A 57,671-nucleotide genomic window follows, 5' to 3' on the forward strand; every position below is an offset into this window, starting at 1 on the left:
GCTGTATTAATCGTAAATCCTTTGAAAATTGAAAGAGGCAGTGGAAGTCCCTTACGCGTATTAGCATTAGTTGAAAAACAATAATAAAACAAGGAAGAATTATTTAAAATTAAATATAGTGTTGATGGAATGAGGTCAAAAAACGAATAAAAAGTGTGTGCTGTTATAAACCTTTTCGCTTATTATTTTTTGATTCTTCTGACTAGTGAGCTTATGGATATAAAGTGATAACTTTATTGTGAAAAAATGAAAAACAGAAAAATAAAATGTATGTTAAGTTTTTTCTTATCCGAATCGGAGAAAAGAACTGGTTCGGATAAGAATAATATTTTTAAGTCGTTGATATTCCTTATAATTCTTTGAGATTTTCTCAAACTGGTGAAACTATATTTTTGAATTTTCCTTTATAATGTTAACAGGTTAACAAATGATTAATCGTAAGATAGATATAATTATGTAAAAGGATGCAAGGGTTCTCCATTATATTCAGAAAATTATTTCAATTGAATTGTTAGATTATATGATTGATTTAATATTAATGTCTGTTTAAGTTATTTCTTTAGATATCCTGATCTGAAAAGGGTCTAGATATACATTATTACATGAAAAGGTAGAATAATAGTTTATTGGAGGTATATGTAATGGGAACTACAAGTCATAAAAATAATGTAGATGTGAAACTAGACGTAAAGTACGGTCCGTTTATTAACGGGGAAATCGTAGAATCAACTAATGGTTATATTGATGCTGTCAACGCAGCCAATGGAAAATTACTTTCAAAAATCGGCAGAGGCGGCAAGGAAGATGTTGATCGTGCTGTGAAAGCTGCAAATGAAGCATTCGAAGGCTGGTCCAATACGCTCATTGAAGAACGTTCGGCTTTACTTAACAAAATTGCAGATACACTTGAAGCCAACCAAGAACGGTTAAAAATGATCGAATGCATGGACACAGGACGTGCTATTCATGAATTTGACCTGGACTATCAACTTGCTATTTATCAATTTCGTTATTTTGCATCCGCCATATTGACGTATGAAGGAGCTTCTCGTCCTGTCAACAATGGTCATTTGATAATAAAGAAAGAACCTCTAGGTGTTTGTGCCCAAGTCATTCCGTGGAACGTACCGATGATCATGACTGCTTTTAAACTGGCTCCGGCACTTGCTGCAGGTAATACAGTAGTATTAAAACCAGCGGAAGACGCGTGTCTTTCTGTGATGGAATTTGCTAAACTCTTATCGGACATTCTGCCAAAAGGTGTAGTGAACGTAGTTCCAGGTTACGGTACTGAAGCCGGACAAGCACTTATCGATCATCCGGATATACACAAGCTTGCTTTCACTGGAAGTGTTGAAGTAGGACGGTTAGTTGGTAAGACGGCAGGGGAAAGAATTCTTCCTGTAACTCTTGAGCTTGGCGGTAAAGCTCCTCACATCGTTTTCCCTGATGTAGATATTGATCGGGCCGTTGAAAACGCGACGCTCGGCTATACGTTTTTTAATGGAGAAAGCTGTATTCTTGGAACACGTCTTCTCATTCACGACGACATTTACGACCAGTTTATCGAAAAGCTAATAGCAAGAGCAAAAGAAATTAAAATTGGTGACCCGACGGATCGATCGACAAGACTAGCAGCAATTATTAATGAAAAACAAGGTAAAAGAGTTCTTAATTATTTCGATATTGCAAGAGAAGAGGGAGCTAAAATTCTTTACGGAGGTAATCGTGTCACTGTTCCAGGTAACGAATATGGTTATTTTATTGAACCAACGATAATTGAAGCTGAACCTAAGATGAGAATTGCCCAGGAGGAAATTTTTGGACCAGCGGCAACAGTTACGCGTTGGAGAGATATTGATGAGGTCATCAATATGGCAAACGATGTGGACTATGGTCTTGCTGCCGGCATTATGACTGAGGATCTTGAAAATGCAATCAATACCGCCAACAAGCTTGAGGCAGGCAGTGTCTGGATTAATCAGTATTTTAATTTTCAATCTGGAGCCCCATTTGGTGGATACAAAAACAGTGGTGTTGGAAGAGAGTATAGTAAGGAAGCATTGGATCAATATACACAATCAAAAACAATTGTTGCAGCATATCAATTACCTCCAGCGGGATATTTTAAATAGAAAAATATATAACGTCGCATTAGCAGCTTAGAAAAATTATTAATGATGCCAAGGCAGAATTTATAGCTGTTTTGGCATTGTTTTTATCATATAGAAAGTTATCTTTTTTCAAATTGGATTGTGTGACTAATAAAATAAGGTTGAACGAAAGAAGGAGCATTCCTGTATGGGGAAAATGGGAGCTTTGAACAAAAAAAGAGCTTATAGCACTGTCCAACGATAAATCATCATAAGTATTCGCGAAATGTCCCCCCTAGACGCTCATTATTCAGCAGGAGCACGCCTATCCTGTGAAATTTTATAGGGTAAGAAAAACAAAGTAAAGGAAAGAATATTTAAATACAAAGAGGGTGGTTATTAAATGAAAAATAAAGTTTACGCAGGCTTCGTACTTATTTTCAGCTTCCTTTTATCTATTGGGTGCGGTGCTGAAGAAACTAGTGATGCCACGGATACAAATTCTAATAATAATGAAGGTGAAACCTTTAAAATTGTAAGTTTCTTGGCTGCTGATCATGCTTTCACCGAGGGGATTGTACCAATCTGGATCGATAAAATGGAAGAGGCGACGGACGGAGCAGTGACGTTTGAATGGATAGGCGGACCTGAATCCGTTCCCCTTGAAGAACAGTTTGACGCCGTAGTTAATGGTACGGCTGAAGTTGGATTTAATGTAAGCTCTTATTATGGGCATTTAATGCCGGAAACACATTCTTTAAATCTATCTCCTCATACCCCAGAAGAAGAAAGAGAAAATGGATATTTTGATTATCTGCAAGAAAGATTTAATGAGCAAAACTTAGAATATGCCGGCAGGTGGCTAGGACCGTCCCCATACTATTTTTGGACCAATGAAAAGATTGAATCACTAGATGATCTGAAAGGTCTAAGAATGCGATCAAACCCAACTTACGATGGTATTTTGCAGCGGTTAGAGGTCAATCCGGTCACAGTAAGTCCGGCAGATGTATATACTTCCTTAGAACGTAATATGGTAGATGGGTTCGGCTTTCCATTGCTAGGACCTCATGATTCAGGCTGGACTGAGGTAACCGAATATATTGTTGATGAACCGTTCTTAAATCAGAATGGAACTATTTTGTTTAATAAGCAAGCTTTTGATTCCTTATCACCGGATATTCAAGAAAAAATAAAAGAAGCTAATGCTGAATTTGAACATGATATGATAGAACACTTTAATGAGAAAAATGAAAAAGAATGGGAAGCTATTCAGGAGGCCGGCGTAGAAAAAATCACTTTAAGTGATGAAGACAGTGAGAAATTCCAAGGTTTTGTAGAAAGTGCTTTTTGGGAGAAGCTTGAGAACGAAGCCCCGGAAGAAGTCGGTACTTTAAGAGAGTTATTTGAAAATGAATAAAGGATAGTACGTATGCAAGAAAAAGATATACGAAAATAGTTAAATAGAAGAATTTGGTTTTTGGTTTTAATCAAATTCTTCTTATCCACTTTACCTCGATAAGAAATAAGAAGAAGGTGATCGCTTTTGTCTTCGATTGGTAAAGCACTAAATATTGTAGAAAACATAATGGCAGCACTAGGTTGTATTTTACTGCTTTTTATTACGATTTTAGTATGTGTAGAAGTTACTTCACGTTATATTTTTGGTTATTCTTTTATATGGGTAAACGAAGTTACTGAATATAGTCTTTTGTATATTACTTGTCTTGGCGGGGCATGGCTGCTGCGGCAGAATGGTCATATAACGATAGACATAGTTGATTTTGTTCCAAGTGAGCTGTTGCATCGAATCATTCGTGTGTTTGTTCCAATTACAGGCATCATCGTTAGCGGGATAATAACCTGGTATGGCATATTAACTGCCATTGACTTGTATGAAAGAAACGTCACTAGTGTAACTGCTTTAGCCACTCCGCAAGTTTATGTTTATATTGCAATCCCCATATCGTTTTTTATTATCATGCTAGAATTTATTCGCATTCTATACGGTGCTATCTTCTTAAGTATCAACAAAGGAGGGGGAATGCATTGATTTGGTGGCAGGTTTTAGCTCTGATACTAGTTGGTTTGTTCTTTTTAATGTTATTTAGGGTCCCTATTGCCTTTGCGTTTCTATTAGTGAATATAGTAGCTGCTTATTTTATCTGGGGAGAAAAAGAAGGATTAGACTTATTAATTTCAAGTATGGGAGGGGCTCTTACTAATTTTTCTCTTCTACCTATTCCGTTGTTTATTTTAATGGGGGAGATAATGTTTCAGTCTGGAATTGCTCCTAAAATGATTAACACAGTTGATAAATGGTTTGGTAATGTCCCAGGAAGATTAAGCATGCTTGCAGTGGGCTCTGGAGCTCTTCTCTCCACATTAACAGCTTCTAATATGGCAAGTACTGCCATGTTAGGTTCAACTTTAATACCTGAAATGGAAAATAAAAATTATAGTAAAACCATGGCGATAGGTCCTATTTTAGGGAGCGGCGCTTTAGCAGCTATGATTCCGCCAAGTGCTTTAGGAATTTTACTAGCTTCTATGGGGCAAGTATCGGTTGGACAATTTTTAATAGCTATCATTTTGCCCGGTTTGTTAATGGCTGTGATATATATGATTTATATAATTATAAGAGCGGTCACATCTCCTCATCTAGCGCCTGCTTATGAGCAGTCTAGTGCATCTATAGAGGAAAAAGCTACTGATACATTAAAGTATATAGCACCTTTAGGTCTTATTTTTCTGCTAGTACTTGGCTTTATCTTTTTAGGTATTGCAACACCAACAGAAGCTGCAGCATTGGGGGCTTTAGGGAGTATCATTCTTTCGGCTTGTAATAAACAATTAAACTTAGATGTTATTGTAAAGTCTTTGTCCGGAACATTAAAAATAACAGTAATGATTCTATTGATCATTTCTGGTTCTACCGCTTTTAGTCAAATTCTCTCTTTTTCGGGAGCCACCAGAAATTTAGTAAGCATTGTTCAAAATGTAAGTACAGTTCCTATTATAGTACTTATCCTTATGCTTCTACTAGTTATTATATTAGGAACCTTTCTTGAATCTCTTTCAATTATGATGCTTATAGTACCTATCTTTTTTCCAATAGCTAGTGCGTTAGACTTTAATTTATTATGGTTCTCCGTCCTGCTTTTATTAGCAATCGAAGTAGGAACCATTAGTCCACCGTTTGGCACAGGATTGTTTGCAATGAAAGGTGTTGTTTCCCGTAACACTACTATGATGACCATTTATTCTTCAGCAATTCCTTTCATATTCCTATTAATTGGTTTAATCGTCTTGATTATCTGTGTTCCATCTATAGTGACCTGGCTGCCAAGTATGATGGAAACGTAGTTTCATTCAGTTATATAAAGGTCCAAAATTGCACATCAGGAGTTAATAAAAGCACGGGCAGTAAAATAAGGCTGTTGATAACGACCACCGTTTTTGACTAGACACACAATCAATTAGTCTTAACCAAGTGTATCTGGTACTTTATCGGAATACATTTGCCTTTTCTGAGACATCAAGGAAGGGGCCAGCTTTCATATGCTAGCCCCTTGCAAACTAATAAGCACCTTCAGAATAAGTTAATTCATAGCTGTGGCTGTATATTTCAACTAGGTTGCCAAATGGGTCTTCAATATACCATTCGGAATGGCTTTTCACCAGGAAAATATTCACGAACTGGCATACGCTGCTTTCCCCCGTGGGCTTTAATTTGTTTACTAACCCTTCAAGGTCCGGGTCTTGTACACAATAATGGAAAATACCTGTCTTCCAGTACTCAAAATTATTTTCTGGTGTTTCGTTATTTGGGAACTCAAACAGCTCAATTCCTATTTTATCCGAAGCTTTCCCCAACCCGAACCAAATACATCCTTGCACATTATACCAATCGGGCTGTCATCCTCTAGCACTTCGGACGGTTCCATTAATATATACCAACCCATTACTTCCATATAAAATTCTACGGCTTTATCTACATCGGGCACCGAAAGACCGATGTGAGAAAAAGCACGTGGATATGACGCCATAAATGATTCCTTCTTCTATACGTTAATGTGGACAAATTATAATATATTTAGTATGGATTTGATAAGGAAAAGGTTTGTGGTTTGGCTGGTGGGAAAATGAAGAAATGTTAATAGAACAAATATCTACGATGGGTTTTTAAATAAAACAAGAGAAAAACTATCATAGATTCGATAGATAGTAAACACAACAGTAAATACTTTTGTGAACTCTCAACATATTCGTTGAGTTCTTTAAAAAAACACTTTGTTTCATTCATGACACAATTTGTCTTAAGGTAGTGACACAAACTGTATCATTAAGGATTATAATGAGAAGTTAAATCCCAAAATGACAGCCTCGTCTCTTTTGGCATTTTTTTTGCATTAATAAAGGATGAAGCGTTTTATACCATGTCCTTTGGGAGGTGTGCGTTTGAAAGCTGCGTTTTTATAAAAAAAGGTCACTGATTGTTAAGCAAGTGAAGGACAATGGGAAATCACAACAATGTGGATATTATTGTAGTTAATAAATGGCAGCGCTTACTTACGTGCATACTTATTAAAATCAAGGAGGAGCAAACATGGAAAAAACAGTGGATTTGTATCCTAAAGTAGCCAAATTTTTAGAGGGACAGAAAAAACTTTTTATTAATGACAAATGGGTGGATTCGGCAAACGGAAAGACATTTGAAAGTAAAAATCCTGCTAACGGGGAAGTTTTGGTTACAGTTAGTGAAGCGGAAGCAGAGGATGTTAATCGTGCAGTCGATGCTGCCCGGGCAGCTTTTGATAATGGGGCCTGGTCTAGAATAACTGCTGCGGAACGAAGCCGTCTCATTTATAAGCTTGCTGATCTAATGGAAGAAAATAAAGAGGAATTAGCACAAATTGAGACATTGGACAACGGGAAACCGATTAAAGAAACACGCATGGGCGATATTCCGATGGCGATTGAGCACTTTCGCTATTTTGCAGGCTGGTCTACTAAAATTGTAGGGCAAACGATTCCAGTTTCAGGTAATTATTTTAATTACACGAAACACGAGCCTGTTGGAGTAGTTGGTCAAATTATTCCGTGGAACTTTCCTCTTCTCATGGCAGCTTGGAAGTTAGGTGCAGCACTTGCTACGGGGTGTACCGTTGTATTAAAGCCTGCGGAACAAACTCCATTATCTGCTCTTTATCTAGCGGAGCTAATGCAAGAAGCTGGTTTCCCTGAAGGAGTTATTAATATTATTCCTGGATTTGGACCGACTGCTGGTGAACCATTAGTAAACCATGAAAAAATCAACAAAGTAGCGTTTACTGGGTCCACTGAAATTGGGAAACAAATTATGCGTCAGGCGTCTGACACGGTAAAACGAGTGACTCTTGAACTTGGCGGGAAGTCTCCGAACATTATACTTCCAGATGCCGATATGTCAAAAGCCATTCCAGGGGCGCTTGCTGGGATCATGTTTAATCAGGGGCAGGTTTGCAGCGCAGGTTCTCGTGTATTTGTTCAAAAGAAAGCCTATGACAACTTTGTGGCTGACATGGTGTCTCATTCGCAAAGTATTAAGCAAGGACCCGGGCTTGATTCGAATACGCAAATGGGCCCTCTAGTATCAGATGTTCAGCAAAACCGTGTCATGAATTATATTCAGCGAGGACAAGAAGAAGGAGCAGAAATGTTAACGGGTGGGAAAAATCCTTTTGATAATGGATATTTTGTAGAACCAACTGTATTTGCAGCAGTAGAAGATAATATGACGATTGCCAAAGAAGAAATTTTTGGGCCAGTTGTAGCTGCAATGCCGTTTGAAGACTTAGATGAAGTCATTGAACGTGCCAACAATTCAAACTATGGTCTTGCAGCTGGATTGTGGACAGAAAATGTGAAAAATGCTCATTATGTTGCGGATAACCTGCAAGCAGGAACTGTCTGGGTCAACTGCTATAATGTCTTCGATGCAGCATCTCCATTTGGTGGATTCAAGCAATCTGGAAGCGGGCGTGAAATGGGGTCCTACGCTCTTGATAACTATACAGAAGTGAAAAGCGTCTGGATTAATATGAATTAAACGTAAGCTAGAAAAAAGTATGGTGCAGAGTGTCCTCTATGGGCACTCTATTTTTATGTAAGGAATGAAATGTTAACAACTCTACAAGAACGAGAGGAAGTATATTATAGAATGCCGATTTGCTATCTTTAAGTAGAGGAGAATAGCTGAAGTACTCGGTGTGAATGCGGATTAAAAAGAAAAGGACAGAATTACATACAGTTTAAGATAGGGTTTTGAAAATTGTTTTTAATAATTATTCGAAATGTTATAATAAATCTGACATAGTTGGTTAAGTTATTTACTTTACAATTTTGGTGGGAGGGAAAAAATGAACGAAAAAGCTTGGGAAAACTTTATCGTAAAAAACCAAGTATCCAAAGACATTCCAGATGAAATTGTTATGTCATGGAAGCGAAGCGTTCGTGCCGGTATTCGACCGGAATTAAAGAAAGCACCTCAAATTTTTACCCCTCATGACATACAAAACATTGCCTCCACTAACTTATTACACCATATCTTTTCTCAATTAAGCGGCGAAATGGACAAGTATTTTAACAAATACGATTGTTCTTTAAGCCTCTCAGATGAAAAAGGATGCATTATTGCTTCTTTTGTCGAAGGCACATTAAAAGAAAATCTGCAAGAAGTAAGGTTTTATGAAGGGGGCCATTGGCATGAAACAAAGTCAGGGACAAATGCCATCGGTACTGCTTTAACGACAGATAAAGAAATCGTTGTTAAAGGCCCTGAGCACTTTTGTCAAAATTGGCATCCCTTTTCTTGTGCCGGCATACCGATTCGTCATCCAATGAGTAAAAAAACAGCCGGGGTATTAGATTTAACTACTTTAAAAGAACGATTTCCCGAAAATGCATTAAGTCTTACAGCTGTATTTGTTCAATCGATTGAAGCCCTTTGGCATGCGACTCTTCTTCAAGATATTGAATTCATACGACAAGAATTCAACAAATATGTAAAAAATATAAAACAAGATCGTGTTTTTGCAGTTGATAGCGCTGGAGGTATTGTAGATACATTTATGAAGGGGCCGTACCGAAAAAAGGAGCAGCCTGTGAATATAAAATTGGACCAACTAAAGAAAGGAATCTATGAAGGAGACATCCAACTAGAAAATGGAGCTTTTGCAGAAGGACGAGTCATCCCTGTGAAACGAAATAACCGAACGGTCGGCGGAGTCATTCATTTAAGGAAAGGATATCGTTCAAACACGTTCAACCACGAAAAAGAAAAGGAAGAAAGCTTCTCATCTTTCTCTCGTCTGATTGGGAACAGTGAGAGCTGGCAGCAAGTCATCGCAGGCGCAAAACGAGTAGCAGCTAGAAATATGTCTATTTTAATTACCGGGAAAAGCGGGACAGGCAAGGAGTTAATGGCTCGGGCGATTCATGAGGCAAGTACTCGAAAAAACAATGCCTTTTTGGCTGTTAATTGTGCAGGTCTCAATCACGAGCTCGCAGCAAGTGAACTTTTTGGATATGCACCTGGTGCCTTTACCGGTGCTTTGAAAACCGGTAAAAAGGGTTGGTTTGAAGCAGCTGACGGAGGCACCCTATTTCTAGATGAAATCAGTGAAATGCCTCCATCCATTCAAGCGATGATGCTTCGAGTAATCCAGGAAAAACAGGTTCTACGAATTGGTGAACATACTCCTAGATCTGTTGACGTTCGAATTATTGCTGCTAGTAACAGAAATTTAAAAGAATGGATACAAGATGGCAAGTTTCGCGCTGATCTTTATTTTCGCTTGAACGTTGGGCGGGTGCATCTCCCCTGCCTTTGTGAAAGAAATAGGGATATTGAACGGTTAGCGGAGCACTTTCTAGAAAACATAGATGGCCATTTTCAAATAGACCAATCTGCTTGGGAAGTTTTTTATCAATACAGCTGGCCTGGCAACATCCGTGAACTGCAAAATGTATTAGAATATGCGGCGTTGTATGCGAAAGATGAAGTGATTACAGCAAGTGATTTACCTGTAGATTTATTCGAACATGAAAACAACAAGAAATACACTATTCATCTTGTATCGGACAAAAAAGTCAAGCAAACAAATGAAAGGGAGAGTGAAGAAGATGATCTCCTTAGAACGATTGAGGCTTGTCGGTACAACATGACACAGGCCTCTAGAGCTTTAGGAATATCGAGAAGTACTCTTTATCGTAAAATGAAAAAATATGAAATAAACATATAACCCATTTTTTAACTTTTTTTATGTAAGAAAACTTACGAGATACACAAAAACATCTTTCATCTAACGTTTACCCCTAGATAAAAAAGGGCAGAGACGAATTTCAGATCCTGCCCTTTTTTATAGGCAGTTTTTAACACCTCCAAAAGAACAAAGCATAAGCATAGCCAATATGAATATCAGACTGCAAATGTGCACACCTCTGGAAAAAAACCACCTGTCCTTTTTTCTACTCGGTTTTACTATTTATTAATAAGTGGAAAATCAACTTTTAATAGGGACTGTTTACATTAGACATATACTTTGCGTGAATAATCCTTAGTGAGTATATATCTAGGTTTATAGTGCTGAAATAATTATGGGGACTAAGGAAAATAGTAAAAAGGTAATATTTACATTATTTTTTATATGGATTAAGATAACACACACATCATATGAAAACGCTGTCTTATGTTTGTTGTTCTTTTTCTTTGTCTTTTACTAAACCGGTTTAGTTTTGCTTGTTCTGCAAAGTTTTTATTTATTTTTTAATAGTTTTTAATTTTTAATTAATTATTTGTGTGAAGGGGGGATATAAGAGTATTTTAAATCAGTAGTTTTAATTTGGTGATATTTTTTAGGGAGGGTTATCATTGAAGAAAAAGTTTAAAGGTTTTGCAGCAGCTGTTTTGGTAGGGAGTCAACTTGCAGCAATGTCTACTTCTGTTAGTGCAAATGATGAGGAAAACGATCCATGGGAACAAGTGCCTGAAATATTAGAAAATATAGAGGAACCTAGTTTTCCTGACGCAGAATTTGATGTAACGGAATATGGAGCTGATAATGAAGGAGAGGAAAAATCTACTGATGCCATTAATGAAGCAATTCAAGAAGCTAATGATGAGGGCGGCGGCCGCGTTGTAATTCCTGAAGGCACTTACTTAACGGGGGCAATTCACTTGGAAGATAATATTAATCTTCACATAGAAGAAGGAGCAGAGGTGAAGTTCAGCCAGGACCCTGAAGATTATCTTCCTGTGGTTAAAACCCGTTGGGAAGGTGTAGAGCTGTATAACTATTCTCCCCTTATTTATGCGTATGAGAAAGAAAATATTGCTATTACCGGTGAGGGAAAGTTAAATGGACAAGCTGACGATGAGAATTGGTGGCCGTGGAAAGGAAAGACCGAATATGGTTGGGAAGAAGGCGAGCCTCATCAAGCCGAAACTAGAGACCAGCTTTTTCAGTGGGCAGAAGATGGTGTAGATGTTGAAGATAGAAGGTTTGATGACCCAGAAGATTCTTTACTAAGACCTAGCTTTATTCAACCTTATGAAAGTGAAAATATACTAATTCAAGGTGTTGAAATTGTTGATTCACCGATGTGGTTTATTCATCCTGTACTTTCTGAGAATGTAACTATTGATAATGTTACAGTTGTAGGGCATGGTCCAAATAATGATGGTGCAAATCCTGAATCCAGCAAAAATGTATTGATTAAAGATTCTTATTTTGACACTGGTGATGATTGTATTGCAATCAAGTCTGGACGAAACGCTGATGGCAGAAGAATCGATGTATCATCAGAAAATATTGTCATACAGGGAAATGAAATGAGAGACGGTCACGGCGGGGTTGTTATAGGCAGTGAAATGACAGGTGGAGCCAAAAATGTTTTTGCTGAAGACAATTCAATGGACAGCCCTAACTTAGACAGGGTGCTGCGAATAAAAACGAACTCTATACGCGGCGGCGTAGTAGAAAACATTTATTTAAGAAATAATACAGTAGATGAAGTCGGAGGCGAAGTCGTTCGAGTTAATATGCAGTATGAAGAAGGTGATGCAGGAGATTATACTCCTATTGTACGTAACATCGAAGTTGATAATCTTCATAGTCAAGGCGGAAATTACGGTATTTACATTAGAGCGTATGATCGAGCACCTGTTCAAAATCTTAAGATTAAAGATTCAAGCTTTGATAATGTAGAGACGCCTACACTTATTGAAAACGTCGAAAATATGGAGCTTACAAACTTTACCATTAATGGAGAAAGCTATGATAATACTCCACCAGAAACGGATATTGATATTAGTGGAGAGACCCTTCCTAATGGATATTATGTAAATGAACCAAATGTAACACTATCTGCTTCTGATGAAGATGGAATTGAACGCATTGAATATCGCGAAGGAAATGACGACTCATGGAAAACATATACAGAGCCGTTTACCATTGATAGTTCAGGTGAAACAGAAATTCAATACAGAGCTTTTGATAATACAGATAATAGAGAAACGGTACAAGCTGCTTCGGTCAATATTGTAGATATGCCAAACGAGATGCAGACATTGAAGGATATAATTGAAGATTCGGATATTAACCCGAAAGGTATAAAAAATTCGTTAGCCGTTCGTATTGAGAATGCGGAACGTTCTTATAAAAACGGTAAAATAGAACAAGGCACAGAAAAATTAGAAAAAATAAAATCATTTGTTGAAAATAAAAAAAGCGATCACGTTCCGAACGCAGTGAAGAAAGATATCAATCAATCTATTGACTCTATTATTAACTAAATGATACTTCTTAAACAGAAGGTGGCTCTCAGTAATTTTGGAGCCACCTTCTGTTTCGTAATTTGTAAAATGAGCATATTCGGTTCAAATCAGAATTTATTTAAAAAAATAAATAGTGTGATTTTTCATTTTTCTGTTGATTTTTTATTTGGTATCGCTTACAATTTTTTATAAACCGGTTTACAAAACCGATTTAGTAAAACCGTTTATCATTTTAAAAATTAGAAAAAGGTGCTAGTCATGAATACTTCCAAAAATATTACTATTTCAGATGTGGCAAAGCATGCCAAAGTGTCAAAGAGCACAGTCTCTCAATATTTAAATCAAAGATTTGAATATATGGGGGCAGCTACTAGAACTAAAATTGAAGAGAGCATTAAAGAACTTGGTTATTCTCCTAACTTTTTAGCGAGAAGCCTTAAGCAAAAGAAAACTTTTACTATAGGTATTATTGTTGCAAATATTTTACATGGATTTTCCACACAGGTCATCCGTGCCATTGAAGATTGTTGTAATGAGCAAGATGTTCATGTGATTGTATGTAATGCAGATGATGATCCAGCTAAAGAAAAAAAGTACATCAGCATGCTGCAGGCTAAACAGGTAGATGGATTTATCATCTTTCCAACAGGGGAAAACACTGATGTTTATAAACAAGTATTAGGGCGCAATATTCCTATAGTGTTTGTGGACCGACTTATACCGGACCTTGAAGTGGATACTCTGTTACTTGATAATATTAATGCTTCAAAGTTAGGTGTTTATAATTTTGTAGAAAATGGACATGAAGATATAGCTATTATTACACCACCATTAAATCCGCTAATAACCCCGAGGTGGGAACGCCTAGAAGGTTATAAAGAAGCAATGGCAGAGTGCAAAAAGAGTTACCCGGAAGAGTATATTATTTCCGGCCAGCTTCATACACTGCATGATCAATTGGATAAAGTATTTCAATTGAAACGGCGGCCAACAGCCATCCTCTGTTCAAATGATTTAACGTTAATGGAAGTATTAAAATATTGTAAAGCGAAAAGTATCCTACTTCCGGATCAACTAAGTATTATTGGAATTGATGAAGTTTCTTTTGCGACCGTATATAACCCGGCTCTTTCAACCATTAAACAGCCTGCTTTTAATATAGGAGGAAGGGCAGCAGAGCTTTTACTTGACCATATAAACGGAAAGTCTTCGGAACGTAAGGTGTATCGCTATGCTCCTGAATTTTTAGAACGTACCTCTGTAAAGACTTTGTGAAGGAAGAATATATATTTTTTTTAATGTTTATTGTAAGCGTTTAAATAGTGAATGTTTGTAATATTAAGCATAGGAGGGATGAAGAAAATCGTTAGTAGTCACAGTGTGTTGAGATTTTCATCTATTAATTAAATCTGTAGGGGGAAGATCAAAGATGAAAAAAATTTCTTTATCAACTGTTTTAGGCTTATTATTGATTGTCGGGACAGCCTGTGGAGAAGAAGGGACAGAGGAAACAGAAGGAACAGCAGATGTTGAAACGGAAGAAGCCAATGCAGATGAAAGTGACAGCAATGGTGAAGCAGCAGAAGGAGATACTTATGAAATCAAGCTGGCTGAAAATCAGCCGGATGATTATCCAACGACGATAGGTGATAAAGCTTTTGCTGAAATGGTTGACGAACGTTCTGATGGCCGTATTCAGGTAGAGGTTTTTTCAGGAGGACAACTTGGAGATGAACGCAGTGTGCTTGAACAAGTACAAATAGGGTCCATTGAGATGGCTAGGACGAATGCTAGTCCTCTTACCGAGTTTTCTGAAGACATTGGAGTTCTATCCATGCCTTACTTATTTGAAAATGACGAGGCGATGTGGGATGTGCTGTTATCAGAAGTAGGCGACGATCTATTAGATTCGTTAAATGACGCAAGTATGCAGGGATTAGCCTTTTATGATTCTGGAAGTCGTAGTTTGTACAATGCGGAACGTCCAATTAATGGACCTGATGATGTAGATGGACTGCAAATTAGAGTACAAGAGTCAGATATGATGGTTGATTTGATAGAAGCATTAGGAGGTTCTCCAACGACTATGGCCTTTGAGGAAGTCTATTCCGGTTTAGAAACAGGGGTAGTGGACGGTGCAGAAAATAATTTTCCAAGTTATTATTCAACCAATCATTATGAAGTAGCCGAATATTACACCCTTAATGCTCATTCAACAGTTCCTGAAGTGCTGGTGATGGCAGAAGACGTTTGGAATCAAATGAGTGAAGAAGACCAGCAAATCGTTCGGGAAGCTGCTCAAGATTCTATCGAAGTTCAGCGAGAAGCATGGGATGAGTTAGTAGAGGAATCCAGAGAGACTATCGAAGAGAATGGAAACCAGATCACTGAAGTTGATGATTATACGGATTGGAGAGAAGCGGTAGAACCATTGTATGAAAAATACGGCACCGAATACCAAGATTGGATTGATCGAATAGAAGAAGCGCAGTAAGCCATTTATATAAGGGAGTAAGCTTAAGTTACTCCCTTTTCCTATTAAACTAGGAGGAAATTAATATGAAGTGGATATATTGGATTCGAGACAGCATTAATAAGGCAATAGAGTACATTTCTATTACTATGCTAACGGTAATGGTTCTGGCAATTACATATCAAGTTTTCACAAGGACTGTCTTTAACACTACTCCGACTTGGTCAGAATCACTTTCGGTGTTTCTCTTTTTGTGGGTTGGCTTTTTTGGGATAGCTTATGGTTTTCGTGAAAGGACCCACATCAGCGTCGAGATTTTTTACAGTTTGTTCCCTAAGTGGTTACAAAAGATATGCAGACGAGGAAATGCTGTCTTAATTATTGGAGTAGGAGCTATTTTTGCTTATTATGGATATAATTTTGCATTAGATAGCATGAGAAGCAATTTGCCAGGACTAAACGTTCCAACAGGGGTTAGTTATCTGATTATCCCGCTTACAGGAATCGTAATGATAATATATGGAATTATTAATTTGATTAACGATGAAGATAGTGCTGGAGAAAAAACAATAGAAGAGACGGAGGAGGGCTAGAAAATGGAGATTGCTATTTTACTTGGAAGTTTTATTGTACTGCTTATATTTAAAGTTCCCATTGCCCTTACTCTAGTCATATCGTCTTTATTAACAGGATTTTATCTAGAACTTCCTCTACCATCCATTTTACAGCGTATGGTAGGTGGACTTAATTCCTTTTCTCTTTTAGCCATTCCATTCTTTATATTGGCTGGTGAGATTATGAATGAAGGTGGTATTTCTAGACGTCTTATTAACCTGTCAAATTTAATTATTGGCAAAATTAGAGGCGGCCTAGCAATGGTGAATATTGTATCTAGCACTTTTTTTGGAGGGATATCGGGATCCTCTGTCGCAGATGTTTCTTCTGTTGGTTCTGTATTAATTCCTATGATGAGGAAAAAGGGATATGATCGTGACTACTCTGTCAGTGTTACAGTTTCAAGTGCTGCCCAAGGGGTTATTCTTCCTCCAAGCCACAATATGATCATCTATTCTACAGCAGCAGGCGGGGTTTCGATTAGTGCTCTCTTTATGGGAGGGGTCTTACCGGGACTTTTACTTGCTCTTTCACTTATGGTTATATCATATATCATTGCTGTTAAGCGCCAATATCCAAAAAGTGAACCAATGAAAAAAGAAGAAATTCCAAAAGTTCTGAGTGAAGGGATTTTAGGATTATTAACTGCTGTCATCATTATCGGCGGCATTGTATCAGGGATATTTACAGCAACAGAGTCCGCAGCAATCGGTACTGTTTATGCGTTTATTATAACATTTTTTGTCTACCGGGATGTACCGTTGTATAACTTTAAATATGTCTTACAACGTACATTTAAAACATTATCAATGGTATTGTTTTTAATCTCAGCTTCTTCTGGCTTCGGCTGGCTTTTGGCTTTTTTACAAGTTCCGAGTATGGTTTCAGACACATTGTTGTTCTTCTCTCCAAACGACATTATTACTTTTCTAATGATTAATCTCATTTTATTGCTTTTAGGTACTGTTATGGATATGGCCCCGCTTATTTTAATTGCGACGCCTATTTTCTTGCCTATTGTTACAGAAGCTGGTATGGATCCTGTACATTTTGGTGTGATGCTGATTCTAAATCTATCTATCGGTTTAATTACTCCACCAGTAGGTTCAGCATTATTTGTAGGTTCGGCAATAGGAGAGATCGCAATGGAAAAAATGCTAAAAACCTTAATGCCATTCTATTTAACAATGGTCGTAGTTCTCATCACCGTCACGTTTTGGAGCGACCTCGTTATGTTTATTCCGGAGATAATTGATAATTAAGGAGGGGAATATTGGTGGCTGAACCGATTATTCGTATTAACAAAAAAGATAATGTAGCGGTGCTTATCGTGAATGAAGAACCAGGCTCCACCTTTACGATCGATAACACCTCTGTCACTCTTCAAGAAGAAATAGCTCCAGGTCATAAAATTGCGTTGGAGGATATTTCAGAAGGAGAAGACATTATTAAATATGGAAACCCCATTGGAAAGGCAACCAAATTCATTAAAAAAGGACAATGGGTGCATACGCAAAATGTAAAAACAAACTTAGAAGGTACCCTGGAATATGCTTACACCCCTAAAAAATCAGACTTGCCAAAGCCAGAAAAAGAACGAACCTTTCAAGGATATAAACGACCGAACGGAGAGGTAGGTATTCGAAACGAAATTTGGATCATTAATACTGTTGGTTGCATTAACAAATCAGCAGAGCTATTGGCAAGCATGGCGAATAAAGAGTTAAGCTCTAATGATGAAGTCGATGGCGTTTATCATTTTCCACATCCTTTTGGCTGTTCCCAGCTCGGAGATGATCTAACGAATACACAGCGTGTGCTTTCTAGTCTCGTGCATCATCCAAACGCTGTTGGTGTATTGGTTATGGGATTAGGATGTGAAAATAACACCATCACGTCTTTTAAAGAAATTCTAGGTGAGGTAGACAACGGAAAAGTGCTATTTATGGGAGCACAGGACGTCGATGATGAAGTAGAGGAAGGCTTAGACCTAATTTCGGAGTTAGTATCGTATGCTAATAGCTTTAAACGAGAAGCCGTTCCTCTTTCTGAACTGAAAGTAGGCTTGAAATGCGGAGGTTCGGATGGTTTTTCTGGAATAACAGGAAATCCACTCGTTGGATCCTTCTCTGATCGGTTGATTTCATATGGGGGCACAACCGTTCTAACAGAGGTTCCTGAAATGTTTGGGGCCGAGAAACTGTTGATGGATCGGGCAGAAAATAGAAGCGTTTTTCAAAGTACCGTAGATTTAGTAAATAATTTTAAAGAATATTTTCTAAGTTACAATCAGCCTGTCTATGAAAATCCTTCCCCTGGAAATAAAGATGGGGGTATTACCACGTTAGAAGAAAAATCGCTTGGATGTGTTCAAAAAGGAGGGAGTGCTCCAGTTGTTGATGTGCTAAGTTATGCAGAAAGAGTCAAGAAAAAAGGATTGAACCTGCTGCAAGGTCCTGGAAATGATCAAGTTTCTGTAACCAATCTATCAGCAGCCGGTGCTCACATTGTTCTTTTTACTACTGGAAGAGGCACTCCATTTGGCGGACCGGTTCCTACGGTAAAAATTTCTACTAATTCACAGCTTGCTAACAAGAAAAAGCGTTGGATTGATTTTAACGCAGGGCCGTTTGTAGAGGGGACCCCGCTTGATGAGCTGACTGATGATTTATTAGCAGAAATAATAGACTGGGCGTCTGGTACAAAGAAAACAAAAAATGAAGAGTATAACTTTAAAGAAATTGCTATTTTCAAAGATGGTGTAACGCTATAAGCAGTGAGGAGAGTTAAATATGGAACGATTATCAAAATCCCTCATTCAAAATAGGGAAGATCTGCTCAACCAAACGTTCAATAAAAAAGATTTTCCGGAAAAGGTCCTGCAAATTGGAGAAGGGAACTTCCTAAGAGGTTTTGTTGACTGGATGATAGAACGCATGAACAGACAGGGGGTGTTTCAAGGCCGGATAGTAGCAGTTCAGCCTACCCCCCATGGCCGTAAGCTTCCTGACTTGAAAAAGCAGGACGGTGCTTACACGGTGGTCCTAAGGGGACAAGAGGATGGACAAATCGTAGATCAAGCGGAAGTAGTAACTGCAATATCGAGAGGTATCAACCCGTATGAAGAATGGGATGAACTGGTAGAGACTGCTTGTTCCGAAGATATTGAGGTAGTTATTTCTAATACGACGGAAGCTGGTTTGACGTATCAAGAAGAAGAATATAAAGAGAATCAAGCTGTCCTCTCTTACCCCGGTAAATTAACACAGCTTTTATATCAGCGTTATCAAGCATTTCAAGGAGCTGCTGACAAAGGATGGGTTATCCTTCCATGTGAACTTGTTCAACAAAATGGAACAGTTCTTAAGGATTTAGTTTTAAGAAAAATAAAAGAGTGGTCCTTAGGATCCTCTTTTCAAGAATGGGTCCTTCAAGCAAATACCTTTTGTGAAACACTTGTTGATCGAATCGTTACCGGTTATCCGTATAATGAAGAAAAAGAGTTGAAAGAACGGTTTGGATATGAGGATAAGCTGATGACCGTAGGAGAACCGTATCATTTATTCGTTATTGAAGGAGATCAGCACGTTCGGGAGGTTCTGCCATTCGGGCAAACCGAACTAAATGTGCGTTTTGCGCCTGTCGATGACTATGCTGAATTGAAAATACGTCTTTTAAATGCGCCTCATACGATGATGTTTGCACTGGGGTATTTGCATGGCAAAGACACAGTGTATGAATCAATGAGAGATAGAGAGATTCGGTCGTATGTAGAGAAGATGATAGATGCTGCTATTAAGCCGGTACTACCATATGAAGACAAGGAAAAGGATGACTTAGCAGCTTCTGTGTTAGAACGTTTTGAAAATCCATATCAACGCCACTTACTGACAGACTTAGGACAAAACGGACTCGAGAAGTTCAAAACGAGAGTACTTCCGTTATGGAAGCGCTGGGAAGGACGCAGCACAGCGGCTAATCATTATTTTGCCCTTGCTTTAGCCGGAGTACTTGCCTATTACCAGCCGGCTGAAAAGAACGGAGAAAAGGTAAAAGGTTTAGCAAAAGGAAGAGAGATACCACTTCGGGAAAAAGAATCGACGATCACATATATGCATGAGCAGTGGCAGCTTGTGTACAACAGTCAGCAAAGTCTGCATCAGCTCGCCGCAAATGTTCTTCGTAACCCAAATGTATGGGATGAAAATTTGAGTTTGGCAGACAAGGAACAGGAGAAAGTCGGAACCTACTTAGAGGCTATAATACAGTACGATGCCCAAAAAGCATTTCAACTTTTGAATGATAATGTGAAGGAGGAAGTGTAATGATTTTACAAAGCAAAGAAGACATTCGCAAAGCAGTAGAAGGAACAGTAGAAAAGGAAAAGATTACGGATATTCACACCCATCTGTTTTCCCCTAATTTCGGTGACATTCTGCTTTGGGATATTGATGAACTATTAACCTATCATTATCTCGTCGCAGAATTGATGCGTTGGACTGATATCGAGTATGAGGAATTTTGGAACCTTAGTAAAAAAGAACAAGCAGAGCTTGTGTGGGATGAGTTATTTGTAAAACGTTCGCCTATTAGTGAAGCCGAACGCGGTGTGCTTACAACGTTAAAAGTGTTAGGAGTTACACCGGACACAAAAGATTTAAATGAATACCGAAAAATTTTCCAAGAGCGTACGGCAGAGCAGCAAGTAGACGAAGTGATGAAACAAGCAAGCGTAGACAATCTCGTTATGACCAACGATCCCTTTGATGAAAAAGAAAGAAACGTATGGCTGAATGGAGAAAAACCACATGATCACTTTCATGCCGCTCTTCGCATCGATCCTCTCTTAAACGACTATGCGAATACAAAAGAAGTATTGCGTTCTTGGGACTATCAAGTAGCCGAAGAGTGGAATGATCAATCCATCAAAGAGGTTCAGCGCTTTTTAGAGGACTGGATTTCGATAATGAATCCTCTTTATATGGCAGTTTCTCTTCCTCCTGCTTTTGCATATCCAGAAGAAAGTGACCGCGGCCGCATCATTCGTGACTGCATCCTGCCGGTGACCAAAAAACATAACATCCCGTTTGCACTGATGATTGGGGTGAAGAAACGGGTGAATCCAGCATTGGGTGATGCAGGTGATTTTGTTGGAAAAGCAGACATGAGTGCTCTGGAGAACTTGTTGTCAGAGAATCCTGAAAATAAGTTTCTCGTTACGATGCTTGCAAGGGAAAATCAACATGAGCTTGCAGTACTCGCACGTAAATTTCGGAATTTGATGGTGTTTGGCTGCTGGTGGTTTATGAATAATCCGGTCATCATAAATGAAATGACGCGCATGCGTTTCGAGCTGTTAAATACGAGCTTTATCCCTCAGCACTCCGATGCGAGAGTGCTCGAACAGGTAGTATACAAATGGAGACATACAAAAGAGATACTTAAAGACGTTTTGACCGAGAAATATGAAGATGTCCGAGCAACTGGCTGGAAGATAGACCAAAGTGACATTGAAAATGATGTAGCAGATCTATTTCACAGGAACTTCTGGAACTTCATAGAAAAAGATTTGCGTAAGTAAGAAGGTCAGAGGGATAGGTGAGCACTATGAAAATGACTATGCGCTGGTTTGGAGAAACTGACAGAGTTAAATTAGAAGATATTCGACAAATACCCGGATTAACTGGCATTGTTTCCGCCATTTATGATATCCCAGCTGGTGAAGTTTGGCCGAAAGAAAAAATCCGTAAATTAAAAAATAAGATTGAATCTTATGGTATGACCCTTGATGTGATTGAGAGTGTCCCTGTTCATGAAGATATTAAATTAGGGCGGAGCACTAGAGATTACTATATAGCTAATTATCAACAGACTCTTCGATATCTTGCCGATGAGGGGGTTGGTACCGTTTGTTATAACTTTATGCCAGTTTTTGATTGGACGCGGTCTAAACTAGATTATAAATATAAAGACGGTTCTACTGCCTTAATTTATGAGAACGAAGTTATTTTAGAAACTGATCCTTTAAGCGGAAGTCTAGAGCTTCCCGGATGGGATCTTAGCTACGGCAATCAGGAATTAAAAACACTTATTGATGATTATCAATCGATAACAGAAGAAGATATGTGGGAGAATCTTCGGTACTTTTTGAATGCAATTATGCCAGTTGCAGAAGAAGTGAAAATGAAAATGGCAATTCACCCCGATGACCCGCCTTGGTCAATTTTTGGTTTGCCTCGTATTATTACAAGTGAAAAGAATCTTGAGAGGGTGCTTCGAATGTATGATCATCCTCTCAATGGATTAACATTGTGTTCTGGTTCATTGGGGGCGGATAAAAACAATAATATTCCACAAATGGTTCGTCGCTTTGGAAAAGAAGGAAGGATTCATTTTGCCCATGTTAGAAATGTGAAGCGGACGGGGGAGCGGTCATTTTATGAAACTTCTCACCTAAGCTCGGATGGTTCTTTAGATATTGCAGATATTATGAAAGCATACGCAGAGATTAAATTTGACGGTCCTCTGCGGCCAGATCATGGCAGAATGATATGGGGAGAAAAAGGGCGGCCTGGCTATGGATTATATGATCGGTCTCTAGGAGCTTCTTACCTTAACGGGTTATATGAAGCTTTTACTTATTGATACTTATTCGCAGAAAACGGATACAGCAGGGGGGAAACTTCAATGAACTTACCATTTCAAATGAGTTTAAAACATAAAGTTGCGATTGTAACAGGTGGAAGCGGAGTACTAGGACGTTCACTTGTCATGGCATTAGCAGAAGCAGGAGCAAAAGTAGCTGTATTAGGTCGAACACAAGAGAAACTTAGTGTAATTGAGGAAGAAGCTGATCGATTAGAAGGAGAGGTTAAAGGTTTTTCTGTCGATGTGCTAAATAAAAAACATTTGGAAAAAGTAAGAGATGACATTCGTGAACAATTTGGATTTTGTGATATTTTGATAAATGGAGCAGGAGGGAACCACCATGATGGGACTACCTCCAAAGATTACTTCGATAAATCGGACCTAGAAGGAGTAAAAAAAGACGTTAAGTCTTTTTTTGATCTTGAACCGGAAGGTATTAATTATGTTCTTCAATTAAATTTTTTAGGAACGCTCCTTCCTACCCAAGTATTTGCAGAGGACATGGTTCATAAAAAAGCAGCAAGTATTGTTAACATTTCATCTATGAATGCTTTTTCACCTCTTACTCGGATTCCTGCTTACAGTGGTGCTAAAGCAGCTGTTAGCAATTTTACCCAGTGGCTGGCCGTTCACTTTTCGCAAACTGGTATACGCGTCAATGCAATTGCACCTGGTTTCTTTTTAACCGAACAGAATTACAGCCTTCTTGTTACAGAAGAAGGTTCACCAACGGAACGAGCTCAAAAAATTTTAAACCAAACACCAATGAATAGATTTGGAGAGGCAGAAGAGTTAAAAGGAACGGTGCTATGGCTTGTTAACGACCAGGCATCAAGTTTCGTCAATGGGGTTGTGATCCCAATAGATGGGGGATTTTCAGCTTACTCGGGCGTTTAGCTATTTAGAAAGGAAGATTACATGATGCTAAGTAGTGATGAAACTAGTCGAGCAATAATCACAAAAGGAATAACAGCTGTTATCCGTGGGGATTCAAAAGAAGAGGCTTTGCAGACTGCCAGGGCATGTTTACGGGGAGGAATAACATCGATTGAAGTAACTTGGACTATTCCTGAAGCAGCTCGTGTATTAGAAACCTTATCAAATGAAGCAGAAGAAAATCACCTAATTGGAGCAGGAACCATCATTGAAGGACCGACGGCAGAAGATGCTTTAAGAGCAGGTGCTAAATATATTGTAGGCCCTAATTTTGCACAAGATGTTGTTCGCCTTACATTACAACACCAAGTTCCATATCTCCCCGGATGTATGACTATTACTGAAATGATAGAAGCGCGTAAATCAGGAGCTGATGTAATAAAACTTTTTCCAGGCAGTCAATTTGGCCCCTCTTTTATTAAAGCTGTACACGGTCCCATGCCAGGACTGCCTATCATGCCAACAGGCGGAGTGTCTTTGGATAACGTAGATGATTGGTTAAATGCAGGAGCAGCAGCAGTAGGGGTAGGTGGAGAATTTACTAAGTTAGCTAGTAATGGAAATTATAAAGCAGTTGAGGAATTAGCCGAACAATTTGTGGGGAAAGTTAAAAAAGTAAAGGGGAAAGTGCAATGAAAAGAATAGTTACATTGGGAGAAATTATGGTTCGTTTTTCACCCCCCCGTCCCAAGACTTTAAAACAATCGAACCAGTTGGATGTTTATTATGGAGGAGCAGAAGCCAATGTAGCCGTGGCATTAAGTAATTTAGAAAATGAGGCGGTTTTCCTAACAGCTTTACCGGATAATGCAATAGGAGATGCAGTCATTTCTTTTTTAAAAGGAGAAGGGGTGGATACTTCTGCGATAGTCAGAGACGAGAAAAGAGTAGGAACATATTTGGTCGAGGAAGGGACAGCTCAAAGACCAACAAAAGTAACATATGATCGCAGCTACTCTTCCTTTTCTACATTGGACAGTACTCAAATTGATTGGGATGCAGTGTTTCATCATACTGATATTTTACACACAACGGGTATAACACTTGCCTTAACGGATCATACAAGGGAACTCGCTTACGAAGCTGTAGAAGAAGCGAAGAAAAGAGACATTTTAGTTAGCTTTGATTTTAATTATCGCAGTAAGTTATGGAGTTATGAACAAGCAAAACAATCCATACTACAAATTCTGCCCTATGTAGATATCTGTTTTGGAAGTGAGTTAGACTTAATAAACATTTTAGAGCGTAAATCTTCTGGACTTTCTAATATAAACGAACAGGCACCAATTGATCTGAATTTATACCAATCTTTTTTACAGGATTATCAAATAGAATGGATGGTAACCTCAGTAAGACAGCCTGAAACGAACACGCATCACTCCCTATTTGGTACTGCTGTTAATCAAGCAGGACAACAGTTCTTATCCCCTGAATACGACTTTGAAATTGTGGATCGAGTTGGGGGCGGCGATGCGTTTGCAGCTGGTTTTCTAGATAAATTTCGGAAAAATGAATCCGATGTTCAGGATGCTATTAACTTTGCTGCAGGCATGGGGGTTTTACAACACTCAGTGCCAGGAGATGCTTTCGTTTTAACAAGGGAAGATGTAGAAGGATTTATTAAAAGTCAAAAAGGAACTGGGGTCATTCGATAATAATAAGAGTGAAGGACAACTACCCCTTTCCTATTAGAGAACCATAACTCTTATCGAAGCTAAGAGGAAAACGATTAACAGCATACTGCAGGGAACTGAGCAGAGTGGCAGTGTAATTTCACTCTGCTCATTTTTTTATAAGATATATTTTTTGAATATTGTTAATACTTTTAAAAGGGGCGCGTATATTACCGATATTACAACCGGCAAATCAAGGATTGATGGATTTTGAAGAAGAAGAGGGAGAAAAATATTTATTAAAAAAGCTCTTTACGAAACAGGATATAACCATACAAAAGCAGCTCAGAAACTGGGAGTATCACGTAGTACACTTTATCGAAAAGGAAAAAATATAATATAAGTTAATAAACGGCCGCATATACCATGTGCAAGGCCGTTTTTTGATTTTACGAAAAATCTGAGCAAATATTATACGTCCTATGTAGCAACTATCGCACTATTCAGAAATATGTAGAACCAATGCTAAAATACGGGTGAATTATCAAAACTGGCTGGTTCATGATGGTATGCTGCTGTTGAAACATCAAGATTGTGATGCGCCAGGGCAAAGTTAATAAGATTAGTATAAAAGAGGGGGGAGGAATTTTGACAAAGTATATAACAATATTGGTTATTGCTTTAGTCTTGTTGTTAACTATGCCATCTATATTACACATCACAGCTGGAGAAACATATTATTCTTCTATTATTGGTGGTTTTATAAGTGGTTCTCTTACACTAGCAGGAGTTTATATCACAATTTTACATTACAAAGAAAAGGATTTTTCTGCATTGCTTCCAGAAAAAATTGCGTTGTTAACTGATTTGATAGAGGAATTAAGAGTCCACACTATTAATCTTCAGAGGTATGCGAATGACATGAATTATAATCAAAAATGTGTTCTTGTATTGAAAAAAGATATAAAGGAACATTTTTTGGAACAATCCTTATGCATAAGCGGGAATTGTTATGAAGAAATTGTTAAGTGCAACACAGAATCCTTTAAACTTTTAACAATGTTAAATCAATGGATAGATATAAAATACAATAAAATGTCTCAATTATCCGAAGAGCATATTGCTAAGTATACAGAATCTGTTAAAAACATAGAAAATAGCTATAATAATGTTTGTGAAATGAAAGAAAGAGTTCTTGAACAGTATAAAAAAACAAACAAAGTATAATTTATAAGGCTATGCCAGTTACTTGGAGAATTTAGTTTATCCTTGATTGCTCAGAAAATAGGTAGAACCAGTATGGTGGACCAAATTTCTTTTTTGTTGTTGCAACGATGACAGAGCTTTATTCAAAAGCCGCTATTCAATTAAGAGAGTGTGTCATGAAAATAGAATGATGGGTGAGTGACACACTTTGAAGCTTGTAATAGGTGCCGTGACAAGATGATTTTATTTTGGATCTGATCACAGATATAATTGATGATGTACTATTTTTCATTCTATATTTACTAACCATTTTTTAGAAAAGAGGGGAAAAATGAACGAGGATACGGAGTTAAAACATGTGGCAGCAGTGTTTACGGAGAGTTCGTTTTGGAAATTTATGGGGTTTGAAATAGAGAAATTAGAACAAGGAGAAGCTTGTTTGCGTCTAGAGGTAAGAGAAGATTTAATGAATGTCATAAATACATTGCATGGAGGTGTTTACGCTTCCATTTTGGATACAACTATGGGGATGACAGCACGATCCATTGAGGATGTCCCTTTTGCCACTATTGATATGAGTGTACATTATCTTCGCCCTATCGCGCAGGGAACCGTTTATACAAAAGGAAAGCTGATCAGCCGGAGCAAGAGTTTATTTACGGTGCAAGCTGAGATGATGGATGAAGATAATAATTTAGCTGCTCACAGTGTAGGAAGTTTTAAAGTTTTAAAACCTAGAAATTAACACCTTCTCGGCTGAAAAGTTGGAACAATATCAGGAATACAGCATGGAGATACCTGACAATAACGAAGCAATAACAGCTGCATTCCTTTACAAGGTGACAATCCTGGAGTTTCTAACTGAACATTATGCGGTTTAACATAAAATGCGGTTATTGTCAGGTGAAAATGAGAAAAATCCATTTTTTCTGAATTTTTTCACCTAAATTTAACCTTCCTAGCGTATAATAAAATAACACGTTTGATTATTCGAAACATAGTGGAGCAATGTAGTTGATCTAGAAAAAAGGCCGGTTGTATCCACATTACGTAAGGGAGGGTTACAAAATGGATGAGAAAGAAAAGTCTGTTTTGGAGAATGCTGCGACAGAGGAAAAAAATGTTGACTCGCAAGAAACACCAGCGGAGAAACGCGTAAAAACATCGATGGGCTTAGAAGAGAACGTGGCTGGGCTATTATGCTATTTATTGGGACTCATTACGGGTATTGTTTTTTTAGTTTTAGAAAAGGATAGCCGCTTTGTACGTTTTCATGCACTGCAATCCATTTTTATTTCAGGAACGATAGTGGTGTTAAACATTGTCTTCACAGCGATACCTGTTTTAGGATGGCTCCTTGGATTATTATTATCTCTTGTCGGTTTTGTTTTGTGGATCGTTTTAATGGTGAAAGCTTATCAAGGAAAATGGTTTAAACTGTCTATTTTTGGTGATATGGCTGAAAAGCAGTTAGATCAAATGAAAAAATAAAAGACTGACCGATAAGCCCTATAAACTTTAACAGCATATAGGACTTAATGGAAGACCGGCAGCGTGTTTTCAAGCTGCCGGCTTTTTTTGTTTTGTTTTTATTTTTTTCGCATAATAACTGTGTAAAACCATACCGGTAATAATGACAATCAATCCGACAGAAGCTGTGGCGTTTGGTAAAGGGACAGATAAAAGTAAAACTTCTCCGATTACAACAAATAATACTTGGGTTGACTGGGTTGCTTCTACTGCTGCCAGTTTACTTTGATGTTCTCGTACGCGGTCTGTTGCAATAAAAAATAATGAGGTAGCTATCACTCCAGAGCATATGGCAACTATGAAAGCCTGAAAAACTTGGTCTGTTGAGGGTGCGCCGGTTGTTATTAAACCAAATATGCAAATCATGAACCAAAAAGGAAGACTTGCAAGGGTCATCCCTAGAATTCGTTGAAACGTATCTAACCTTCCTCCACATATTTCCATCATTTTTCGATTGCCTATTGGATAAGCAAACGCTGCTATTAATACCGGCATGATTCCAAGAATAATATCTTTGAGAGCCACATTATTTGCACTTTGCATGTGAATCATAGCGACACCGCTTAAAATAATAAATGAAATACAAAGAGCCCTTATTGGTATTTTTATGTTGCTGAAAAATAAAGGGCTGATTAGAACACCAGCGACAATTGTTGTTTGCCAGGTACCAGCAACGAGCCAGCCCGGCCCGTACGATGCTGCATATGTAAGCGGTGCATAAAACATAACAAATCCTACAAAACTCCAGCAAAACCATTGAAATGGCTGTTTTTTTATTTCATAAATAACTTGTTTTAAGTTATGTCGAAAAAGTACAATAAGAAATAAAAAAGGAAGCATGAAAATAAACCTAAGCGAAGAACTCCACACCCAGCTTCCTCCTGAAAGTTCCATCGAACGATTCAATATAAATGTAACCGCAAAAAACATGGAAGCTATAATTCCAATAAATATTTCTTTCATGAAAAGACCCTTTCCCTGTTTTTACATTTGGTATATTATAGTTTATTGACAATTAATTATATTATACCGTTTTAAGTGGAGAAAAACTACATCTTTGTATTGTAAGGAGTTATTAAATATGAGTAACGCAGAAACGTTAGCGAAACAAGTTGGTTCTACATTGAGAAAAATTAGACAGGAACGGAGGATGAGCTTACAGGAGCTGGCCGATCGGATTGAAGTAAGTAAGTTGACATTAGGAAAGATTGAAAGAGGAGAAGCAAATCCTTCCCTCACTGTTATTTGGAAAATAGCGAATGGGCTGTCCATTCCCATTTCGGTATTACTTAGTGAAGAACAACATGTTAAATTGTCACGAAAAAACACGGGGAATAAAGTAGTGAGCGCTAACGAGGCCTGCACTCTGGAGCCTATTTTCAATGTTTCAAGTTATGGTTCAATGGAAATGCATAGAGCTTACTTAAATCCAAATAGTGAATACTGTCCTGGTTCCCATCAGTCAGGGGTTGTTGAATATGTAACGGTGATGGAAGGGGAAGTGCAAATAGAAATAGAAGGTGATAGGTACCATCTTTATCAGTACGATTCTATAACATTTAACGGTGACAGAGAGCATGCCTATAAAAACCCAAAGGCTTCTACTGCTGTTCTGCATTTTGTAATGACCTATGCCAATGTATGATTTAAGCAAATCCGTCTTTTAACAATGTTATTTACATGTGGCAGCAAATTTTTAAAGAGTAATGTTTGAACATCCTCCAATTATCAGCCTTCACAGCACTTAATCGTATCTTTAGTGAAATAATGGGTATGGAACCAATCAAAATGGGCAAATTCTTATACTGATTTGAATGGTCAAACAAAAACTATTCAATTTTCACATGAACTTCTGAGATAGCATTATAACCATACCCCTTTTTATTCCAAACAGGCTTTTTCGGTTGGACCCTTCCTGCAGAATCTGATGCTCGTATCCATATGGTGTATTCCCCTTTTTTGTCTACCTGCCACAAATACTGCCAAGTTACCCATGAATAAGGTCCGCCTATTGATTTATTCAAAAGGGTTGGGTGCCAGGTTTTACCTTGGTCAAAACTAATCACTACCTCAGATATATTTCCACGACCCGTCCACGCGATTCCTTTGATCAAATGATTTCCTTTATTCCTAATTGTTTGATCAAGCGGTTGTTGAATAATGGAATTCACATTCATATACGTAACAGGAATGTTTCTACGTTCTTCACTTTTGAAGTAATATACATAATCTAACGTTTGGAAAGGTCCATGAAATGGCCGGTCTATTACTGTTATTCTCTTCAGCCATTTTACTGAAGCCATGCCATACCATTGCGGTACGATAAGGCGGAGAGGAAATCCATGTTTAAACGTAAGCGGCTGATCATTATACTGATAAGCGACAAGTACATCTGGGTGTAAGGCATTTTGCAGCGGGAGGCTTCTTGCAAATGAAACAATTTCATTAGTATCTTTATGTTTTCCAGCATCAAAGCCTTCAAATACTATCTCTTGACCTTCTGCTTGAATTTCCGTGAATGATAACAGATCAAATAAGGGAACCCCTTTCCAGCGGCCGTAGGTGATCGCTCCGTCTTCCCATTGCTCTCCGTAAACACGAGGTTCAAACTTAGCTCGTTTATTACCAGCACATTCTATTACCATATCAATTTTTTTAGCAGGCATATTTAAAAGATCAACATAGTGAAAGGTAAGAGGATTATTTACACAACCATTTATGGATAAAGTGAAATTTTCTGGTGTTAGAAAAGGGAAGGAAAAATGATTCCGGCGAAATACGTACTCTGAAGAAATAATATCTGATTGTAAAAAATGTACAGGACATTCCTGGTTTTCCGGGTTTAGGCTTCTTGTGATAAGGTAAGGTTTGTTTTTATAATAATAAATCAGCATTCCCTCCCTTACGTGTTATAAAATAGTTTATTTTATCAGTAAGGTTGGTATGCTGATTAGTTATTTGTCATTTTTATCGTTTGCTCTGTGATTTATCTTCAGAGTACTGTCTTTGCGGACTCATATGAGTGAGTGATTCGGTAACAGCTTCTTCAGCCTTGTGGGCGTTCTGGTCATCTTTTTTGGCTTGTTTTTCTATTTGCTCTGCTTCATGCGGAGTTGTATTTTCAAACATTTGTACACCTCCTTTTGTATAATTTTCCCATGACAGAAAAGGATAAAGAATGAAAAATCCTAGCTCTCCTCTAGAAGACTATCTAAAGAAACTTCGAGTTCATTGTCTGGATCTTCGAGAGCATAAATTCTCGCCGTATGCTTTTGTTCATCTACATGCTGAATATAAATCGGGGTTCCATCATACGTGACATGTGCCATAACTGGTGATTCTGAAATTTCCTGGGCGCGCATGACGTTCACTTGATTTTCCTCCTTGTTTATACGTTAGGAAAGTTTCACTTTATTAAAGGATCAAAAGTATAAGCAAAACTATGATTCCCGCCATTTGGACTTGGCGGCAAGCTGAGTTTTTCTAAATAAGTCAGTTTTCAGTATGCGCGGAAAGTTACTGTTGTATGCGGATTTGCTCACACCTTTATTTTTTTTAATAATATAATAAAGGTGTGATTAACTTCCGATGGGAAGAGGGAACATATTTATAAAGATGAAAAAGGAGGTAGAGAATGTGGGACTGCAACAAGGAGATATAGCACCTGATTTTGTCCTGCCGTCAACAGACAAGCATGATATCTCCTTGTCTGATTACAAAGGAAAAAAGAATGTATTGATCGTATTCTTTCCTTTAGATTTTACCCCTGGCTGAATTAAAGAGTTAACCTCTTGGAAAGAGGAATATAAAAGGTTAAAGGAAAGAGATACAGAAATTTTAGGAATTAGTGTTGATCACATTTATTCACAAAATGTGTTCGAAGCAAGTCTTGGAACCCTTCCGTATCCTTTATTAGCTGATTGGCACAAAACAACAGTAAAAAAATACGACGTCTTTAATCAAGAAGACGAGATTGCGATCCGTTCCTGCTTCTTAATTGATAAAAATGGAATAATTATTTATGCTAATACTGCATTTGATGCAAACAACAAAGATAATTATGAAGAAATCATTTCAGCATGCAGGAAATAGCTAAAAATGACGGAAACGGCCATATAAACGGCATTTTCCTCACCATTGCTGTTAGTGAGGAAATTTGTCGTTTATTTTATACACGAGGAATATTTAACTTCACTAAGTTGGCGGAAAGACAAGGTTAACTGTAAAAGAAAGCCTAAAAACCTTCTACAATCAATCTGTAAGAGTTTGAACTAATTTTTGGACGAAATAATCAGATATATCTTCTGATGTGTTTGCACCACCCGGTTGATACCACTGCTGAATCCAATTTAATGAGCCTAAAATCATTAAACGGGACAACTTAATATTAATGTTTTTAAAACTTCCATTATTTACACCTTCTTGAAGAATTTTATCTATACAATTGGCATAATAGGAACGTTGACTTACAACTTTTTCTATATTTTGCCCCGAAAAGGTACTTTCCGGTTTATCAATTAAGCTGAAGATCACATTTTCTTCTGTTGATAGATGAATATGAGAGCGGATCACAGATTCCATTTTATGGATGCTGGATTGATTACTTTCTAATATCTCTGTAATTTTTTCATTGCTAATATCTAAAATAATTTTATGGCATTGGAAGAGCAAGTCCTCTTTATTTTTAAAATAGTGGTATAACGAACCCTTTGTCATTAATAATTGAGCTGCAATTTCTTCCATCGTTGTACCGTGCAACCCTTTTTCTTGTAAAATAGTAGCGGCAGATCTAATAATATCTTCTTTTTTCTTTTGAAGTTTTTGTTCACGCAATGACATTCATTTTCACCTCTTATCCCACTCCAAAGATCGAGTCATTCTATATAGTAGTAATATCGTATCACAAATATATATATAAGAATGGTGATTTAATTAGACATTTAAAGTGTAAATGTAACTTTCCAGTTGAGTTCATTTTTAAGGGAAATGGATCTAAAAATTCACTAGGATGAGGGGGGATGATAGAGCGTAAACAACGATTTAACAGATAGAAAATCAAAAGGAACTTTTTTTCTTCATTAATGAAGATTGGTGGGAATGTTCTAGAATTAACTGATGAAAATCAATCATAAATCCATTGTGCATTAAAATATCCAAGCCTAATAATCCATTATGATGCTTTGGCAGGATACCTACGTCAATTTTATGATTGGTTAAAACATATGGACCAATACGTAATTCATCCATTACTTTTGTATAAAAAGGGGCAGATCCTCCAATTCCATATGCCTCATAAACAGGATCACCGTTTTCATAAATGACTCCAATTGTTTCAAGCACATCTGGAGTTAAAATGGTATGGGAAGAGCCTGTATCGATAATAACATTGTCAATGTGAAGAAGGGATCCTCTAAAAATAACAGTAATAGATACAGTGAGCAGCTCTCCATCAAATTGCAGGTTCATTGCACGCGTTCAACCTTTCTAAATGGATCTCGTCTGATATGAATAATACATTCTTCATTAGCTGTATGATAAACAATGGTACCAGGCTCAGAGCGGAAAAGCTCTTTGTTTGCTTCATTATCTGGAATGGAGCGGATAGGTGATACTTCGTGGACAATTTTTTTATCGTATTTTTCGGTATAGTCTAAAATAGACACCAATACAAATTGATCAGGAAACAAATCTCTTACTTTCTGCCATTTCATAGAGAGACACCTCCTTTTCATCTATTATAAAGGAAATAACTACATATATCATACCGCTTTTGTGGCTATCTAGGAAACGATAAGTCGAATGATTCGAATCTAGAAGTGGAGTACATTATATTGGAGAGGAAGAATTTTAAAAGGAGTGTTACGACGATGAAATATCGGACGCTTGGTAAAACGGGAATGGACGTTTCAGTAATAGGTCTTGGAACATGGCAATTCGGAGGCGAATGGGGAAAAGAGTATAACCAGTCAGAAGTAGATGCTATTTTTGATAAAGCAAGAGAAACTGGTATTAATTTCATTGATACTGCAGAATGTTATGGTGATCATCTTTCTGAGAAATTTATCGGAAAAGCAATTGAAAAAGATCGTGATCAATGGATACTTGCGACAAAGTTTGGTCATAAATTTCACGGCTTATACGATCGTACCCGTCATTACAAAGCGGACGAAGTGCTTGGACAGCTTGAAGATTCTCTACGTGCCCTGCGTACAGATTATATTGACTTGTATCAATTTCATTCAGGGATAGGGGAAGAATTTAATAATGATGACCTCTGGACCATGTTAGACAAGCAGGTGCAGGCTGGAAAAATTAAGCATGTTGGATTATCTATTAAGAAAAACGATGATATTTATCAAACAAGGCAAGCTTCTCAAATCGGAGCGGAAACTATTCAAGTGGTGTATAACCGGCTTGATCGGACACCTGAAGAAGAAGTATTTCCGTCTTGTGAAGAACAAAATCTAGGAGTGCTTGCCCGCGTTCCGCTTGCGAGCGGTTATCTGAGCGGAAAATATAAACCAGGTGCGGTATTTTCAGAAAATGATGTGCGTCACAGACACGATCAAGAAGAAACGAGAAGAAAATTAGAAGCCGTATCAGAACTCAAGAAAAATGAAGTACCAGAAGACGTGTCCATGGCGCAATGGTCGCTGGCCTGGTGTCTGAAACACTCTGCAGTTTCATCTGTTATTCCAGGGTGTAAAGATCCGAAGCAAGTTGAATCTAACGCAAAAGCTGCGGAGCTTGTCATGGTCAATGATAGTCATCCACAAAGTGTTATAAAATAAGTAATCAGCCGCTGTCCCTTTTTTGAAGGGGCAGTTTATTTGTTTTAATAAAATATATCACGTCCCATTTTTCTTTGAACGGTCCCTGTCAAACAGAAGCAAAATAACAAACTTAGCTGCTTTATCCCTGTTTTCAAGAGGCATGAGGCCATACGATAAGAAAGTTTAACTTGCTTATGGAAGAAGCCAAACTATACATAATTGATAGACGAGAAAAAATACCTCTATTTGAAGGGGAATGTACACCCTAAATAAGGAATATTCATTATTATCTAAAAAATATACAATGGACTATATCAATTATATTTAAAAATATCTTCAATTTTAGATAAAGAAAGGTTGGGATGTAGTAAGAAGAGTGGATATAAAGGGTAATAACGGAAAAGAAAATTCGGCTAATGCCGTATGTCTGGGTTATATATTTACACCTCAATTGAAAAAAAGTATAAGTGAAGAAGACATTCAAAAGCTAGTTGACCTTCACCCAATTGGTCTCTAGAAGTTGCAATGTCGATTGTTTTCTTAGCTTCGAATGATGCTAGTTTTATTTCAGGAACAAGTTTAATGGTAGATGGAGGTTACACAGCCTAATAATTATAAACAGGATTAATTCCATTATATAAATTATTTGGGGGAATGCAAATGAGTGTAAAGGGAAAAGTTGTCGTTATTACTGGTGCAGGCGGAGGGTTAGGACAAGCTACTGCAGTTCGTTTTGCAAATGAAGGAGCAAAGCTCGTTTTAGTAGATTTAAGTGATCAACCGATGGAAAGAACAGTTTCTTTAGTAAAGGAAATTACCCAGGATGTCCATACCGTAGAAGCAAATGTGACGAATAGTAACGACGTACAAAACTATGTAAAAGAAGCGGTAGATACATTTGGATTTATCGATGTTTTTTACAATAACGCTGGAATTGAAGGATCGGTTACGCCAACAACACAATATGACGAAGATGAATTTGATAAAGTGATGGCAGTAAATACAAGAGGTGTCTTTCTAGGGTTGAAATATGTTTTACAACAAATGCAAAAACAAAAATCAGGGAGCATTATTAATACAGCTTCTGTGGCAGGAATTTCAACTCAGGAAAATCTTAGTGCTTATACAGCTAGTAAACATTCTGTCGTGGGTTTAACGAGAGCGACGGCTGTTGAGAACGCTAAATTAAATATACGAGTAAATGCTATTTGCCCTGGTCCCATTGATACGGTTATGGTCAGGCACGCTGCTGAAAAATTTAACCCTGTTAATCCAGAAGAATTTTATGACTTAGTAAAAGGAATGGTTCCTGCCAATCGACTAGGTAAACCAGAAGAAGTTGCAAGTCTTATTGCTTATCTTGGAGGGGATGAGTCAGGTTTTATTAATGGTGCAATGATTGCCATTGATGGTGGTATGACAACAACATATTCATAAATTTTTTCCACCTTTCATTCATCTCTTTTCTGGGGGAAGAATACACTCTAAATTGTGAATAATTTATAACTCAGGAAATTATATTCTTTTAATTAGACATTGACATTAATAAGAAAGGGTGAGTATATTGCCTAATTTAGAACCGGAAGCAAAAGCTTATTTAAAATTATTTAATGAGATGCCAGCTATTCAATCTATGGACCCGCAGACAGTTAGGGAAATGTTTGCACAAGCTCCTCCTGTTGAGGTAGAGCTGGCACCGCTCGCTAAGGTTGAAAATCGTCTGATTCCTGTTAGCGAGGGAGAGGAAATTAAAATTAGGATTTATACTCCAGAAGGACAAGGACCTTTTCCGCTTTTTGTTTATTACCATGGAGGCGGCTGGGTTTTAGGAGATATTGAAACATCTGATGCAAGCTGCAGAATGATTGCCAATCGAACAGGATGTGTTGTCGTTTCAGTCGATTACCGCCTTGCTCCTGAATATAAGTTTCCAATTCCAGTGCAAGATGGCTATGCTGCCCTAAAATGGGTTAATGAAAATGCCGCGTCATTAAATGGAAGCGCTTCCAACATAATAGTAGGCGGTGATAGCTCTGGCGGAAATCTGGCAGCTGTTGTTTCGATGATGTCCAGGGATCTAAATGGGCCAAAAATTACGGCACAGGTTCTTATCTATCCAGTAACAAACTTAGGTTATGATACAGCGTCTTACGAAGCATTCCAAAAAGGTTTTGGTTTAGATAGAGAGCTAATGATTTGGTTTGGTAATCATTACATCAGAACTGAAGCAGATCTAAAAGATAAATATGCAGCCCCGCTATTAGCAGAAGATTTAAGTAATCTCCCTCGAGCTTTCGTAGTCACAGCCGAAGTTGACGTGCTGAGAGATGAAGGTATAGCTTATGGACAACGTTTAAAAGAAGCTGGGGTAAAAGTGGAAACAATTTGTGAAAAGGGTTTAGTTCACGGTTATTTTACGGATATGGCTTTCTTTTCAGATAGGATTAAAGGCACTATTTCCAAAATTGCTCAGTTTTTGAATCGTGCCGATCAAAAGATAGAAAATGCTTAATTAATATTATTTTACTTTATTGTCCCCGTACTTTACTAAAGCTTCTATAATCTAATAGATTTATTGTTTCAAGAAGTACTTTGTATGTATTTAAGGTAAGGGAGGAATATTCAAGCATGACTAATAAAAAAGACAAGATCATTAAATTAGACGCAGTTGTCGTAGGAGCAGGGTTTTCGGGGTTGTATATGCTTTATCGCCTACGGGAAGCTGGTTTTAGTACGAGAGTGTTCGAAGCAGCAGATGGTGTAGGCGGTGTATGGCATAAAAACCGTTATCCTGGAGCTCGTTGTGACAATGAAAGTATAGATTATAACTTTACTTTCTCTGAAGAACTTTTCAAGGAATGGAATTGGTCACATAAATTTTCCGAACAATCTGAAATATTAGATTACCTTAATTACGTGGCTGATAAGTTTGATTTACGTCGCGATATTCAGCTCAATACTCGAATTACTGCTGCTCATTATGATGAGGAAATTAATAGGTGGAATATTCAAACGGATGAAGGAAGTACACTATCTGCAAAGTACTTTATTTCAGGAGCAGGCTGCTTATCTGCTGCTAACATTCCTAAGTTTAAAGGTTTAGATAGCTTTGATGGTGAGTGGTATCACACTGGAAACTGGCCAAAGGAAAAAGTAAACTTCAAGGGGAAACGAGTTGGAGTTATAGGGACTGGATCCACTGGTGTTCAACTCATCCCAGCTATTGCAGAAGAGGTAGACCATCTTACTGTTTTCCAGCGGACACCACAATACAGTGTGCCAGCAAGGAACCATCCATATGACCCAGAATATTTAAAACAAGTGAAAGACAATTTCAGTGAGTTTAAGCGTAAAAGGCGATATTCCTTTGGTGGATTTCCAAATGATGTGGAAGCTAGACCATCAGCACTAAAAGATACTCCAGAAGAGCGAGAGAAGCTGTACGAGGCTGCTTGGCAAAAAGGTGCGGTGAGCAGCTTTTTCTTGGAAACGTACGAAGATTTAACGGTAAACGAAGAAGCAAATGAAACATTGGCAGCGTTTATCCGTAAAAAAATCAGGGAGATCGTCAAAGACCCTGAACTGGCTGAGAAATTAATGCCAACCTATTATTATGGTACGAAACGACCGATTCAGGATACGAATTATTATGAAACCTATAACCGTGAAAATGTTTCTTTGGTAGATGTGAAGGCAAAACCTATTGTTGAAATTACACCAAAAGGAATTCGAACAACCGATGGTGAGTATGAACTGGACATTATTGTTTTTGCTACAGGTTATGACGCGATGACAGGTTCATTATTTAAAATTGATATTCGTGGTAAAGATGGGATAACACTTAAAGAAAAATGGGAAGATGGGGAGCAAGTAAAAACATATCTTGGTATTGCAACTTCTGGCTTCCCTAATATGTTTATGATTACAGGTCCTGAAAGTCCTTCTGTACTAAGTAATGTACCCACTTCTATTGAACAGCACGTAGAATGGATATCAGATTGTATCGAATATCTTCGAGAAAATGAAATGAATATCTTTGAGGCAAAAGAAGAAGCTGAAGAAGAATGGAGCAAGCATTGTCGGGAGGTAGCCGAAGCTACTCTCTTTACAAAGACTGATTCTTGGTATCTCGGTGCGAATGTTGCTGGTAAACCAAGGAGATTCCTCATATATCTTGGCGGGGTTGGACCATATCGCGAGAAATGCAGTGAAGTTGCGGCTAAGGGCTATGAAGGATTCTCACTGCGGAGCTCACTAAAAAAGGCTTGAATACTCTAAAAAGATAAAAAAACGGAGGCTGCCTGTTTCCAAACATAGGGAACAGGCAGTTTAACATTTTAGCTTAGTTGTTAGATAACCAGATGAATATTAAAAATGAGGAAATTATAAAATTAATACACAAAATAATTAGAGGTTAACCGATTAATTGATGATGGAGTTAAAAGAGCAGAAAAAGAAAAGTAATAAGAAAGTGTTTACAGGAGATTTAGCAGTGATGAATGAAGATGGTTATTTCTTTATCGTTGGAAGAAAAAAAGACTTAATTATTGCGAGCGGTTACAGTGTCTGCCCATCAGAAGCCGAGGAAGTAATCTGTCAGCATACTGCGATAAAAAAAGCGTGTGTGTTCGGATTACCGAGTGCTTACCGTGGAGAAACAGTGAACGCTGTAATCGTTTCAAATCCCCATACATTAGACGAAACGGCAGATATTGCTTTTTGATTTGGCTCGCAAAACTTGGTAAAACACCGATTCTCTTAAAAAAGAAATCTCTGGATTTGTAGCAAATCGAATGCTTGGAAATCTAATGAACGAAGCTATATATCTTTACGAAAATGAATATGCTACTGCAGAAGAAATAAACCTTGCTTGTACAAAAGCATTGAATCATCCAATCGGCCCGTTTGCTCTCATTGATTTAATAGGGCTTGATTTTCACAACGTCCGTTTGCAGCGTTAGAAGAGTCAGAAAAACCTTCTTTATTTTTTCTATGAGCGGCATGGTGAACTAGGCTGAAACCGGAAAAGGTTTTTACGTATATCCCTAACTAATAGCTAGGAGTGAAGCAAATGAAATTTAATCATATTTTACTAGAAAAAGAAGAACAGCTGGCGTTTATTACTATTAATCGACCGGAAGTACGAAATGCAATAAATGCAGATACGTTAGATGAAATACTCGCTGCTCTTGAACAGGTAGGTCAAGATGAGGAAGCAGCATGCGTCGTATTCACAGGCAGCGGAGAAAAGTCTTTTGCGGCGGGAGCTGATATTTCCCAGCTTGAGGAAAAGTCCAGCATAGACATATTACATTCAAATGGTATGCAGGAAGTTTATGATAAAATTGAAAGTTTTGAAAAACCAACGATCGCAATGGTTAATGGCCTAGCACTTGGTGGAGGTTGTGAACTTGCTATGTCCTGCGATATTAGGATTGCATCGAAAAAAGCCAAATTCGGTCTTCCCGAGCTGAATTTATCTATTATTCCAGGAGCGGGCGGCACTCAACGGTTAGCTAGATTAATAGGAAAAGGAAAAGCAATGGAATGGATTCTTACTGGTAAAATTGTCCCACCGGAAGAAGCATACCAGTTTGGTTTAGTTAGTGAGGTGACAGAACCCGCTGAATTACTCACAAAAACGAAAGAATGGGCAAGTTCCATTATGGAAAAAGGACCATTGGCCGTTCGACTAGCAAAGCTTTCTGTCAATCTGGGATATGAAACAGATATGAAAACAGGCCTTGCTATTGAAAAACTATCCCAAGCGGTACTGTTTGATTCAGATGATAAAACAGAAGGGACTAGAGCATTTTTAGAAAAAAGAAAGCCGTCGTTTAAAGGCAGTTAAAAAAATGAAATTTTCCCGTATCTAAGGTTGTCCTGAATTTGGACAATCTTTTTTAAAAGGTAAGAAATTATAAAGATTTAGCGTTTTTGATGTCTAGCTCAAGCGCCTACTCGCTCGAGATTCCTTCGATTCGTCAATGGAAAGCAAAGATCAGCTTCCCATATGCCGACCCTCCAGGACTTGTCGCTCGTGAGCAAGGCGGTTGCGCTTTTCTTATATTAAAGGAATATTTACCTTTGTTAAAGGATCAAAGTTATAAGTGAAACTACGACTTCTGCCATAAAAACTTGGCGATAAGTCAGTAAGTCGAGTTTTTCTAAAATCCAGAAGAACTTTGTAAAAGATTGCTGTAAGAAGGAGAATTCTAATGAAAGCAAGAATGAATTAGTAACAAACCCGGCTTAACATTTTTCAGATTTCTTTTGACTAGAAAGGAAGAGGTCATTGATCACAAAGTTTATAGCTCCTGAAATTATCTTTGGTGAAGAGGCTATACAGCAAACAGGCGAGAGTTTTCTCCGCCTCGGTGCTCAAAGAGTATTAATTGTAAGTGATCCAGGTGTGGCAGAAGCAGGCTGGACAGAAAAAGCAATACATAGTCTTACTGAAGCTTCATTAACATGTATATCCTACTTTGAAGCGACGACAAATCCGCAAGTGAAAGAAGTGGAAAAAGGAGCACAAATCTATATAGAGAATGAATGTGACGCTGTACTTGGGGTAGGCGGGGGAAGTGCACTTGATGTGGCAAAAGCGATAGCTGTATTAGTTAGCAATGGAGGAAAAATAGAAGATTATGAAGGCATTGATAAAATAAAAAAGCCTCTTCCTCCAACTATAATGATTTCCACTACATCTGGCTCTGGCTCAGAGGTATCTCAATTTGCCATTATTTTAGATCCGGCTCGAAAAAAGAAAATGACAATTGTTTCGAAGTCACTTGTTCCAGATATTGCCATCATCGATCCCTTTACATTGATGACCAAGGATAGCTTATTAACAGCTGCTACTGGTCTAGATGTGTTAACTCATGCAATTGAAGCTTATGTTAGTGTAGCGGCAACTCCGTTAACAGATGTACAAGCGGTCCGTTCAATGGAATTGGCAGAACGATACTTACGTCCCTCTGTAGCTTCAAAAACAAATTTGGAAGCAAAAAAAGCAATGGCGATGTCAAGTTTGCAGGCAGGATTAGCTTTTTCGAACGCCATACTTGGTGCAGTTCATGCAATGTCACATGCGATCGGAGGGCAGTATGAGCTTTCACACGGGGAAATTAACAGCATTTTACTGCCTCATGTCATGGAGTTCAATTTTATTGCAGCACCAGAACGGTTCGCACATATTGGAACTATTTTTTGTAAACAAGAGTACACCGATAACCGAATAGATTATGGACGTGGTGCGATAGCAGCGATTAGGAATTTAGCAGACGATATTGGAGCACCTAAAACGCTGCGTGAAGCTGGCTTGAAAAAACCTGATTATGAGTTGATGGCTGACATTGCTCTTAATGACGCATGTATGGTAACAAATCCAAGAGATGTTACAAAGAAAGACATCGAACAATTATTACAAAATGCTTATTAAAAAGGAGAAGAAGCATGTTTCACGAAAAGGAAGCAGTCATTGAGAAGCTGACTGGTGTGAAGTCCTCTAAAAAGAGTTATTATACAGAGCTTAAAAGAACGATTGCAGAGTTAGAAAGAAAAAATAAAAAATTAGAAATTTTGAGCGACATCGCAAAAGGGTTTCATGTACACCGGCCTATACAGGAATCACTTGAACGGGTTATAAGCCAATTATATGATATGTATCCTATGCAGCGAATCAGTCTTTCCTTATTAATAGATGGAGAACTTCAACTGCAAAGCATGTATCCTGAAATTTTAGCACCATTTCCGGTGGGGACTATTTTTCCAAAGGAAAAATCCTTATATTGGAAAGCTGCGGAGAGAGATATTATTGTTATTCATGAATTTGATGAATCTACTATTCATTTTAAAGAAGAAATAGCTCTAGCTCGTATTAATATTTACCATCTCTGTATTGTTCCGTTGATTGTGAAAGAAGAATTGGTAGGCGTTCTTTCCTTTGGCAGTGAAAATAGAATAAACTATGACATTTCTGATATAGAGTTTTTAAGACAGCTTTCTGATCATTTAGCGGTCCTGGTCGAAAATGCAAGATTATATCAAGCGGTGCTGCAAGGAAGAGATGAATGGGAGCAAACGTTTCAAGCTGTAGCTGACATTTTAATTTTAACGGATCGAAATCAGCGGATTGTACGATGCAATAAAGCGGCTAATGATTTTTTTCATGTAGAAGAGTTGATTGGGCGTTCTTTCCATGAATTAATATGCAGGGAATCTCACCATCCCTGTCCTTTTGAAGATAGCTTTTATACAAACGAAATGAAAAACTATCAGTTAACAGTACAACCGGAAAGAGTTTGTGATATCCAAACGTTTCCCGTAATCGACGAAACACAAACAAGCATTGGAATGGTTATCTACATAAAAGATGTTACAGAAAAAATAAGAACGCAGGCACAATTACAGCATTCTGGAAAACTGGCGGCCATCGGAGAAATGGCAGCTGGGGTTGCACATGAATTAAATAGTCCGCTTACAGCTATTTTAGGGAATACACAATTACTGAAACGTTCATTGGGACGAGAAAATACAAACTATAATCTAGTCGAGGGTATTGAGAGAAGTGGAAATCGCTGCAAAACCACTATTAAAAATTTATTATCTTTTTCTAGACCTGAAAAAAATGAAACAACACAGTGTTCATTTCAACAAGCAGCAGAAGATGTATTAAGTTTAATTGGCTTTCAAATTGAAAGAGAACAAATTACGATTAATAAGAAGTTCGCTCCTGACCTTCCTTCTATTGAAGGCAGTCCGCATCAAATAGAACAGATTTTAATTAATTTATTATTAAACGCCAAAGATGCTCTTTTGAGTAAAAAAGATTATAAAAGAATCATAACAATAGAGACCGGTATAATGGAACACGCTCAGGAAAAAGGGAATTACATTTGTGTTAAAGATAATGGAATTGGAATGGAAGAAAACGTTATGAACAATATATTCAAACCTTTTTATTCAACAAAATATAAACAAAAAGGCACCGGACTTGGACTTTCAGTCAGCATAGATATTGCTAAATCACATAATGGCACAATATTAGTAAGCAGTAAAAAAGGAAGCGGGAGTGAGTTTACCCTTTGGCTTCCAGAAAGGGGGTAGTCCATGAATATACTTACGATTGATGATGATAGAGAAATTTTAGATTTTTTTCATCATTTATTTCATCAAAAGGGTCATCAGTTATACTTTGCGCATGATAAAAGCTCAACAGAGAAGGCAATCAAGCACACTTCGCTAGAAATTGCGTTTATCGATTTGAAGCTGCCTGATGTATCTGGTTTACAACTACTAAAAAAAGTGAAACAAGCACACCCAGCATGCAAAGTAGTGATGATGACTGGATACAGTACGGTACAGACCGCTGTCGAAGCAATTAAGCTTGGAGCGGAAGACTACATTGAAAAGCCGTTTGAAGACATAACGCTTATAGAAAAAGTGATTCAGCCTGAAAATGATGAACAGGATATTGACTCTTACATTCAGCTTGCCAAAAATTCTGGATTGATTGTTGGAAAAAGCCAGCGCATGAAAGAGGTTGTACGTATTGCCTCAAAGTTTGCGACGAAAAACCTCAACATATTGATTGATGGAGAAACGGGAACTGGTAAAGAAGTGATGGCAAGATATATACACGAAGCTTCTAGTAAGCATAAGAATGAAGGGCCTTTCCTTGCTTTAAATTGCGGGGCTGTCGCAGAACAAATATTAGAGAGTGAACTATTTGGTCATGAAACTGGAGCATTTACAGGAGCTGTGAAAACCCGTAAAGGATATTTCGAACTTGCTTCTAATGGAACACTCCTTCTTGATGAAATTGGAGAAGCAAGTATGCCTATTCAAGTTAAATTGCTAAGGGTCTTAGAATCTAGAGAATTTATGAGAGTCGGCGGGGAAAAAACCCTGCGCACAGGTGCACGTATTTTAGCTGCAACGAACCGTGATTTACGAAAAGAAGTGGAAAAAAACCGGTTTAGGGAGGACTTGTTATTTAGACTTGAAGCTGTAACGATAACTATACCGCCTTTGCGGGAAAGAAAAGAAGATTTGTTAGAGATTTCCTATTTTATTTTGAATAAAGAAGGCTTTTCTCATCTTACATTAAGTGAAGAGGCTTTGGAGCTTTTGTATGAACATGACTGGCCCGGAAATATTAGGGAATTGACAAACGTATTAGTAAGGGGAGCAGCAGAATTAGAGGAAAACATTAATGTTATTCTTCCTAGTCATTTATATATTCCTTTAAATGTATCAATAGTAAAGGACCAAAACAATTTTGTAGAAAGAGAGAACAGCGGACCAATTTCTGCTCAGTGGAAGGCAGAAATATTGAAACGTATAGACAGAGGAAATTCCTTGAATTTGTCTCATGTTATGGAAGATATGAAAAAGGCGGAATTACAAGTGAGCAGAGAAATTGCAAAGAAAGCACTTCATTCCGCCAATGGCAGCCAAAAAGAGGCAGCTGAGAAGTTAGGGGTGACCCCAAGAAAATTAAGGTATATTTTAAATGAAAAGATGTAACTTGAATGATCATCGCTATGCAGAAAGGAGCAGTCCTCTCGTTCGACTGCTCCTTTGGCATTATTAAAAGAATCCAAGTTTATTTTCACTGTAACTGACGAGTAAATTTTTCGTTTGTTGGTAATGGGACAGCATCATTTGATGATTTTCCCTGCCGATGCCGGACTTTTTGTATCCTCCAAATGCAGCATGAGCGGGATAATCGTGATAACAATTTGTCCAGACTCTTCCGGCTTGAATATTTCGGCCAAAGCGGTAAGCCTGGTTAATATTTCTGGTCCATACTCCTGCCCCGAGACCGTACAACGTGTTGTTGGCCATTTCTAAAGCTTGCTGGGGGGTGTCAAAAGTGGTTACAGAAACAACCGGCCCAAATATCTCTTCCTGAAAAATCCGCATACGGTTATTACCTTTAAAAATAGTCGGCTGAATGTAATATCCGTTCTCTAACTCTCCGCTCTTTATTTGTTTCTCTCCACCTATAAGACATTCTGCTCCTTCTTTTTTGCCAATATCGAGATAAGACATGATTTTCTCCATTTGTTCTTGAGAAGCCTGGGCTCCCATCATTGTTTCCGTATCAAAAGGATGACCAGTCTTAATAGCTTCTACCCGAGCAAGGGCTCTTTCCATAAAATCGTCATAGATGGAAGACTGTATTAATGCACGGGAAGGACAAGTACATACTTCTCCTTGATTTAAGGCAAACATGACAAATCCTTCTACAGCTTTATCTAGATAGGCATCATCGTTTTCCATTACATCATCAAAAAATATGTTCGGAGATTTTCCACCCAATTCTAATGTGACGGGAATAATATTTTCTGATGCGTATTGCATGATCAACCTTCCCGTAGTGGTTTCTCCGGTAAAGGCTACTTTTTGAATTCTGCTGCTTGAAGCTAGTGGTTTACCTGCTTCAACTCCAAAACCGTTAACAATATTCAAGACTCCTGGAGGGAGAAGGTCTGCTACAATTTCCAGCCAAATCATAATAGAAGCAGGAGTTTGTTCAGCGGGTTTTAATACAATGGTATTTCCTGCTGCAAGAGCAGGAGCAATTTTCCATGAAGCCATAAGCAAGGGGAAATTCCATGGTATAATTTGGCCGACAACGCCAAGCGGCTCGTGAAAATGATAAGCAACAGTGTCCTCAGATATTTGAGAAAGTGAACCTTCTTGTGATCGAATTGCACTAGCAAAATATCGGAAATGGTCGATCGCTAAAGGAATGTCAGCGTTCAAAGTTTCTCGTATGGCTTTGCCGTTGTCCCACGATTCAGCTAAAGCGAGTTCTTCTGTATGTTGTTCCATTCGGTCTGCAATTTTAAGAAGGATATTTGCACGTTCTGTTGGCGAGTATGCAGCCCATACATTTTTGACACTATGTGCAGCATCCAGGGCTAGTTCAATATCTTCTGAGGAAGAACGAGCGATTTCAGAAAAAACTTCTCCTGTAACCGGCGTGACATTTTCAAAATAATCCCCTTTTAAAGGAGGTTTCCATTCTCCATTGATAAAGTTATCATATTTTGATTGAAATGATATAAGAGCATTCTTCGTATTTGGACTAGCGTAACGCATAAGTATATAACTCCTTTCTAAGGGAAGGGTGCACCAAAAGTTTTGCACCCTTTATAAGCTCATTAATCTTGGTTTACTTTTAAAACAATTCTGCCATTGATATCTCCTTTTTCCATTTGATCAAATACATCATTTATGTCATCTAATTCTTTTGTTTCAATCATCGTTTTAATTTTGCCGTCAGCTGCTAAATCTAAGCATTCTCTAAGATCCTTACGCGTACCAACAATCGAACCTTTAACGGACACACCATTAAGAACGGTATCAAAAATAGGTATTGGAAGCTCATCATTAGGAAGTCCGACTACGACCAGGCTTCCTCCACGCTTTACTGATTGATAGGCCTGTTCAAAAGCCTTTTTTGTGACAGCCACGCTAATGGCAGCTTGTACACCGCCCAGTCGATCGTGTATAGCTGCAGCAGGATCTTCATTCATTCCGTTAACTGTTTCATCTGCACCTAAGTCTTTAGCCAGCTGCAGTTTTTCATCACGAATATCAACAGCAACAACCTTTAGTCCCATTGCTTTTGCATATTGAACAGCAACATGGCCCAGGCCTCCAATACCATAAACAGCTACCCAATCTCCAGGCTTAGCTTCAGAAACTTTCAAAGCTTTGTAAGTAGTAACTCCGGCGCAAAATAATGGAGCAGCTTCATCAAAGGATAATGAATCAGGAATTTTAGCTGTGTAAGCAGCAGGTGCTTTGCAATATTCAGCATAGGCGCCGTCAACTGAGTAACCAGCATTCAGTTGATCCGGACAAAGCGTTTCTTTTCCTGACAAGCAATATTCACATTCGCCGCATGCTGAGTAAAGCCACGGAATCCCGACTCTGTCTCCTGTTTTTAATGACGTGACACCTTCTCCAACTTTTTCTACTACACCCACTCCTTCATGACCTGGAATAAGCGGAAGAGTTGGTTTTACCGGCCAGTCGCCGTGTGCGGCATGTAAATCGGTGTGACATACCCCGCAAGAATGAATCTTAACTAAAATTTCTCCATGTCCTACATCTGGAATTGGCACATCCTTAATCTCTAGTCTTTGATGAAACTCATTTACAATTGCAGCTTTCATCGTTTGGATTCCTCCTTTTATTGTTGTACACCCTTTTGAAATGCAAGGTTTGTGCCAAAAAATCTAATATAGTATACGTTTTCAAAAATGTGGTCACGGCCCCTATTCTTTTGAATTAATGCCTGCCTTTAAAAAATAAGTTAGGAAAACTGCCAACAAAATGTCGGCATTACGTTCCGAAAAAACGGCACTCATCACTTGAATAACCACTTGCACATATGTGCAAGTGGTGCACAAATTAAAATAATTTTATTAATATGATTGACTGTTTAAAAACGAATGATTTAATATATTGAACAAGGAAGCACAAATGATTAAATAAAAGCACATATGTGCAAGAGGCAAGTTGAAAGGAGGGAGTTTGTGGATTGGAATGAAGAAAGACGGTTAATCAAGGTCGCAAAAATGTATTATGAGGAAAATCTTACTCAAAATGAAATCGCTAACAAACTAGGAATATATCGGACAACCATTACTCGTTTATTGCAGCGGGCACGAGATAAAAATATTGTTCAAATTTCCATTAAGGGCGATTATAGTGAACAGGTCGCTTTAGAAACGGAGCTTGCAAATTATTTTAATTTGAACGAAGCTATCGTAGTTCCTGCTTTTGAAAGTCAGAGCTCCAAAGAAAAAAGAACAGCACTAGGAAAAGCTGCTGTCGCGTTTCTAAATAACATTATTAAAGACGGAGATGTTATTGGTTTCGCGTGGGGAAGTACATTGGGAAGCATGGTAGATCAGCTAGAACGCTATAAGGAAAGAGAAGTAGATTTTGTTCCGCTTGTTGGAGGTCCTGGAAAAATGCCAGTCGATCAACATGTCAATACGATCGTTTATACTCACGCAAAAGCGTACAGCGGAAAAGCTCATTTCCTTGATGCTGCAGCTATTGTGCCATCTGTTCAAAGTAGAAATGAGATTTTTGAATCCGATTACTTTCAGGATATTTTATCGTTATGGGAACGTTTAACGATAGCAATTGTCGGTATTGGAGCACCGCTTAGTTCTTCAAATCTAGTATTTTCCGGATTTTTAGGAGATAAAGATGTTGAAACGTTGAGAGCGCTTCAACCAATTGGAGATATTTGCTCAAGATTTTATAACATTCACGGAGAAAAATTAAGAAGTGATATAGATGATCGAACGATCGCTATTGAACTAAAACAGTTAGAAAAAATGAATTACTCGATAGGTGTTGCTGAATCTGCTGAAAAAGTGGAATCTATCACAGGAGCATTACGAGGAAGGTATATTTCTCATTTAATTACGAATGATTTAACCGCACAAGCTATTTTAGATTATGTGAAAAGGGAGGGAGATAGATGATTTTAGTATTACTTGCAATTGTGGCCATTATTTTTATTCTACAATGCATTCTTGGCTTTTGGCAGGTGAAAAATTTTAATTTACATTATGCTGAATTGAGGAAGCATGGAAAAGTAGCTATAGGAAGGTCTAAAGGCCTCATAAGAACAGGCGTAGTCTTACTGATTAGTATTGATAATAATACTCGTATTAAACAAGTTAGAAAAATGCAGGGAGTTACCGTATTCGCGAGGTTTAAGAACATGAAAAGCCTTGAGGGAAGTCACTTGTTAAAACCAGATAATAAGGCATTGAATCAGATGGACCGTTTTACTAAAAAGGCCTATGAAGATGCTCAGCATGTGTATCGTATTATACAGGCTGGCGGTGAAGTTCCGAAGCCGAAAAGTCCTTTAGAGAAATTATTTAGTGTAATGCAAAAGAAAAAAGGTGAGGTGAGCAGTTCATAATGGATTTCCTAGTTAATATAGCAGAAGGATTTATTGGATTATTTGAACGAGGCGCAGAAACATTTATGGGATTTGTTACAGATATTATTCCTTTGTTAATTATGCTTCTTGTTGCTATGAACGGCCTCGTTCAATTAATTGGACAAGAAAGAATTGAAAAACTAGCAATGAAGTCATCAGGGAATATTTTTACAAGATATTTAGTGCTGCCAACATTAGGAACCTTCTTTCTCTTAAACCCGATGACCTTATCACTAGGCCGATTTCTACCTGAAAAATATAAACCGGGATATTACGCGTCTGCTAGTTATTCCTGTCACTCTATGAACGGACTGTTTCCACACGTCAATCCAGCCGAACTATTTGTATTTTTAGGGGTTGCAGCTGGGATTGAGCAGCTTGGATTTTCTCAAGCAGACTTAGCACTTCGTTACTTTTTGGTCGGTTTAGTTATGAACATGTTTCGCGGCTGGATTACGGATATTTGTGTCCATTATGTAGAAAAACAACAAAAGACGAAATTAAAAACAACAGTATCTGATTCGGTTAAAGGGGGAAGTCTCAATGCCTAATGAAGAGTATTCTACTGTAAAAGTGGAGAGAGGTTCAGGAGGTTTTGGCGGACCATTAGAAATCGCTCTAAATGAAAAAAGAAATAAGATCGTTAACATTACAGGAGGCCCAATTTCTCCAGTTGCCGAGCGTATCGCTGAATTGACGGGTGGAGAAATTGTTAACGGCTTTAAAACAACTGTTCCAGAAGAGGAAATGGCTTGTGTCATTATAGATTGCGGGGGGACGCTTAGAGCAGGTTTATATCCAAAAAAGCAGATTCCTACTATTAATATAATGTCGACTGGCCCGAGTGGTCCATTAGCAAAATTTATAACAGAAGATATTTACGTTTCGGGTGTGAAACCGGAGAATGTGCAAACAACTGAGGGGAATAATGATCAAGTAAACAAAGCTGAGCCTAAAGACGAAGTAGAAGAAGTTCAACAAGCACCTCAGAAAAGCTATGATACTTCAAAAAAAGTAAGTGAACAATCTTCCGAAAACCTCATGACGAAAATTGGAAAGACAATGGGGAATGTGGTAGGCGTTCTTTACCAAGCTGGACGAGATACAATCGACACTGTCATAAAGACTATTCTGCCTTTTATGGCGTTTGTATCGATGCTTATCGGCCTTATTTTAGAAACTGGGATCGGAGATGTTTTTGCGAATATATTGTCACCGCTTTCCGGAAGTATATGGGGGCTGTTGCTCTTATCAGCAATTGTATCCTTTCCACTCTTGTCTCCATTCCTTGGGCCAGGAGCGGTTATTGCACAAGTCATAGGAAGCTTGATTGGTGTGGAGATTGGAAGAGGCAATATCCCGCCGCAATTTGCTTTACCAGCTGTATTTGCGATCAACTCCCAGGCAGCAGCTGATTTTGTTCCTGTAGGTCTTGGGTTAGCAGAAGCAGAACCGGAAACCGTAGAAGTAGGAGTTCCTGCTGTGTTATACGGAAGGTTTCTTACTGGGGCACCGACTGTTTTTGTTGCATGGTTAGCAAGCTTTGGTATGTATGAATAAAAATTTTAAGGAGGATCATGATGGCACAAATTTATAGAACTACCGTAACAGAATTAGGTCCAATGGTAACCGAGTTTTTAAATGAAAAAATCATTATTCTATTTAAAGGAGACGCTCCTGAAGAACTAGCTGAATATTGCGTACTTCATGAAATAAATCAATTAGATGGAGAAATCAAAGAAAACGATGTATTTACGATAAATGAAGAGGAATATGTGATCACGGGAGTAGGAAGCGCTGTTAATAAAAACTTAGAACAGCTTGGTCATATCACTTTAAAATTTGACGGGAGTACAGAACCGGAACTGCCAGGTACGCTCTCCTTAGAAGAAAAAGAGATTCCAGAAATAAAACAGGGAGATAATCTTCAAATCATACGCTAATATTATAGGAGGTATAAACATGTCTTTAAAAGAGAAAGTAGCTATTGTAGCTGGAGGCGGACAAAACCTCGGGGAACATATCAGCTATCGATTAGCACGCGAAGGATACGGAGTGGCAGTAACTGATATTAATGAGGAAAATGCTGTAACGGTTGCTAGTGATATAGAAAAAGAAACAGGTCAAAATGTGATTGGTTTTAAAGCAGATGTAACAGATGAAGAAAGTGTTTCCGAAATGGTGACGCGGGTTAAAGAAGAGTTGGGAAGAATTGACTTACTTGTTTTCAATGCAGGTGTAGCAAAAAGTACTAAAATCACTAATTTTGAATTGGAAGATTGGAAAATGATGGTGGATGTCAATTTAACGGGATACTTTTTATGTGCCCGTGAAGTTTCAAAAGTAATGATTGACCAAGGGGAAGGAAGCATTATTCAAATTAACTCTAAATCAGGAAAAGTAGGGAGCAAACATAATGCCGGCTATTCATCCTCAAAGTTCGGAGGAGTAGGCCTCACTCAAAGTTTGGCTCTTGATCTTGCTGAGCACGGAGTTAGAGTGAATAGTATTATGCCTGGTAATTTATTAAAATCACCGATGTTCCAAAGCCTCATTCCTTCTTATGCCAAAAAGCTGAATATTAGTGAAGATGAAGTTGAACAAGTGTACATTGACAAAGTACCTATGAAAAGAGGATGTACGTATGAAGATGTTGCCAATGCTATTGTTTTCTATGCATCCGATCAAGCTTCTTACATGACTGGACAGTCTATTAATGTGACAGGCGGACAAGTGATGCACTAATATAAAGATAGAGCTTTACGTTAAAACAGGCGAAAGGAATATAAAGGAATGAAAATTTTAATCGATTCTGCCAATATAAAGAAGATTAATAGGTTAAACGAAATTTACTATGTACACGGGATAACAACAAACCCTTCTATACTGGCAAAAGAAGAAACTTACCCTGAAAAATCTCTTAGCCAAATTAATAAAGTAATAGATGAAAAAATGGAATTTCATATCCAGGTTTTAGCAGAAACTGCTGAAGATATGGTGAAAGAAGCAAATCATATTCTAAATACGTATGGAAGAGCCGTTTATATAAAGGTACCGGTATCCGAAGAGGGTTTTAAAGCTATAAAATGGCTGGCGAAAGACGGGGTGAAAACAACAGCTACCGCAGTGTTTTCCGTACAGCAAGGCATTTTAGCAGCTTTGGCAGGAGCTCACTATATAGCCCCTTATGTTAATCGCATTGACAATTTCAATGGAGACGGCATTGAATTAATACAACGATTGAGTGAATTATTTGAGAAAAAACAAATCAAAACAAAGATCTTAGCAGCAAGCTTTAAAAATACAAAACAAATAGAGGATGCTTTGCTGGCAGGAGCTCATACTGTGACAGTGCCGCCTGACTTACTGGATAAAATGGGGAGCCACAAAGGGACAGACGAAGGAATCAAAGGGTTTATTCATGACTATGAGGCAGCCTTTAAATAAAAAGGTGCTAATCTTACATGAATTATAAGAAAGTAGTGATTAGACGAAATGAAAGCTGTCATATTTGATTTTGACGGATTAATCATGGATACGGAAACTCATCAATATGAAGTCCTTCAAGAAATATTTTATGAACATAACAGTGACTTGCCGCTATCTGTTTGGCAAAAAGAGATAGGCACATCTACTGACTTTTGTCCTTTTCAGTATTTAGAATCCCAGACGAAAAAAAAGTTAGATAAGGTAAAACTTCAAAAAGCCCTTGATATGCGTTTTCAACAACGTTTAGCGAAAGAGGCGGCAAGACCTGGTGTCAAAAATTACTTGAATGAAGCGAAAAGTCTTGGTTTGCACATTGGATTAGCCTCTAGCTCTAATTATCAGTGGGTTTCCACTCATTTAGAAAACTTAGGATTGTTTCCGTTTTTTAAATGTATTAAAACCTCTGATGATGTGGAAAACGTAAAACCTGACCCCTCTTTATATTTAGAAGCTGCCAAGTGTTTACAGGTTGATCCTAAAGAATGCATCGTTTTTGAAGATTCAGCGAATGGAGCATTAGCTGCTAAAAAAGCAGGGATGCCATGCGTTATTATACCTAATAAAGTGACAAATGAACTTGAATTTTGCAAGGTAGAACGAAGATTGCTGACGATGGAAGAATGTACGTTAAATCAATTGATTGAAGATATTAAAACAAAAAAATAGTCAAGCGGAAAAGGGCTGTCCAAATGTAAACGTTGGACAGCTTTTTCTAAGGAAGGTAAGAACTTATAAATAGTTGGCGTTTTACATGTCTAGCGCAAGCGCCTACTCGCTCGAGATTACTTCGGTTCGTCAATGGAAAGCAAAGATCAGCTTTCCATATGCCGCCCCTCCAGGACTTGTCGCTCGTGAGCAAGGCGCTTGCGCTTTTCTTATTAAGATCAACAGGTATATCACTATAAATTATCGAAAGAATGAAAATAATGAATTTATTAGTAGGTCGGGCCAAACGTTACGGGGCAAAAATGAAACGATTCATTCATAAAACAATAAGGCAAAAAATTTTCAAAAAGCATCTGAGAGATAAAAGATACGAATCAAATTTTTGGAGAAGCCAAAGATGTAGTACAACAACATATCAATGAAGCTGAAGAAGTTATTATTAAAAATCTACTCACTCTATCAACTTTCATTCAGATTTTGATAACTAGATGTATGGAGTTCAAGAGGGAGGCGAGTGCTTAAGAAAGTTAAAGGTATTGAAGTTTGTTACACTATAATTGATTTTATCAAAACAGATTAACCAGTTAGAAATACCGATCCTCACCCGCCTTGATATGGATTAGTGATAAAATATGTATATAAAATACATTTTATTATAAAGGATGAAAAGGAATGAATCCCTTAAAAAAAGCGTTGTTCATCACGTTAGGAAGTGTTTCTATCTTCCTTGGAATAATAGGAATTATACTCCCGCTGCTGCCGACAACCCCTTTTTTGCTGCTTGCAGCTTATTGTTATGCCCGATCCTCAAAACGGTTATATGAAAAGCTTTTGCATACAAAATACTTAGGAACTTATATTAAAAACTACCGAGCTGGTAAAGGAATCCCTTTTAAATCGAAAATAATCGCTGTACTCGTTTTATGGATCAGCGTGTCCTTTTCGATTTTCCTTATCGTTCCGCTTGCCATTGTACAAATATTGCTGTTCATAGTAGCAGCGTATATTACCTATTATATTATGTCGTTGAAAACATATAAAAAACAGGAGAATAGCAGTATTGTTTCTAAAAACAAAAAGTTTATTTAATATAAAGATCTCCGCCTGAATAAGTTGAAATGAAGACGTTTTTAAAAGCAGCAGAACTGCTTTAATAACGGGCGGAGGTGTGAGGAAAATGAAAGCAGCCGTATTAGGAGCTGGACTTATGGGAAAGGAAGTGGCAAGAGATTTATTAACGAATCCAGCTGTTACAAAAGTAGCTCTTGCAGATGTAGAGAAGAAAAAAGCTGATGCTGCGATTGCTCCGTTAAAAGATAGCCGCCTAACTTCAGTTTATGTGGATGCTACGGATGAAAAACAGCTAGCTGCCTTTATAAAAAATTTTGATGTGGTAGTTAACGCGTTATTTTATACTTTCAATGAAACGGTAGCTAAAACAGCTATAAAAACAGGTGTACATGCATGTGATTTAGGCGGTCATATTGGAGAAGCAACTGATCATATTCTAGAATGGAAACAAGAAGCAATAGAGGCTGGGATTACCTATATACCTGATTTAGGTGTGGCTCCTGGAATGATAAATATATTGACGGGTTATGGAGCCGAGAAGCTTGATGAGGTAGAAAATATTTACTTGCGTGTTGGCGGTCTCCCATTACGACCTGAACCTCCCTTTGAGTATAATCATGTGTTTTCTATAGAGGGGGTATTTGATCATTATACAGACCCTTCTCTCATTATTCGAAATGGTGAACTCACATATGTTAAGCCGTTGTCAGAAATAGAGCCGATTTACTTTGAGGGTTTCGGACCATTAGAAGCATTTCATACATCTGGAGGTACTTCTACGCTTCCTAAAACGTTTCCCTACGTGAAAAATTTAGATTATAAAACAGTTCGTTATCCAGGACATGCGGAAAAGTTTAAACTTTTCGTCGATTTGAAAATGACAGATCGAACGTATCAGGTAGATATTGGAGGACAAAAAGTAAAGCCAAGAGAAGTGCTTCGTGAAGTATTGACCCCTGTTGTTGATTTAAAAAACAAAGATGATGTTGTGCTGCTGCGGGTACGAACAGAAGGTATAAAAGACGGGAATAATACAGCCTATGAATTTGAAATGAAAACGGTCAAAGACAGGACTTTAAATGTCACTGCTATGGCTCGTGCTACAGCTTATACGATTTCGATTGCCGCACAAATGATGGGAAGCGGTTTAATAAAAAAAAGAGGTATCTTTTGTCCAGAGGAAATAGTACCAGGCAAAGAATACATCGAAGAAATGGCAAAAAGGGGAGTTGTCATTAAAGAAACAACCAATTAGGGAGGGGAAATTCATGAAAGCAGGCTATGCTTATCAAAATTATATTAACGGCGAATGGAAAAGTGCACAAGGAGAATCGGAAAAAGTAATTAATCCGGCAAATGAGAAAGTACTGGCTGAGGTTAATCTGTCCTCTCCTTCAGAGGTGGATGAAGCTGTAAATGCAGCTAAACGTGCACAATTATTTTGGAAAACAGTTCCTGCACCGGAAAAAGGTGAAATGCTTTTTGAAATATCTCAAAAATTGAGAGAACAAAAAGAAGAACTCTCTCAGATTTTAACCGCAGAAAATGGTAAACCAATCCAAGAAGCACGCGGTGAAGTGCAGGAAGCAATTGATATGGGTTTTTATATGGCAGGAGAAGGCCGCCGATTATTCGGGCAGACTGTCCCAGCTGAACTTCCTAACAAGCATGCGATGAGTATTCGAAGTCCTGTTGGAATTGCTGGATTAATAACCCCGTGGAATTTTCCGATTGCGATTGCCAGCTGGAAAATGTTCCCTGCCATCATAAGCGGCAACACGGTAGTGTGGAAGCCGGCCTTAGAGACACCAGGGATGGCAAATGCCTTTGTTCGTATTCTAGATGAATGCGGTCTGCCTGCAGGGGTTGTTAACCTCGTACATGGTGCAGGAGAAACAGTTGGAAATGCCATCGTAGAGCACGAGCAGATCGACATTGTATCCTTTACTGGTTCTACCAAAACGGGCCGTCTGATAGCTAGTAAAGCCGGTAGTATGCTGAAAAAGGTATCACTGGAAATGGGCGGAAAAAATGCCATTACGGTAATGGATAGTGCAGATATTGACTTGGCAGTGGACGGTATTTTATGGAGCAGTTTTGGAACAAGCGGGCAGCGCTGCACTGCTGCGAGCCGTGTTATTGTTCACCAGGATATAAAAACAGAACTAGAAAAAGTTCTCGTAAAACGATCAAAAGAGCTAACAATTGGAGATGGAGCGAAAGAAGAGACGGATGTTGGCCCTGTGATCAGCCGCCAAGCATTAGAAAATATTCATGAATACGTTAAAATTGGCAGAAAAGAAGGCGAACTTCTGTGCGGCGGCCGTATCCTAAGTGAAGGGCAGCAAGGTAAAGGCAATTACTATGAACCGACAATAATAACAAACGTTCAACCAAGTGCAAAAATTGCTCAGGAAGAAATTTTTGGACCGGTTATAGCTATCATACCTGTAGAAAATTTCGATGAAGCAATGCGGGTTAATAATGATTCAGCTTATGGATTATCAAGTTCCATTTTTACAAAGGATGCAAATGAAGTATTTCGGGCCATGCATGAAATGGATACGGGAATTGTCTATGTAAACGCGGGGACAACCGGGGCTGAAATCCATCTGCCATTCGGAGGAACAAAGAAAACAGGTAACGGCCACCGTGATTCCGGAACCGCTTCATTAGATGTGTTTACAGAATGGAAAAGTGTGTACGTAGATTACAGCGGTAAACTTCAGCGCGCTCAAATAGAT

58 protein-coding genes and 1 pseudogene (2 of these 59 running past the window's edge) are annotated in these 57,671 nt (G+C 38.1%); 49 read left to right on the plus strand and 10 right to left on the minus strand.

The window, feature by feature from the left end:
• The 5 genes from FZF09_RS01780 to FZF09_RS01800 form a co-directional block, all read left to right on the plus strand.
• Nucleotides 1–84, plus strand: the final stretch of a protein-coding gene (locus FZF09_RS01780; protein ID WP_158734837.1) for a cyclase family protein. It extends 708 nt beyond the left edge of the window; 84 of the gene's 792 nt are visible here — the last part of the coding sequence; its start codon lies off the left edge, out of view; it ends in the stop codon at nucleotides 82–84.
• A 557-nt stretch (nucleotides 85–641) separates the two neighbouring features.
• On the plus strand, nucleotides 642–2,135 hold the full coding sequence (locus FZF09_RS01785; protein ID WP_158734838.1) for an aldehyde dehydrogenase family protein: 1,494 nt from the start codon (nucleotides 642–644) through the stop codon (nucleotides 2,133–2,135).
• A gap of 361 nt (nucleotides 2,136–2,496) precedes the next feature.
• Nucleotides 2,497–3,513: a TRAP transporter substrate-binding protein DctP gene (dctP, locus tag FZF09_RS01790; RefSeq protein ID WP_158734839.1), complete on the plus strand. Its 1,017-nt coding sequence runs from the start codon at nucleotides 2,497–2,499 to the stop codon at nucleotides 3,511–3,513.
• A 126-nt stretch (nucleotides 3,514–3,639) separates the two neighbouring features.
• Nucleotides 3,640–4,146, plus strand: coding sequence for a TRAP transporter small permease (locus tag FZF09_RS01795; protein ID WP_158734840.1), 507 nt, complete (start codon nucleotides 3,640–3,642; stop codon nucleotides 4,144–4,146).
• Nucleotides 4,143–5,459 carry a TRAP transporter large permease gene (locus FZF09_RS01800; protein WP_158734841.1) on the plus strand — a complete coding sequence of 439 codons (1,317 nt, stop codon included), beginning with the start codon at nucleotides 4,143–4,145 and terminating at the stop codon, nucleotides 5,457–5,459. The genes FZF09_RS01795 and FZF09_RS01800 overlap by 4 nt, the downstream gene beginning before the upstream one ends.
• A gap of 213 nt (nucleotides 5,460–5,672) precedes the next feature.
• Here FZF09_RS01800 and FZF09_RS01805 read toward each other — a convergent pair.
• Nucleotides 5,673–6,142: pseudogene (locus FZF09_RS01805) on the minus strand (lactoylglutathione lyase family protein).
• A gap of 560 nt (nucleotides 6,143–6,702) precedes the next feature.
• Between FZF09_RS01805 and FZF09_RS01810 the strand changes: the two are divergent.
• The 18 genes from FZF09_RS01810 (at nucleotide 6,703) to FZF09_RS01895 (ending at nucleotide 27,894) form a co-directional block, all read left to right on the plus strand.
• Nucleotides 6,703–8,184, plus strand: a complete 1,482-nt coding sequence (locus tag FZF09_RS01810) for an aldehyde dehydrogenase family protein (RefSeq protein ID WP_158734842.1) — start codon at nucleotides 6,703–6,705, stop codon at nucleotides 8,182–8,184.
• 310 nt (nucleotides 8,185–8,494) lie between these two features.
• Entirely contained in the window at nucleotides 8,495–10,378 is a 1,884-nt protein-coding gene (locus tag FZF09_RS01815) for a sigma-54-dependent Fis family transcriptional regulator (RefSeq protein ID WP_158734843.1), read from the plus strand.
• Nucleotides 10,379–11,007: 629 nt separating this feature from the next.
• On the plus strand, nucleotides 11,008–12,930 hold the full coding sequence (locus FZF09_RS01820) for a glycosyl hydrolase family 28 protein (protein WP_233269367.1): 1,923 nt from the start codon (nucleotides 11,008–11,010) through the stop codon (nucleotides 12,928–12,930).
• Between the two features lie 240 nt (nucleotides 12,931–13,170).
• Nucleotides 13,171–14,187, plus strand: a complete 1,017-nt coding sequence (locus tag FZF09_RS01825; protein WP_158734844.1) for a LacI family DNA-binding transcriptional regulator — start codon at nucleotides 13,171–13,173, stop codon at nucleotides 14,185–14,187.
• A 154-nt stretch (nucleotides 14,188–14,341) separates the two neighbouring features.
• Complete coding sequence (locus tag FZF09_RS01830; RefSeq protein ID WP_158734845.1) at nucleotides 14,342–15,406, plus strand: TRAP transporter substrate-binding protein; 1,065 nt, start codon at nucleotides 14,342–14,344, stop codon at nucleotides 15,404–15,406.
• A 65-nt stretch (nucleotides 15,407–15,471) separates the two neighbouring features.
• On the plus strand, nucleotides 15,472–15,978 hold the full coding sequence (locus tag FZF09_RS01835) for a TRAP transporter small permease (protein ID WP_158734846.1): 507 nt from the start codon (nucleotides 15,472–15,474) through the stop codon (nucleotides 15,976–15,978).
• A 3-nt stretch (nucleotides 15,979–15,981) separates the two neighbouring features.
• Entirely contained in the window at nucleotides 15,982–17,262 is a 1,281-nt protein-coding gene (locus tag FZF09_RS01840; protein WP_158734847.1) for a TRAP transporter large permease, read from the plus strand.
• Nucleotides 17,263–17,276: 14 nt separating this feature from the next.
• Nucleotides 17,277–18,773 (plus strand): UxaA family hydrolase, encoded by a 1,497-nt coding sequence (locus tag FZF09_RS01845; RefSeq protein ID WP_158734848.1) that lies wholly within the window; start codon nucleotides 17,277–17,279, stop codon nucleotides 18,771–18,773.
• Between the two features lie 19 nt (nucleotides 18,774–18,792).
• Complete coding sequence (locus FZF09_RS01850; protein WP_158734849.1) at nucleotides 18,793–20,325, plus strand: tagaturonate reductase; 1,533 nt, start codon at nucleotides 18,793–18,795, stop codon at nucleotides 20,323–20,325.
• On the plus strand, nucleotides 20,325–21,581 hold the full coding sequence (locus FZF09_RS01855; RefSeq protein ID WP_158734850.1) for a glucuronate isomerase: 1,257 nt from the start codon (nucleotides 20,325–20,327) through the stop codon (nucleotides 21,579–21,581). The genes FZF09_RS01850 and FZF09_RS01855 overlap by 1 nt, the downstream gene beginning before the upstream one ends.
• Before the next feature lie 26 nt (nucleotides 21,582–21,607).
• Nucleotides 21,608–22,645, plus strand: a complete 1,038-nt coding sequence (gene uxuA / locus FZF09_RS01860) for a mannonate dehydratase (protein WP_158734851.1) — start codon at nucleotides 21,608–21,610, stop codon at nucleotides 22,643–22,645.
• Between the two features lie 42 nt (nucleotides 22,646–22,687).
• Nucleotides 22,688–23,545, plus strand: a complete 858-nt coding sequence (locus tag FZF09_RS01865; RefSeq protein WP_158734852.1) for an SDR family oxidoreductase — start codon at nucleotides 22,688–22,690, stop codon at nucleotides 23,543–23,545.
• 21 nt (nucleotides 23,546–23,566) lie between these two features.
• Nucleotides 23,567–24,220 carry a bifunctional 2-keto-4-hydroxyglutarate aldolase/2-keto-3-deoxy-6-phosphogluconate aldolase gene (locus FZF09_RS01870; RefSeq protein WP_233269368.1) on the plus strand — a complete coding sequence of 218 codons (654 nt, stop codon included), beginning with the start codon at nucleotides 23,567–23,569 and terminating at the stop codon, nucleotides 24,218–24,220.
• Complete coding sequence (locus FZF09_RS01875; protein ID WP_158734853.1) at nucleotides 24,217–25,239, plus strand: sugar kinase; 1,023 nt, start codon at nucleotides 24,217–24,219, stop codon at nucleotides 25,237–25,239. Before FZF09_RS01870 ends, FZF09_RS01875 begins: the two co-directional genes overlap by 4 nt.
• 256 nt (nucleotides 25,240–25,495) lie before the next feature.
• A complete protein-coding gene (locus FZF09_RS23285; protein ID WP_370514414.1) occupies nucleotides 25,496–25,600 on the plus strand; it encodes a helix-turn-helix domain-containing protein in 105 nt (34 codons plus the stop codon).
• Between the two features lie 245 nt (nucleotides 25,601–25,845).
• The gene (locus tag FZF09_RS01885; protein ID WP_158734854.1) at nucleotides 25,846–26,424 is read left to right on the plus strand and encodes a hypothetical protein; all 579 of its coding nucleotides are present in this window, start codon (nucleotides 25,846–25,848) and stop codon (nucleotides 26,422–26,424) included.
• A gap of 310 nt (nucleotides 26,425–26,734) precedes the next feature.
• Entirely contained in the window at nucleotides 26,735–27,148 is a 414-nt protein-coding gene (locus tag FZF09_RS01890) for a PaaI family thioesterase (protein WP_158734855.1), read from the plus strand.
• A gap of 323 nt (nucleotides 27,149–27,471) precedes the next feature.
• Nucleotides 27,472–27,894, plus strand: a complete 423-nt coding sequence (locus FZF09_RS01895; protein WP_158734856.1) for a DUF4870 domain-containing protein — start codon at nucleotides 27,472–27,474, stop codon at nucleotides 27,892–27,894.
• 69 nt (nucleotides 27,895–27,963) lie between these two features.
• Here the strand turns inward: FZF09_RS01895 and FZF09_RS01900 are convergent, their stop codons facing one another.
• Complete coding sequence (locus tag FZF09_RS01900) at nucleotides 27,964–28,896, minus strand: DMT family transporter (protein WP_158734857.1); 933 nt, start codon at nucleotides 28,894–28,896, stop codon at nucleotides 27,964–27,966.
• Nucleotides 28,897–29,014: 118 nt separating this feature from the next.
• Here FZF09_RS01900 and FZF09_RS01905 point away from each other — a divergent pair, with 118 nt between their 5' ends.
• Nucleotides 29,015–29,578, plus strand: coding sequence for a helix-turn-helix domain-containing protein (locus FZF09_RS01905; protein ID WP_158734858.1), 564 nt, complete (start codon nucleotides 29,015–29,017; stop codon nucleotides 29,576–29,578).
• Nucleotides 29,579–29,762: 184 nt separating this feature from the next.
• On the opposite strand, the gene FZF09_RS01910 is transcribed toward FZF09_RS01905, so the two are convergent.
• The 3 genes from FZF09_RS01910 to FZF09_RS01920 all read right to left on the minus strand — a co-directional run bounded on the left by FZF09_RS01910 (nucleotide 29,763) and on the right by FZF09_RS01920 (nucleotide 31,304).
• Nucleotides 29,763–30,827 carry a sulfite oxidase gene (locus FZF09_RS01910; RefSeq protein ID WP_158734859.1) on the minus strand — a complete coding sequence of 355 codons (1,065 nt, stop codon included), beginning with the start codon at nucleotides 30,825–30,827 and terminating at the stop codon, nucleotides 29,763–29,765.
• Nucleotides 30,828–30,900: 73 nt separating this feature from the next.
• Nucleotides 30,901–31,062, minus strand: a complete 162-nt coding sequence (locus FZF09_RS01915; RefSeq protein ID WP_158734860.1) for a hypothetical protein — start codon at nucleotides 31,060–31,062, stop codon at nucleotides 30,901–30,903.
• 59 nt (nucleotides 31,063–31,121) lie between these two features.
• Nucleotides 31,122–31,304: an H-type small acid-soluble spore protein gene (locus FZF09_RS01920; RefSeq protein ID WP_158734861.1), complete on the minus strand. Its 183-nt coding sequence runs from the start codon at nucleotides 31,302–31,304 to the stop codon at nucleotides 31,122–31,124.
• 265 nt (nucleotides 31,305–31,569) lie between these two features.
• Between FZF09_RS01920 and FZF09_RS01930 the strand changes: the two genes are divergently transcribed.
• Nucleotides 31,570–32,025: a redoxin domain-containing protein gene (locus FZF09_RS01930; protein WP_370514408.1), complete on the plus strand. Its 456-nt coding sequence runs from the start codon at nucleotides 31,570–31,572 to the stop codon at nucleotides 32,023–32,025.
• Nucleotides 32,026–32,184: 159 nt separating this feature from the next.
• On the opposite strand, the gene FZF09_RS01935 is transcribed toward FZF09_RS01930, so the two are convergent.
• The 3 genes from FZF09_RS01935 to FZF09_RS01945 all read right to left on the minus strand — a co-directional run bounded on the left by FZF09_RS01935 (nucleotide 32,185) and on the right by FZF09_RS01945 (nucleotide 33,644).
• On the minus strand, nucleotides 32,185–32,772 hold the full coding sequence (locus tag FZF09_RS01935; protein ID WP_158734863.1) for a TetR/AcrR family transcriptional regulator: 588 nt from the start codon (nucleotides 32,770–32,772) through the stop codon (nucleotides 32,185–32,187).
• Nucleotides 32,773–32,988: 216 nt separating this feature from the next.
• Complete coding sequence (locus FZF09_RS01940; protein WP_158734864.1) at nucleotides 32,989–33,399, minus strand: retropepsin-like aspartic protease; 411 nt, start codon at nucleotides 33,397–33,399, stop codon at nucleotides 32,989–32,991.
• Entirely contained in the window at nucleotides 33,396–33,644 is a 249-nt protein-coding gene (locus FZF09_RS01945) for a hypothetical protein (protein ID WP_158734865.1), read from the minus strand. The genes FZF09_RS01940 and FZF09_RS01945 overlap by 4 nt, the downstream gene beginning before the upstream one ends.
• 156 nt (nucleotides 33,645–33,800) lie before the next feature.
• On the opposite strand from FZF09_RS01945, the gene FZF09_RS01950 reads away from it, so the two are divergent.
• The 12 genes from FZF09_RS01950 (at nucleotide 33,801) to FZF09_RS02005 (ending at nucleotide 45,236) form a co-directional block, all read left to right on the plus strand.
• A complete protein-coding gene (locus FZF09_RS01950) occupies nucleotides 33,801–34,724 on the plus strand; it encodes an aldo/keto reductase (protein WP_158734866.1) in 924 nt (307 codons plus the stop codon).
• 507 nt (nucleotides 34,725–35,231) lie between these two features.
• Nucleotides 35,232–35,315 carry an SDR family oxidoreductase gene (locus FZF09_RS23290; protein WP_370514415.1) on the plus strand — a complete coding sequence of 28 codons (84 nt, stop codon included), beginning with the start codon at nucleotides 35,232–35,234 and terminating at the stop codon, nucleotides 35,313–35,315.
• Nucleotides 35,316–35,366: 51 nt separating this feature from the next.
• Nucleotides 35,367–36,143: an SDR family NAD(P)-dependent oxidoreductase gene (locus tag FZF09_RS01960; protein ID WP_158734867.1), complete on the plus strand. Its 777-nt coding sequence runs from the start codon at nucleotides 35,367–35,369 to the stop codon at nucleotides 36,141–36,143.
• Between the two features lie 127 nt (nucleotides 36,144–36,270).
• A complete protein-coding gene (locus FZF09_RS01965; RefSeq protein ID WP_233269370.1) occupies nucleotides 36,271–37,218 on the plus strand; it encodes an alpha/beta hydrolase in 948 nt (315 codons plus the stop codon).
• Nucleotides 37,219–37,334: 116 nt separating this feature from the next.
• Nucleotides 37,335–38,975, plus strand: coding sequence for a flavin-containing monooxygenase (locus FZF09_RS01970; RefSeq protein WP_158734868.1), 1,641 nt, complete (start codon nucleotides 37,335–37,337; stop codon nucleotides 38,973–38,975).
• A gap of 160 nt (nucleotides 38,976–39,135) precedes the next feature.
• Nucleotides 39,136–39,429, plus strand: coding sequence for an AMP-binding enzyme (locus FZF09_RS23215; RefSeq protein WP_158735032.1), 294 nt, complete (start codon nucleotides 39,136–39,138; stop codon nucleotides 39,427–39,429).
• 85 nt (nucleotides 39,430–39,514) lie between these two features.
• On the plus strand, nucleotides 39,515–39,667 hold the full coding sequence (locus tag FZF09_RS01980; protein ID WP_233269371.1) for a 3-hydroxyacyl-CoA dehydrogenase family protein: 153 nt from the start codon (nucleotides 39,515–39,517) through the stop codon (nucleotides 39,665–39,667).
• Between the two features lie 110 nt (nucleotides 39,668–39,777).
• Entirely contained in the window at nucleotides 39,778–40,557 is a 780-nt protein-coding gene (locus FZF09_RS01985; RefSeq protein ID WP_158734870.1) for an enoyl-CoA hydratase/isomerase family protein, read from the plus strand.
• An 89-nt stretch (nucleotides 40,558–40,646) separates the two neighbouring features.
• Nucleotides 40,647–40,820: a hypothetical protein gene (locus FZF09_RS01990; RefSeq protein ID WP_158734871.1), complete on the plus strand. Its 174-nt coding sequence runs from the start codon at nucleotides 40,647–40,649 to the stop codon at nucleotides 40,818–40,820.
• A 181-nt stretch (nucleotides 40,821–41,001) separates the two neighbouring features.
• Nucleotides 41,002–42,147, plus strand: a complete 1,146-nt coding sequence (locus FZF09_RS01995) for an iron-containing alcohol dehydrogenase (RefSeq protein WP_158734872.1) — start codon at nucleotides 41,002–41,004, stop codon at nucleotides 42,145–42,147.
• A 14-nt stretch (nucleotides 42,148–42,161) separates the two neighbouring features.
• The gene (locus tag FZF09_RS02000) at nucleotides 42,162–43,814 is read left to right on the plus strand and encodes an ATP-binding protein (RefSeq protein ID WP_158734873.1); all 1,653 of its coding nucleotides are present in this window, start codon (nucleotides 42,162–42,164) and stop codon (nucleotides 43,812–43,814) included.
• Between the two features lie 3 nt (nucleotides 43,815–43,817).
• Complete coding sequence (locus FZF09_RS02005) at nucleotides 43,818–45,236, plus strand: sigma-54-dependent transcriptional regulator (RefSeq protein WP_158734874.1); 1,419 nt, start codon at nucleotides 43,818–43,820, stop codon at nucleotides 45,234–45,236.
• A gap of 63 nt (nucleotides 45,237–45,299) precedes the next feature.
• Here the strand turns inward: FZF09_RS02005 and exaC are convergent, their stop codons facing one another.
• Together exaC and adhP are read right to left on the minus strand one after the other, a co-directional pair.
• Nucleotides 45,300–46,820 carry an acetaldehyde dehydrogenase ExaC gene (gene exaC / locus FZF09_RS02010; RefSeq protein WP_158734875.1) on the minus strand — a complete coding sequence of 507 codons (1,521 nt, stop codon included), beginning with the start codon at nucleotides 46,818–46,820 and terminating at the stop codon, nucleotides 45,300–45,302.
• Between the two features lie 62 nt (nucleotides 46,821–46,882).
• Nucleotides 46,883–47,902: an alcohol dehydrogenase AdhP gene (gene adhP / locus FZF09_RS02015; RefSeq protein WP_158734876.1), complete on the minus strand. Its 1,020-nt coding sequence runs from the start codon at nucleotides 47,900–47,902 to the stop codon at nucleotides 46,883–46,885.
• A 363-nt stretch (nucleotides 47,903–48,265) separates the two neighbouring features.
• Between adhP and FZF09_RS02020 the strand changes: the two genes are divergently transcribed.
• The 12 genes from FZF09_RS02020 to FZF09_RS02075 all read left to right on the plus strand — a co-directional run.
• On the plus strand, nucleotides 48,266–49,231 hold the full coding sequence (locus FZF09_RS02020; RefSeq protein WP_199256741.1) for a sugar-binding transcriptional regulator: 966 nt from the start codon (nucleotides 48,266–48,268) through the stop codon (nucleotides 49,229–49,231).
• Nucleotides 49,228–49,680, plus strand: a complete 453-nt coding sequence (locus FZF09_RS02025) for a transcriptional regulator GutM (protein WP_158734878.1) — start codon at nucleotides 49,228–49,230, stop codon at nucleotides 49,678–49,680. The genes FZF09_RS02020 and FZF09_RS02025 overlap by 4 nt, the downstream gene beginning before the upstream one ends.
• Entirely contained in the window at nucleotides 49,680–50,252 is a 573-nt protein-coding gene (gene srlA / locus FZF09_RS02030) for a PTS glucitol/sorbitol transporter subunit IIC (RefSeq protein ID WP_304503048.1), read from the plus strand. Before FZF09_RS02025 ends, srlA begins: the two co-directional genes overlap by 1 nt.
• Nucleotides 50,245–51,261, plus strand: a complete 1,017-nt coding sequence (gene srlE, locus FZF09_RS02035) for a PTS glucitol/sorbitol transporter subunit IIB (protein ID WP_158734879.1) — start codon at nucleotides 50,245–50,247, stop codon at nucleotides 51,259–51,261. Before srlA ends, srlE begins: the two co-directional genes overlap by 8 nt.
• A gap of 17 nt (nucleotides 51,262–51,278) precedes the next feature.
• On the plus strand, nucleotides 51,279–51,644 hold the full coding sequence (locus FZF09_RS02040; protein ID WP_370514409.1) for a PTS glucitol/sorbitol transporter subunit IIA: 366 nt from the start codon (nucleotides 51,279–51,281) through the stop codon (nucleotides 51,642–51,644).
• Between the two features lie 19 nt (nucleotides 51,645–51,663).
• The gene (gene srlD / locus FZF09_RS02045; protein WP_158734880.1) at nucleotides 51,664–52,446 is read left to right on the plus strand and encodes a sorbitol-6-phosphate dehydrogenase; all 783 of its coding nucleotides are present in this window, start codon (nucleotides 51,664–51,666) and stop codon (nucleotides 52,444–52,446) included.
• Between the two features lie 48 nt (nucleotides 52,447–52,494).
• A complete protein-coding gene (locus FZF09_RS02050) occupies nucleotides 52,495–53,148 on the plus strand; it encodes a transaldolase family protein (RefSeq protein ID WP_158734881.1) in 654 nt (217 codons plus the stop codon).
• Nucleotides 53,149–53,196: 48 nt separating this feature from the next.
• Entirely contained in the window at nucleotides 53,197–53,856 is a 660-nt protein-coding gene (locus FZF09_RS02055) for an HAD family hydrolase (RefSeq protein ID WP_158734882.1), read from the plus strand.
• 85 nt (nucleotides 53,857–53,941) lie between these two features.
• A complete protein-coding gene (locus FZF09_RS02060) occupies nucleotides 53,942–54,178 on the plus strand; it encodes a hypothetical protein (protein ID WP_158734883.1) in 237 nt (78 codons plus the stop codon).
• Nucleotides 54,179–54,528: 350 nt separating this feature from the next.
• Complete coding sequence (locus FZF09_RS02065; protein WP_158734884.1) at nucleotides 54,529–54,945, plus strand: YbaN family protein; 417 nt, start codon at nucleotides 54,529–54,531, stop codon at nucleotides 54,943–54,945.
• 88 nt (nucleotides 54,946–55,033) lie between these two features.
• Nucleotides 55,034–56,182 carry a saccharopine dehydrogenase family protein gene (locus FZF09_RS02070; protein WP_158734885.1) on the plus strand — a complete coding sequence of 383 codons (1,149 nt, stop codon included), beginning with the start codon at nucleotides 55,034–55,036 and terminating at the stop codon, nucleotides 56,180–56,182.
• A 13-nt stretch (nucleotides 56,183–56,195) separates the two neighbouring features.
• Nucleotides 56,196–57,671: the 5' portion of an aldehyde dehydrogenase family protein gene (locus tag FZF09_RS02075; protein WP_158734886.1), read on the plus strand. 9 nt of this gene lie beyond the right edge of the window; only the first 1,476 of its 1,485 coding nucleotides appear in the window; the start codon lies at nucleotides 56,196–56,198; its stop codon lies beyond the right edge, outside the window.

The sequence above is a fragment of the Alteribacillus sp. YIM 98480 genome (genome assembly GCF_009765375.1).
GTDB lineage: Bacteria > Bacillota > Bacilli > Bacillales > Marinococcaceae > Alteribacillus.

Bases quoted from the DNA above. Each gene is read 5' to 3' on its own strand.
- FZF09_RS01785 (WP_158734838.1), top strand. From the start codon at position 642: ATGGGAACTACAAGTCATAAAAATAATGTAGATGTGAAACTAGACGTA.
- dctP (WP_158734839.1), top strand. From the start codon at position 2,497: ATGAAAAATAAAGTTTACGCAGGCTTCGTACTTATTTTCAGCTTCCTT.
- FZF09_RS01810 (WP_158734842.1), top strand. From the start codon at position 6,703: ATGGAAAAAACAGTGGATTTGTATCCTAAAGTAGCCAAATTTTTAGAG.
- FZF09_RS01815 (WP_158734843.1), top strand. From the start codon at position 8,495: ATGAACGAAAAAGCTTGGGAAAACTTTATCGTAAAAAACCAAGTATCC.
- FZF09_RS01825 (WP_158734844.1), top strand. From the start codon at position 13,171: ATGAATACTTCCAAAAATATTACTATTTCAGATGTGGCAAAGCATGCC.
- FZF09_RS01830 (WP_158734845.1), top strand. From the start codon at position 14,342: ATGAAAAAAATTTCTTTATCAACTGTTTTAGGCTTATTATTGATTGTC.
- FZF09_RS01835 (WP_158734846.1), top strand. From the start codon at position 15,472: ATGAAGTGGATATATTGGATTCGAGACAGCATTAATAAGGCAATAGAG.
- FZF09_RS01840 (WP_158734847.1), top strand. From the start codon at position 15,982: ATGGAGATTGCTATTTTACTTGGAAGTTTTATTGTACTGCTTATATTT.
- FZF09_RS01850 (WP_158734849.1), top strand. From the start codon at position 18,793: ATGGAACGATTATCAAAATCCCTCATTCAAAATAGGGAAGATCTGCTC.
- FZF09_RS01855 (WP_158734850.1), top strand. From the start codon at position 20,325: ATGATTTTACAAAGCAAAGAAGACATTCGCAAAGCAGTAGAAGGAACA.
- uxuA (WP_158734851.1), top strand. From the start codon at position 21,608: ATGAAAATGACTATGCGCTGGTTTGGAGAAACTGACAGAGTTAAATTA.
- FZF09_RS01865 (WP_158734852.1), top strand. From the start codon at position 22,688: ATGAACTTACCATTTCAAATGAGTTTAAAACATAAAGTTGCGATTGTA.
- FZF09_RS01870 (WP_233269368.1), top strand. From the start codon at position 23,567: ATGATGCTAAGTAGTGATGAAACTAGTCGAGCAATAATCACAAAAGGA.
- FZF09_RS01875 (WP_158734853.1), top strand. From the start codon at position 24,217: ATGAAAAGAATAGTTACATTGGGAGAAATTATGGTTCGTTTTTCACCC.
- FZF09_RS01890 (WP_158734855.1), top strand. From the start codon at position 26,735: ATGAACGAGGATACGGAGTTAAAACATGTGGCAGCAGTGTTTACGGAG.
- FZF09_RS01895 (WP_158734856.1), top strand. From the start codon at position 27,472: ATGGATGAGAAAGAAAAGTCTGTTTTGGAGAATGCTGCGACAGAGGAA.
- FZF09_RS01900 (WP_158734857.1), bottom strand. From the start codon at position 28,896: ATGAAAGAAATATTTATTGGAATTATAGCTTCCATGTTTTTTGCGGTT.
- FZF09_RS01905 (WP_158734858.1), top strand. From the start codon at position 29,015: ATGAGTAACGCAGAAACGTTAGCGAAACAAGTTGGTTCTACATTGAGA.
- FZF09_RS01910 (WP_158734859.1), bottom strand. From the start codon at position 30,827: ATGCTGATTTATTATTATAAAAACAAACCTTACCTTATCACAAGAAGC.
- FZF09_RS01915 (WP_158734860.1), bottom strand. From the start codon at position 31,062: ATGTTTGAAAATACAACTCCGCATGAAGCAGAGCAAATAGAAAAACAA.
- FZF09_RS01935 (WP_158734863.1), bottom strand. From the start codon at position 32,772: ATGTCATTGCGTGAACAAAAACTTCAAAAGAAAAAAGAAGATATTATT.
- FZF09_RS01940 (WP_158734864.1), bottom strand. From the start codon at position 33,399: ATGAACCTGCAATTTGATGGAGAGCTGCTCACTGTATCTATTACTGTT.
- FZF09_RS01945 (WP_158734865.1), bottom strand. From the start codon at position 33,644: ATGAAATGGCAGAAAGTAAGAGATTTGTTTCCTGATCAATTTGTATTG.
- FZF09_RS01950 (WP_158734866.1), top strand. From the start codon at position 33,801: ATGAAATATCGGACGCTTGGTAAAACGGGAATGGACGTTTCAGTAATA.
- FZF09_RS23290 (WP_370514415.1), top strand. From the start codon at position 35,232: ATGTCGATTGTTTTCTTAGCTTCGAATGATGCTAGTTTTATTTCAGGA.
- FZF09_RS01960 (WP_158734867.1), top strand. From the start codon at position 35,367: ATGAGTGTAAAGGGAAAAGTTGTCGTTATTACTGGTGCAGGCGGAGGG.
- FZF09_RS01970 (WP_158734868.1), top strand. From the start codon at position 37,335: ATGACTAATAAAAAAGACAAGATCATTAAATTAGACGCAGTTGTCGTA.
- FZF09_RS23215 (WP_158735032.1), top strand. From the start codon at position 39,136: ATGATGGAGTTAAAAGAGCAGAAAAAGAAAAGTAATAAGAAAGTGTTT.
- FZF09_RS01980 (WP_233269371.1), top strand. From the start codon at position 39,515: ATGAACGAAGCTATATATCTTTACGAAAATGAATATGCTACTGCAGAA.
- FZF09_RS01985 (WP_158734870.1), top strand. From the start codon at position 39,778: ATGAAATTTAATCATATTTTACTAGAAAAAGAAGAACAGCTGGCGTTT.
- FZF09_RS01990 (WP_158734871.1), top strand. From the start codon at position 40,647: ATGTCTAGCTCAAGCGCCTACTCGCTCGAGATTCCTTCGATTCGTCAA.
- FZF09_RS02000 (WP_158734873.1), top strand. From the start codon at position 42,162: ATGTTTCACGAAAAGGAAGCAGTCATTGAGAAGCTGACTGGTGTGAAG.
- FZF09_RS02005 (WP_158734874.1), top strand. From the start codon at position 43,818: ATGAATATACTTACGATTGATGATGATAGAGAAATTTTAGATTTTTTT.
- exaC (WP_158734875.1), bottom strand. From the start codon at position 46,820: ATGCGTTACGCTAGTCCAAATACGAAGAATGCTCTTATATCATTTCAA.
- adhP (WP_158734876.1), bottom strand. From the start codon at position 47,902: ATGAAAGCTGCAATTGTAAATGAGTTTCATCAAAGACTAGAGATTAAG.
- FZF09_RS02025 (WP_158734878.1), top strand. From the start codon at position 49,228: ATGATTTTAGTATTACTTGCAATTGTGGCCATTATTTTTATTCTACAA.
- srlA (WP_304503048.1), top strand. From the start codon at position 49,680: ATGGATTTCCTAGTTAATATAGCAGAAGGATTTATTGGATTATTTGAA.
- srlE (WP_158734879.1), top strand. From the start codon at position 50,245: ATGCCTAATGAAGAGTATTCTACTGTAAAAGTGGAGAGAGGTTCAGGA.
- FZF09_RS02040 (WP_370514409.1), top strand. From the start codon at position 51,279: ATGATGGCACAAATTTATAGAACTACCGTAACAGAATTAGGTCCAATG.
- srlD (WP_158734880.1), top strand. From the start codon at position 51,664: ATGTCTTTAAAAGAGAAAGTAGCTATTGTAGCTGGAGGCGGACAAAAC.
- FZF09_RS02050 (WP_158734881.1), top strand. From the start codon at position 52,495: ATGAAAATTTTAATCGATTCTGCCAATATAAAGAAGATTAATAGGTTA.
- FZF09_RS02055 (WP_158734882.1), top strand. From the start codon at position 53,197: ATGAAAGCTGTCATATTTGATTTTGACGGATTAATCATGGATACGGAA.
- FZF09_RS02060 (WP_158734883.1), top strand. From the start codon at position 53,942: ATGTCTAGCGCAAGCGCCTACTCGCTCGAGATTACTTCGGTTCGTCAA.
- FZF09_RS02065 (WP_158734884.1), top strand. From the start codon at position 54,529: ATGAATCCCTTAAAAAAAGCGTTGTTCATCACGTTAGGAAGTGTTTCT.
- FZF09_RS02070 (WP_158734885.1), top strand. From the start codon at position 55,034: ATGAAAGCAGCCGTATTAGGAGCTGGACTTATGGGAAAGGAAGTGGCA.